Genomic DNA, 57,671 nt, shown 5'->3' with positions numbered 1-57,671 from the left:
TTTTTCTATAAAAACACTCTGCAAAGAAATGCTTAATGAAAAATTAGAAGAAGGATGGCAATTAGGTGATTTATATCGTGTTGGCGATCCCAGTATTGGAGGATGGCCGTGGTAGTATGGGTTTTCTCAGGTGGTGGAGAAGCAGAAGTTAGAGGCTTGATTCCTTTTTTAGAAAAATATTTTCCTGGGTGTAAATTTATCAGAAAAACTCCAGTTCGTCAGAGACCTGGGCCGAAACCAAATAGGGTAAATAGTTATGGCAGAACTGGACAAAGCTTAATTGAGCAAATTAGACGAGAGCTACCTATCGCATTAAAATACGAACCAAATCAATGTGATTTGATTTTAGTTTTTGACGATTTGGATTGTCGCAATCCTATTGAGCAAAGAGAAACGATTTTAGCAACGATATCCGCAATACCAGAATCTACTGAGATAAAAAAAATTGTTGGCTTTGCATCTCCCGAATTAGAAGCTTGGATTATTGCAGATTGGGACAATACAGTAGCTAAACATCCAGATTTCAGAAGTAGAAATGAGCGTATGCGTTGGTGGCTGAGTACGAAAAAGAATATTCCCTTTGCTAAACCAGAATCATTTAGTGAATATGATCGTGAAAAAGATTGTTGTCGAGAAAAACTGTCACAAGCACTAGTTGATTCCAGTGTTCTAGATGAGTTTGATAGTAGTTCAACACGTTTTTCTAAAGGATTGCATACACCAGCATTATTGCTGTATACCAATCCATCAGAAATCCAACAAAAATGCCCTTTATTTCGGGAACTTTATAACTATCTAAATGAATTTTGTCATCAGGATTGAGTGAAAAATTATATTTATATCGCAAAAAATTTCCCTCCTCGTTAGCGAAGAGGGTTTAGAAGAAGAGTTTTACAGGAAATCTGAGAATCTAACTTACCAAATCAGGAAATACTTCTTGCACAGCCGGATGTACTAGACGGTGATTCTGCACATTCAAACCCTTAGCTAAAGCGGGGTTGATTTCTAGTGCTTTGATGCCCAAATTTGCTAACTGCACAACATAAGGTAAGGTACTGTTATTCAGAGCTTGAGTAGCTGTCCAAGGTACTGCTCCTGGCATATTGGGAACGCCATAATGTACTACACCTTCCTCTATATATATCGGGTTGGTGTGGGATGTAGCGTGTAGGGTTTCTACACAACCACCTTGGTCAACGGCAACGTCAACTATGACCGCTCCAGGGCGCATTTGTTTCACCAATTCGCGGTTAACTAAGATTGGTGCTTTCCTTCCCAATACCAAAACTGCACCCACAAGTAAATCTGCTTCTTTCACAGCCGCTTCAATATGAGCAGAGCTACTGTACAGCAATTCAACTCTAGAACCAAATATTGTTTCTAAATAAGATAAACGCTCAACATTTACATCTAAAATTTGTACTGCCGCACCCATCCCAACAGCTATTCTTGCGGCTTCTGTACCGACTACGCCACCACCTAAGATTACTACTTTGCCTGGTTTAACTCCTGGAACGCCACCCAAAAGCACACCTCTACCACCTTGTTGACGTTCCAGGTAGCGTGCGCCAAACTGCACGGCTAGTCTACCGGCAATGATGCTCATGGGAGTAAGTAGAGGAAGTCTGTTTGCACCTGGTTGCTCTACGGTTTCGTAAGCGATCGCACAAATGCCACAATCAATTAAACTTTCTGTTAATTTGCGATCGGCTGCTAAGTGCAGATAAGTAAACAATATCTGCTCTTTTTGTAAAAATTTGTATTCGCTAGTCAGTGGTTCTTTAACTTTCACTACTAATTCTCGATTCCAAACAGCTTCTGCTGTGGAGACAATTTCCGCACCCGCGCTTTGATAGTCTTCATCTGTAAACCCAGCACCACTACCAGCTTGAGTCTCTACAAAAATACTGTGTCCATTTTCTTTCAGCACCCGCACACTAGCAGGACTTAAACCGACTCTAAATTCTTGATCTTTAGTCTCTTTAGGAACACCGATTTCCATGTAACGCCTCTGCTCAATTTTTTATTTAATTTAGCCTGCCAGTATCAGACTGACAGTTCCGTATTAGGGATAGCTATCTACAACATTAGGTTTCCCTATTTCAATTAACTAAACCTCAAAGCACTTATCCCTTGACGATTGCCCAATTATTTCTACAATATATAAAGAATAATTACAAATTATTAACGAGCGTTAGCATAGCTTTTTAAGTTATGTTGAAACTCAAGCCCTGCAATCATCTCACAACTCGCTATTCATTCCCGTTTGCCGAAAAGAGGTTTTTAGAATATGTCACAAACACAACCCACTGTTACACCCAAACTAGAAGAGCCTAAATTTGGCTTTAATGAGTATGCCGAACGTTTAAATGGTAGAGCTGCCATGATTGGATTTCTCTTAATGGTGGTAATTGAGTATGCCACCAATCAAGGTGTTCTCTCTTGGCTTGGCCTTAAGTAGTTCTTAGTGTTGAAGTTGTAAGCTAATAATTAGAAGAGTCTAAACCAGCTGGAACATCTAGCTGGTTTAAACTGTATTAGTTAATAGTGGAATACCTACACACAAGTTACCCTTTATCTTTATGAGGCGTAGTAGAGACTGCTAGTAATAGCTTCAACTTGCAAAAACTTTATGCAAAGGCGTTAATTACTACACGTACTTCTATACTTAAGGAAATTATAATCTTTTTAAGAAGCGTTTTCTTGAGAAGGGTAATTCCCAGGTGAGGTATTCTTGGTCAATCAACAAAAGGTAATCTGGATAAACCAAGCTGTGATGAATGCTGTATTACCTCGTTTTTTAAAGTCAGCCTACCGTAGAGAACCTATAGTCACCATCTTGATGACTATGGGTGTAGTAGATGCCCTAATTGGTGGGTTGGATGATAGTTGGTCATTATTTGCTGTTGGTTTAGGGACAGCAGGTGTTAGCCTTGCTTTTAAGCTGTGGCGCAATAGCCAGCAGCAACGTTCTGCACCAGAAGAGCCTGTAGTACAACATTACCTACCGCCTCGTTCATCGAGTCCGACTTTGCCTATGCTAACTGTGAATAAGAAAAAACCACCTTACTAGTACCGCAAAGCGGAAGTCAAAAGTCAAAAGTCAAAAGTCAAAAGTCAAAAGTCAAAAGTATTATGAAATAGGCTTTTTAGGGATTTTAAATGGTTGGTCTATTTCCGCCGTGGCGAACTACGGAGTGCTGTTAGCAGTAGCGCGGCGTTTAGCCAGTGCTGTTAGCAGCGCAGAGAGTAAAGACGGGATAAATCGCGTCTGTATAAAAGTGTTGAGTTTTGATTTGTGTATTTAATCAGGTGAGGAAAAACAGTGAGGAGTGAGGGAAAAGGTGGCCTGTATTTTATTTTGGCATTCATAGCAGCGATCGCTCTGCCGATAAACCTCTGGCAAGAGTTAAAAATCAATCCTGCTTATGCTAATCCAGTAGTTAATACCCCAGAAACGACAGGAGCATTTACCAATCCCCGCCTCCTTCACAGCCTCGCGGCACATCGGGGAACTGTAAAATCTTTAGCCTTTAGTCCAGATGGTAAAACTCTGGCTAGTGGTGGTGCTTACAATGAGGGGATAATCCGGATGTGGAATCCCATCACAGGCAAAAAGGCGGGTAGTATTACTAAAGCCCAAAAAACGAGTGTGGAATCTTTAGTAATTTCCCCAGATGGGCAAACTTTAGTCAGTTGTGGTAGTGACAACACTATTAACCTGTGGAATATTAAAAACAATAAATTTACACGTTCTTTTGTCGGACATAGTGCTAGTGTCTTGTCCCTAGCAGTATCTCCTGATAGTAAAGTTCTTGTTAGTGGAGCTTTAGATGGGATTCGGATGTGGGATTTGCTACAACAACGCCCACTAGCTACGTTAGTACGCTTCGATAATACAATTCACTCCCTAGCAATGAGTCCCGATGGTCAGACAGTGGCTAGCGGTGACAAAAGAGGTGTAATTAAGCTGTGGAATTTAAGCACTGGTCAGTTAATTAGGACATTTGTCGCCCATACTGACGCAGTGACAGATATTGCTTATACTCCTGATGGACAAAATTTAGTTACTTCCAGCCGCGATCGCACCATCAAACTTTGGAATCTCGCTTCTGAAAACCCAGTGTATACCATCACCGGACACAACAATTGGGTAAATGCCATCGCTATTAACCCCGATGGACGAACTCTTGCTAGTGCTGGTAGGGATGGGATTAAATTATGGAATTTAACTACAGGTGAGTTATTAAATACACTAGTCGGACACAGTGATTGGGTAAGCGCGATCGCTTTTAGTCGTGATGGGCAAATGCTTGCTAGCGGCGGATTTGATGGCAATGTAAATATTTGGGGTAATCCATCAATCACGACACGGAAGTAATATTAAGTAGGGCTACACCAAGCTGTGCGAACACAAATCACGGCAAGACTGCGGTATTAGTCTCACCTTTGTGATTCTTGAAGATACTTGAGGATTACCAGACAATTTCTCGCATCATCGCTACGTTCATAAACAACACGATCAGCCAAACGTCGCAGCAGAAACCAACCATAGCCGCCTACTTGTAGAGTACCTGGTGCTGGTTCTGCGATCGCATCTGGGTTAAAAGGCTTGCCATGATCCCAAATTTTAATTTCTAACCTGTCAACCCATAGATTTACTTCAATTTCTATGGTTGTCTCTGGCGGTAACGTATGGTGGGCGTGACGAACTGCATTTGTAAAACCTTCTGCTAACGCCAAGTTGAGGCGATACAGTTGGGTTTCTGACCAGCCAAGTTGAAATAAGTGTTTTAGGCAAAAGTCCTCAAACCATTGTTGTACTTGGTTTAAGAGCTTTAGTTCGCTTTTTACTTTGAGATGGTCTTGCTGCATAATGCCAAGCGTTGACCGTGGCATGAATTTAATATGTACAAGAATGTCTGTAATTTATTGTTCTTCAATCTATTTTAAATTTTGAAATAACTTTCGGATTCAAAATAAAAAATTTAACTAGACAGAATTGGGGACAAATTAATTCAAAATTCAGAATCAAAGAACTCTTAGGGAATGGTAACTAGGGAAGCCGGGGGGAGAAAAATTCCATGCCCAATTCCCAATTTCCAATTCCCCATGCCCAATTCCCAATTCACTAAAATTGACGCTTGTTGATTGTTTTCAAAAGTACATATACCGAAGAACTGAACGACAGTTTTGTCGTAGACACCCAAGGGTGGCTTGTCATCAGACATCATAACTTCAGATATGCACTCTTGAAAACTACAAGCGTCAAAGAAGTTTTTGACGACTAGCTTCAGCTTAGAACAAGCCCAAGGTCAAGGATTTGTCTAAAGGTAAAGCAGCACCAATACCTAGCCACAGAGTCACCAGAGTTCCAAACAAGAAAACTGTGGTTGCTACTGGACGGCGGAAGGGGTTTTGGAATTTATTGACGTTCTCAATAAAGGGAATGAGGATTAATCCCAAAGGTACAGAAGCCATTGCTAGCACTCCCAACAATTTGTTAGGAAGCGATCGCAAAATCTGGAATACTGGGTATAAATACCATTCTGGCAGAATTTCCAGTGGTGTGGCGAAAGGATTGGCTGGTTCACCTGTCATGGCAGGATCTAGAACAGCTAGAGCCACAATACAAGCAAATGAACCCATGATTACTATTGGGAATACATATAGTAGATCATTTGGCCAAGCTGGTTCACCGTAGTAGTTGTGACCCATACCTTGGGCGAGTTTAGCTCTTAACTTGGGATCGCTCAGATCGGGTTTTTTTTGGATTGACATATTGGAAATGCGCTCTCCTGCGGAGTTTTCAGTTAAAGCTTTGATGGCAGCCATCAATATCATTCAGGCAAACCTAAAGTCAAACTAGCCCTGCTGCTGTGTTTTTGGGTAGCCAACCTTAAGTCTCAAATACGAGCATTTACCGTGAGGGAAACTGTGAGCCATTAATTGCTGATTTCTCATCAGTTTAAACTAAATGACTCGCTCTTGTAACTGAGTGCTGTTGCCTGTTCGCATTAAGGCTGATGAAATTACAAGGGGCCGGAAATACCTTGTTTACGGATCATCAAGAAGTGGAACAGCATGAAGACCGCAATTAACCAAGGCAATACAAAGGTGTGCGCGCTGTAGTAACGTGTCAATGTTGCTTGACCGACACTAGAACCACCACGTAGTAGGTCGGAGATGAGTACGCCGACTACGGGAATTGCTTCTGGCACACCACTGACGATTTTCACCGCCCAGTAACCAACCTGATCCCAAGGCAGAGAATAACCTGTAACACCGAAGGAGACGGTAATCACAGCTAGGATAACACCACTTACCCAAGTTAATTCACGGGGCTTTTTAAAACCACCGGTCAGATACACGCGGAAGACGTGCAGAATCATCATTAACACCATCATGCTGGCAGACCAGCGATGGATGGAGCGAATTAGCCAACCGAAGTTCACCTCATTCATGATGTACTGTACTGAGGAGTAAGCTTCAGCCACAGTTGGCTTGTAGTAGAACGTCATGGCGAAGCCAGTGGCGAACTGAATTAGGAAGCACACCAGGGTGATGCCACCTAGACAGTAAAAGATGTTGACGTGGGGAGGGACGTACTTGCTTGTGACATCTTCAGCTAACGCCTGAATTTCCAAGCGTTCCTCAAACCAGTCGTAAACGTTGGCCATACAATCTCAAGTTCCTAAAAATCGGTTGCGGTTGATTCAATCTCCCAATTAGCAGTTTTGGGATTTTCTTGTAAGAGGATTTTGTTCGTTTGCTTTTGCACTTTGAGAGTGCTAAAAGTTTAGAAACTTAACACTCTGTAAATATGGAATATATTACGTTCCCTTTGCAAGCCAACACCCTTAGTGGTGGGTACAAAGTAGATTTTATCTTTTGTTGAGGTGGTTATTCACATGGTTTCTCTAACAACTTGATGAGAACAATGCACCACTTCTATAAAAAAAGTAACATAATCGAGAGATAGATTTCATCAACGACGTGGTGACTGGGGAATTCTTAGGCAATTTGGGTTGAGGTGACATTGATAATGGGGTTCATGCACAAACAGGTTTTTCGGCTCGGATTTTCACTATTAGTGGCTTTTGGTTTAGTTTTTGGCACACTCATCCAACCAGCAGACGCATTGACGGAGGAACAAAAACTAGTTTCAGAAGTTTGGCGAATTGTCAATCGTGCTTATCTGGACGATACTTTCAATCATCAAAACTGGGCAGCAGCCAGACAAAAGGCACTCGCAAAGCCCTTTAAAGACCAAAAAGCCGCATATGTGGCCATTCAAAATATGCTCAAGAGCCTTGATGACCCTTTTACTAGGTTTTTAGACCCTGAGCAGTACCGCAGTTTGCAGGTTAATACTTCTGGAGAACTAACTGGAGTAGGTTTACAAATTGCCCTCAATGCCCAAACTGGTCAATTGGAGGTAGTATCACCCATAGAAGGTTCACCAGCAGATAAAGCGGGAATTCAACCGCGCGATCGCATTATCAAAATTGAAGGCATTTCTACAGAAAATTTGACCCTAGATGAAGCCGCCGCGAGGATGCGCGGGCCGATTGGTAGTTTAGTCACGCTATTAATTGAACGAGATGGAGATGGCGAAAAGGAAATTAGAGTCATGCGCGATCGCATCGCTCTGAACCCTGTTGTAGCGGAATTACGCTCGTCCCCTGAAGGTAAATCTATTGGCTATCTGCGCCTCACACAATTTAATGCCAACGCCTCTACAGAGTTGGCACACGCCATTTCTAGTCTAGAAAAAAAAGGCGCAGATGCCTATATTTTAGATTTACGAAATAATCCCGGTGGCTTACTACAAGCCGGCATTGAAATAGCCCGTCTGTGGTTAGATTCAGGCACTATAGTCTACACCGTCAACCGCCAAGGTGTTCAAGGCAATTTTGAAGCCTTTGGCCCAGCTTTGACAGACGATCCTTTAGTAATTCTAGTCAATCAGGGAACTGCCAGTGCCAGTGAAATTTTAGCCGGCGCACTCCAAGACAACGATCGCGCTAAGTTGGTAGGTGAAACTACCTTTGGCAAAGGTTTAATTCAATCTTTATTTGCACTTTCTGATGGTTCTGGTTTGGCTGTGACAATCGCCAAGTATGAAACGCCTACCCATCGAGATATTAATAAATTAGGGATTAAACCAGATCAGGTGATTTCCCAACCACCCCTCCAGCGCAACCAGATTGGTACAGAGTCAGATTTGCAATATCAAGCTGCTCTGGAATTGTTGCAGAAAAATTCTGTGGTAGCAGGTGCAAAGGTTTAGGGGATTGGGGACTGGGGACTGGGGTGATTGATGAATATTAATCCCATCCCCTATCTCTAAAATTCTTAATTCTTAATTTTGAATTTATAATGCCCAATTGCCTACAACAATGTTTGTAAATCAATTGCTGCCAGCCGTTGATAAGCTTGGTCTATAACTCGCTTACCTCGCAAAAATCCGGTGTTCGCACCAGGACAAATATACTGAAGTGTTTCGGGTGTGAAGAGTTCTAGTAGTGCTTGTAGGCTTTTAATTTGTCGTGGCCAATGAAATGTCTTTGCGGTTCGTAATGGCACTGGTTCGCCTTGCAGATTGGGGACTAAATGACGGCCTGAAAACAGCACGCCTCCCATATTGTTATAGTGTAAGCAAGATGAACCAGGAGAATGTCCTGGTGTCCAAATTAATTTGGTTGTGGCATCTAAAGTCAGTTCTTGAGTAAAGGTAGTGACTGTCAAACCGGGTAATAAATAAGCTTCTTGTTCTTGAATTAGTACCTCACAAGCAAAATTTTGCTGAATTTCTGAGGTTTTACCCATAGCACCCCGATGGGTGAGGAATAAGTATTTTATGCCTCCATGCGATCGCAAAAAATCTTGATTTATTTGGTCTAGTGATGGGCAATCTATGAGGATATTCCCTTCATTTCTTACAATAAAATAAGAAGTCCCCCCTAATGTGTCCCGATTTGGTGGAAAGGCAAAAATATTTTCTAAGATAACCCGTGGTGACTTGGTTGTAGAACTTGGTGATTGAGATTGGGGGAACATGAGCAAATGTGGGGATTAGGGAGTAGGTAGAGACGCGACTAATTACGTCTCTACTAGGGAGTAGGGTGTATTCAACAGGTAAGAAGCTGAGAAAATAATATTTCTTGCTTTTTACTTTTGCCTTCTTCTATTAGGAGGCTGTTTTTTCCAAATTAATGAAGAGCAAATGACATTTTGGTTTCTCCTCCTATTGGGATTGGCTACTTATCTAATGGTGCAGCGCAGTGTTGCTAATATCACCCGCACACCAATTTGGTTGTTGTGGTTGGTATTAATGACACCAGCATTATTGTTGAGTGGTTGGACGTTGGCGTATGGAGTAAAACAACCTCCACCGCCATCACTGATTATCTGGCCTGCAATCATCTGCCTTTTGTTATACTGGCTGTTGTTTCAGTGGGGACGGCAACCGCCGAGGGATATACAGACTCAAGCCCAAACCCCAGAATCACAATCGGCTATCCATCCTACCGCAGAACAAGTACCTGTGCGCCCCATTGAACCGACGGAAGAAACCCAATTGCGAAATTGTTTTCCCTGGTCTATTTACTACATCCAAAACATTGAGTATAGACCCCAGGCAATTATTTGTCGCGGTCAGTTGAGAACAACACCTATTCAAGCCTATCAGCAGATTAGAGCAAATATTGAATCACGATTTGGCGATCGCTTCTTGATTATTTTTCAAGAAGGTTTTAATGGTAAACCCTTTTTTGTGTTAGTTCCTAACGCACAAGCAGCTAAAGAGGGAAGTGTCAAGAAGCCAGAAAAATTAACCCGCCCTGGACTAGCTTTATTACTGGTGTTAGCAACTTTAGTCACTACTTCCTTGGTGGGGGTAAAAATGGCTGGCATCGATCCCAAAACCCTAGCATCAAACCCAGCGATACTTTTGCAAGGTTTACCCTATGCTTTAGGTCTGATGACTATCTTGGGTATCCACGAACTTGGACATTATTTAACCGCTAAGTTTTACAAAATTCGCTCCACTCTGCCGTATTTTATACCCATACCATTTTTCTTGGGAACTTTTGGGGCATTCATTCAAATGCGGAGTCCCATTCCCAACCGTAAGGCTTTATTTGATGTGAGTATCGCCGGCCCAATAGCTGGGTTTCTCGCCACACTACCCTTAATTATGTGGGGGTTGATTCACTCAGAGATAGTTCCCATGAGTGATAAAACAGGTCTATTAAACCCCGATGCTCTCAATCCTAAATATTCCATTCTTTTAGCGATACTATCCAAAATAGCTTTAGGCAGCGAATTAACGACAAAATCAGCAATTGATTTACATCCCGTCGCTGTAGCTGGTTTTTTGGGTCTAATTGTGACAGCTTTGAATCTCATGCCTGTGGGACAGCTAGATGGTGGTCATATTGTCCATGCCATGTTCGGACAACGTACTGCTATGCTGATTGGGCAAATTTCCCGTCTGTTGCTGCTAATGTTGTCTTTAATCCAGCCAGAATTCTTTGTGTGGGCAATTATTTTACTGTTCATCCCCTTGATTGATGAACCCGCCTTAAATGATGTCACGGAATTAGATAATAGGCGGGACATCTTAGGCTTAATGGCAATTGCTTTGCTAGTGATTATTATATTGCCAATGCCACAGGCGATCGCTAATTTGTTGCAAATTTAGCAGGAATGAGTGAGTAGTGAGTGCTGAGTGCTGAGTGCTGAGTAGTGAGTGCTGAGTAGTGAGTAGAAAATGCCCAGTATCAGTATTAGCTGCCTTCAGTAAATATCCTGTCCTTTCTTAGCGGTTTTTTAACTCCGCAAGGGCTTATGCTCTAGCTACACTAACAGCACCCAGCACTCAGCACTCAGCACTCAGCACTCAGCACTCAGCACTCTCTTAACTTGCTGAATTAGCAGCTTCAGAAGCTTTCTTCGCAGGCGCAGCAACACCCATGCGAATCTCAGAAGTAAAGGAAGCTAGACTTGAACCATCAAAATGTTTCAAGACACTTACCCGCATCCGTAAATTAGGGCTGGCAAACCACAAGCGTTCTTCAGACGTCATAGTTTCGGATTCTGTAATTAGAGTCAATGCTTCATCACTGCCCATTTTATACCGACCAGCTACAAGTGTTTTCTCGGCATCACCCATTGCTCGCAGTAGTCTGCCTTCATTGGGTTTATCATCATCCGGGACAGTCACTAATATAGTAGAGCGAGTGTGTTTTTTGTCCTCTAATCCCATTGTGCCGTTCCAGGTAACTTTTATGCTAAAAAAGGCAGCACTAGGAGAAATTTCATATTGTTGACACAGTGTGATAACTTCTGGGTGATCTGCTGTCAGTGTCTCAATAATCACCTCCGATTTACCGTCTTGCGATTGTTTAAAAGCTAAATTGTGACTAGTACGATGGGAAAACCATTTACCAGCACTCAATTCCAAAAATTCTTCAATATTCATAATGGAAATTACCCTGCATCAAAATCCGAAAAATCCCACTTATTATTAAAAAGCAGTTAGAGGTTTTAATACTAGACTTGATTATCTCTTTGCTCAAGTCGTGTCAGTGAAATCTGAGCTGCTTCCGCAACGTGGGGATGACTATCTTTTGCTAAATACTTGAGAGCTGATACACTCTTATCCGTAGGCAGATGACCCAAAGATTCCGCCAGTCTTTGCCTGACCAACCAATCATCTGATTGAGCAAAGCGTAGCAGATTATCTACCGAATCGATATCTTGAATTTCTCCGAGAGCTGAGATGGCAGCTTGTTGTAAGACAACTTCTGGGCTATCTAAAGCTTGAATTAAGATTTTACTTGCCCGTGGATCTTTAAGATTACCCAAGGAAACAGCCGCACTAAAGCGTACTAACCAATCAGTATCTTCATAAAATGCTCGTGCTAGCACCTCAAAGGCTCTAGTATCACCCAAATAGCCCAAAGCACCGGCAGCATCTGCACGCATACCATAATCTGGGTCATTTTCGAGAATGTTAGCCAAAATTGGATAACATTCTGTTGTTGGCTTGATGCCTAGGGCAAATATTGCCATCGATCGCAGCTGCAAAGATTCATCATCTAAGACTTTTTTGATGAGAGGTACAGCATCTTCAGCTGGTATGTGTCGCAAATTAGCCAACGCTACCATGCGATCGCGCAAATTTGGACTTTCTAACTGAGAGGAAATTTCCTGCAATTGTGGAACAGTCATTTAATTATCAGCGCATTCTTAATCTATCTTTACTTTACTTTACTAACGCTCTCATGTGGGATGAGGGACAAGGTAGAGAGTAACTCATGTCCCAATGACTAATGATTATGTATTTTACTTAGCATTCATAATTAACAGTCAGTTGTTCCTCTGGTATGACGAGAAGAGAGAATTGATTGGCGAAGGTAGAACGTAGTTTAAAAGTACAAACACCAAATCACTTGGTGTCCAAACCCCAGGAGAAGAACTATGGTTCAACTAAGTGAACGCCCCGTTAGCAAAATCACTAACTTACAAGAGAAATTTATCTACGAAGTTGGTGCTATGTACGATGCGGAACAACGCTTTTGGGAAGCGCAGCAGATGATGTTGCAGTGTTGTCAAAACAGCCAGTTGAAGTCTTTGATTGAGACTCATATTCGAGAAACAGAACAACAGATTCAAAATTTAGAACAAGTGTTCAACGCTTTAGGACAGCAACCAAAGCGGATCACTTGTGATGCTGCGGCTGGTCTGGTCAGTGATGGTCAAAAATTCATGCTACTAGCTGCGGAAAGTCAGAAAGTTCTCACCTTGGGACTGGCTGGATGTCAAGCTAAGGTCGAACAATTAGAAATTGCTTGCTACCGTGGTTTGATTCAAGTTGCTGAACAGATGGGACAACAAAAAGTTGTCCAACTGCTACAGCAAAACTTGCAGCAGGAAGAACAGACAGCTAAAAAAATAGAGCAGCAGATGCCGCAATTACTTAAGGAGTGTAAGTCATAAAAGGAAACAGGTAACAGCTTACAGGTGACAGGGAAAACTAAGCCGCTCACTTAGGCTAATTATCCTCTTTGCTGAGTGCTGTTAGCGGTAGCGGGGCGTTTAGTCGGTGCTGAGTAAGAAGATTGCTCAGTACTTTCGCACTCGGTAAAAGCCCCGCCCCTCCCTACGAGACGCTGCGCGAATGTAGGCAGTCTTTTAACTCAGCACTCTTCATGAAAGTTTATTTATGCTTGATTACCGAACTTTTTGCAGTTTGCAAATACAACAATTTATACTTGATCCCTGGGTATATTATCAAAAAAGTATCCAAGCGAGTTCACATATTCAGTGATAATACATAGAATCTCTATTTAAAAGCTTCTTAAATTCTAACAATACAGATAATTCCACAGTTAATTAGATGAATATTTGACCATCTTCAATTTCTTAATTCAGTAATGACAAATATCTTTTAAGTAGTTAGACTTCATTTCATAAAGAGATTACCGAAAGGTGAAGAGCTGAAGTTGTAAGACAGCAACTTTAAAAATAGGTTTAGAGTTCAGTATTTCACTTAAATTAACCGTAGTTGTTCCGCTACGGTTTTTTTATTTTGCTATAAATACTCATTTTTGATATTTTCGCTTGTATCGCTAAGTAAAGATTTTCTAGTGATTTTACCACACCGAAAACAATACTTTATGAATAAAAATAAAGTATAGCTTTACAAAAATATTAATTATGTGGTTTAAAAAAATTGGTGGATTGGTTGCGCTACTCTCATTATCATTTAGTGGTATAGCAATAGCTGAAACCTCAAAAGATAACTTTTACCTGCAAGTAGGTTCTAATAGAAATGGTGATCCAATTGTTTTAGATTTGGCATCTGTCAAAGGAACTGAATATACTCTGTTAGAACAGCATGGTAATGGAATAGCAAGGAGAACTCTTCGTGCTGCTTGTATCCAAGGCAGATTGTTCTCTAGAAGATTGGCTGTCTATGGATCTAATGGTCATTTGCATCGTGTTGATAAAACAGAGCAAGAAATTTTTCCTAAACCCAGAAGTGCTGATGCTAACTCTATGGAAATTGTTTGTCGGGTAGAAGCTAACAAGACAAAGTAATTGCTTTTTTTGCATTGCCATTTGTTGGGAATTTACTTAGGTTATTTTTCCTTATTTAGAAGAAATATATAGTCATTTTTACAGAAACTTTTGTGAGATTTTAAGAGTCTTGACATTACAAATTCTGTAAAAATCACCAATGTCTCCTAATAACCAGGGAATTCCCGGATTACCAGATTTAACACATCCAACAGAGCTACTTCAAATTGGTTCTCAATTACTCCCGGCTTTTATATTATTAGTATTTTTAGTCATAGCTTTGGGAGTAGCGATCGCTATAATCAGTTTTACGTTACGAAGTCATCCAGCAGAACAAAAAGTTGTCATTGGTGACTGGACAATTCGTTACTCACAAATTTTATGGGGATTGCAGCATCTATCGTTGGTATTAGTGCTGTTGGTTGCAGGATTTTTTCTGTGTTCCACTTTAAGCAATCGTTATCACCATTGGGAACAAGCCAAAGTTACTCAAGTAGCTCAAAGTGTCGCTGGGGATAAGCTAGAACAAAGTGTCCCCCAAGTGCGCTATGTGATGCAGGAGGCCTTTAGCTATACAACTCAGGTGAATGGCAAAATAGTTAAAGTTAACGACAAGCGAGAAGTTAACCGTTTACTAGCGTTGGCAGGGTCACAAATTCTAGTAAAGTTAGATCAAAGTACAGATGTACAGAACCGTAGCGCAATTTACCGCGTAGACTATACTGCTGAATACAAAGTAGTTAACCGCCTCAATAATATCGATAGTTTCTTCTTTGAAGCACAGCCACCCATTGGCTATTCACTACTGTCTAACTATAAAATAGAGCGCGATCGCACCAGACTAGAGTCTGTCGAACCAGGGAATTATAGTTTTGCTTTCCAGTTAAAACCAAGGGAAGAAACTAGCTTTCGCGTCACATATCAAGCGCAAGGCGGATCACGTTGGGTTTATAACGCCGCACGACAGTTGCTTTCTAACTTCCGTCTGACAGCAATTGCTAACTTTCCTGGTGCTGACTTTGCGAGTGGTATTATCCCCAGGGAGACGAAACTTGATGGACGCAACACTCAATTTACTTGGATATTCGACGATAACGTGTCTGTGAAAAATCCCTTTGGAGTCTTCACCAACACTAACCCCATTCGTGAAACTGGTATTCTTCCGAGGTTGTTATTGCTTGCGCCAGCTTTATTTTTGTGGTGGATATTGTTACTTTATTTATCCATTCCCATGAATTTAAAAAATGTCGCGATCGCTGCTAGTATCTTCTTTGCTTGTCTGTTGACTTTAACCTATCTCAGCCGCTTTATGAATGCTGAGTTGGCTTGGACAATGATTTCCCTGATTTTACTCACATTATCATGGGGATTGGGTTACAGTCGTAGTGCTTCTCTAGCGGCAGTTATCTGTACTATTGCTGGGGGAATATTACCCGTTTTCGGCTTACTAGTTCCGTTTAGCGGTTTGACTTTAAGTTTCGCTGGTTTGTTGTCCGCTATTTGGTTAGCTGTACGTCACTGGTATGTTTGGTATGCTTTGCAACCTGAAGATAAATAATTTGGTGCAAATATTTATTATTGTGATGTGAGTGGCTGCGATCGCACCCCTAATTTGCCACTTTTCAAAGTAGCGTATACTTGCTAACAACTGACATTGATATTTTGAGTATCTGTTGTGTCATTTCTGCATCTACCCATCAGGAGTATATACCACAGCATAAATTATGCTTAGTAGCGTTGATCGTTTATTGTTTGTCCGCCGAGTCCCAATTTTTAAGGAACTGCGGGATGATTTTATTGTGCGCTTGACTTCAGTGATGCACGAGTTGCATTTTCCCGCCAATCACACCATCTTCAGACAGGGAGAAGAAGGGCGATCGCTATATATAGTTGTCTCAGGTAGAGTGAAAGTTCATATTGGCGATAAACAACTCGCAGTTGTAGATCAAGGTAAATACTTTGGGGAGATGGCAGTATTTGATACTCAACCCCGTTCGGCTAACGTCACAACTTTAGAATCTTGCGAATTTTTGGAACTGACCCAAGAGCAACTTTATGATGCCATTGAAGAGACTCCTGAAATTGCAGTGAATATTATTCGTGAGTTATCGCGTCTGGTTCGCCGACTCAATGAAAATATCAACGTCACGGTTTCAGGTCGGCATTAATGCAGCAGAGAATAGGTGACGGGATAGGGTTTAATATGAAAATTTATATCTCTTGAGAATTGATGTTGTGTGTGTTCGCAGCAGTAAAATCAACTTTCTTTTGATTTATATCTGAGTCAAATCTAGCATTCTCTAAATTTGCACCTCTGAAAGACGTATTAGTTTTTCAAGGAAAACCAAAAATAAATATTTATGCAAATTCCTCAAACGACAAACCATATTCGAGAGTAGTTGCAGCTACCGACAAAGCAGGTAAGAAATTGTGGTTAGTTTTAGTAGATGGTAAACAACCACTATATAGCGAAGGATTTACTAAAAGAGAATTAACCCAATTTATGGCAAAATTGGGTGTTTATAATGCCATAAATCTCGATGGAGGCGGTTCTACTACATTGGTAGTAGCAAACCCAGACAAAGAGGGAAAGCCAAAAATTTTAAACGCTCCCACCCATACTAAAATACCAATGCGCGATCGCCCAGTTGCTAATCATCTGGGATTTTATACGGATTAACGATTAATAAAGAATGCGTAAGAGTTTAATTCTGAACCCAATATTGACGACATTGACGCATAAACTGTTGGGGAATTTCTACACTTTCCCCCCAGTGCAGATGAATATAAGAAGCATGAATATTTATTGGTAAACCCCATCCCTCACATCCGAGATTCTCTGCCACATCGTAGCGATAAGTTGTAAATAAAGGCTGATCAGGATTTGATATGAGATGAGAACGATGGAACTCATGTCCATAAATATTTGTTCCTGCATTGACTAACAGGCTATCTTGTAAAGCCACAGCGCGACGATAGCCCAAAGTCAGCTTTTTATCCATCATCGCAGATGTAGGCAATATTCCCACCATCGGCCAAGATTCACCCTCAAAATCCACTATTTGCTCACACAAATACATCAATCCCCCACACTCTGCAATGGTGGGCATTCCTGACACAATAGCTTGTTTGACGCTATCACGGGCATTCGTATTAGCTGCTAATTGTTGAGCAAATACTTCTGGAAAACCACCCCCAAAATACATTCCCTGCACACCTTGGGGTAATTCATCTGCTAAGGGACTCCAAAAGACCAATTCTGCACCTAAATGTTGCAGGATATCTAAATTATCTTGATAGTAGAAATTAAAAGCGTGATCGCGTGCTACGGCAATTTTAACTGTCCCTATCTTTCGTGTTACCGAATTTCCCGATTCCCAGTCCCCAGTCCCCAGTCCCCAGTCCCCAGTCTTTAACAAGGGTAATAAAGTTTGCCAGTCAAAGCAAGTATCACCTAAATCAGCGAGGCGAGTGATTACAGCATCTAATTCGGGGAGTTCTGCGGTAGGGATTAAACCTAAATGGCGATCGGGAATTGTAATATTATCTTGACGACGTAAAACGCCAAGAATAGGTAAATGTAAAGGTTTGAGGGAATCTTTCAAGAGAGAGAGATGGCGATCGCTACCTACACGATTCAGCACTAAACCAGCTATTTTAATTCTAGGGTCAAAGGAGCAATAACCGTGAGCGATCGCTGCCACCGAACCAGACAAGCGACTACAATCAAGCACCAACACCACAGGTAAATCTAAAAGTCGCGCAATGTGTGCCGTACTAGCAAAATCAGTGCTAAGTAAATTGTCTTCCCCAGTCCCCTTCACCCCATCAAACAACCCCATCACCCCTTCAACTAAAGCATATTCACTTTCTTGATGATGAGTAAAACACTGACGAACGTAGGCTGCTGAAGTCAACACTGGGTCTAAATTCCGACACGCACGACCTGTAACGTAAGTATGAAACATCGGGTCAATATAATCTGGCCCGACCTTAAAAGATTGCACTACAGCACCACGCCGACATAAAGATGCTAAAAGGGTAAGCGTGACTGTTGTCTTACCCACTCCACTACGTTCCCCAGCAATAACTAAAGCCATAAAAGCAGGATAGGAGGTGTTTACTTAGAGGAGTAGTATACCGCCTCATCCGAGATTCTGACTTGGCACTACTTACCTACTAGTTGCGTCACTTTCGTAGTAAGGACTTTAGTCCTAATTTTTCTAAGAACTAAAGTCCTTACTACAAACTTAAATAGAAGGTTGTAAATTAAGCTCATTTATTAAGTATAAATATTTAGACAGTAATGCCGAATCAATTCCAGCACAAAAATAGAAGTTTTTCCCCCTACTCCCTCTTTCCATTCCTTAAGCGTCTTCTCCCAGTGTTGTTTGCCATATCATTGTCTACAACCGTTCTACTAGGCAACTTCACTCCCGCAACTGCTCAATTACCACAGTCACCTCGTCAAGAAATTCGTGGGGTTTGGCTGACGAATAATGACTTTAACATTCTTAGAGATCGCGCTAAAGTACAGGATACATTTGCTCAGTTACGGCGGTTGAACTTTAATACAGTCTACCCAGTGGTTTGGAATGATGGTTATGCAAAATATCCCAGTGCGGTAACGCAACGCATGGGCATTCCTTTTTTCTTCAAAGGGACAGAAGGGCAAGATGTAATTGCAGATATTGTTAGTCAAGCCCGCCGTCAAGGTTTACTAGCGATACCTTGGTTTGAGTTTGGTTTCATGACTCCCCTAACTTCAGAACTAGCATCCCAGCATCCAGAGTGGTTGACACAAAAGGGGGATGGTACTAAAACTTCAATCTCAGCTGCGGGTGAGGTAGCATGGCTGAATCCTTTTCGCCCAGAAGTGCAACAGTTTATTACTGACCTGGTAGTAGAAATCATTAGTAAATATGACGCTGATGGTATTCAATTTGACGACCACATGAGTTTACCTGTTGATTTTGGGTACGACAAATACACAATTAACTTGTACACTCAGGAAACTGGGAGTCCCCCGCCGCCTAATCCTCAAGCCCAAGTGTGGATGAAATGGCGGGCAGATAAAATCACAGCCTTCATGGTGCAACTTAACCAAGCTGTGAAAGCCAGAAAACCCAGGGCAATTTTCTCGGTTTCTCCCAATTACTATAACTTTGCTTACAAATTTCAACTCCAAGACTGGCTTAATTGGGTGCGGTTGGGTGTTGTTGATGAGTTGGCAGTACAGGTTTACCGGGATGATTTGCAAAGTTTTGTTAGTACAATTATTACCCCAGAAATTATAGAGTCACAAAAAATAATACCTACTGCTATAGGTATTATGACGGGGTTGAGAAATCGTCCAGTTTCCATACAACAAATTCAGTCTCAAGTACGGGCGGCTCAAGAACGTGGTTTAGGTGCAGTCTTTTTCTACTACGAAAGCCTTTGGGACTATGGTACAGAACCAGTGGCGCAGCGTCAGGCTGGGTTTCAAGCACTGTTTCCTAATCCGGTGGTACGTGATACTTCCCAAGTCATAGCCCGTAAACCCAGTTTTGATACTGTATCAGTTCCTTTATATCCCAGGGGTGCAAGCGGTTATTTCCTAGAGGTGGCAGTAGCTAACGGTCAGCCTAGGCGTATTCTAATGGATACAGGCTCTGCGGGGCTAAGAGTTCCTAGGGAGTTTTTAGGCAATGCCCCCATTAACAGAACGGGTCAAATAGTTAGGGAGGTGTTAAGTGATGGTACTATCTTAGAAGGAGAGATAGTTTACACTAATTTACGGATTGGTTTGATTGCCACTGAAGAACCTGTTCCTGTGCAAGTCGTTACTAGCCGCCAATGTACCCCGCAAAAACCTAATTGTTCTGCCAAAAGTGGCACACCGTTTGCTGGTATTATCGGAGTCAATTATGGGGAACGCACACTTCCCTATAATCCCTTAAGAAAACTACCAGGAAATCTGAGTAATGGATTTATAGTTACAGGTAATCGTGGTAGTAGTAACGGTAGTCTGATTCTCGGCTTGACAGCACAGAATCGAGCAGGGTTTAAAATAGCCTCTCTGAGTCAACAACCCGTGATTAATGGTATTCCTGGCAACAGATGGGATTCTAGACTCAATGGAGTTTGTTTAGCGATCGCAGCCAGTTCTATGAAAAATACCTGTAATGCCAGAATGGTAGTTGATTCTGGGATAAACAGCAGTTTGATTGACTTTAAAACTGCTTCCCTAATGGGTAAACTCAAACCAGGAAGATTACGCCCACAAAATACGGTGAAACTATCAATTCCTCAAATTTTTAACTACAGCATTACCCCAGGAAACACCAATGGGTTGAATGTGTGGAATGTCAATGTTGTTCCACAGCTAGACCAACCTGTGGTGGTGAATAGTGGGATAGGATTTTTCAACAGATATGATGTACTGTTTGATCCAGTCAATGGAAGACAAGGTTTTCGCGATCGCGCTTAAAACCTAATACCCCCATGCTGAAAATTTAGCTCACCACTCACCACTCCCTACTTATCGGGGATGAAATTCTACAGTTGTTTCTAAAATTTTGATGTCGTAATGACCAAAAAAATCATTACCGAGTAATCCGATTGGTGCGTTGTGTGCGATCGCTACTTCTACATTTTGCACTCCAGCACCACCTGCTGCCATCGATTGTACTGTACTAATAGGAAATTCGATTTGGCTACCATCAGCAATTTGCGCTGTCATTACTCCTGTCGTTTTGAGTTGCAGCGCATTTGCTGTTCCTATCGTAATTAACGTATTGTTAGCACCTGTATCAAAAATCATCTCAAAGGTTTTGTTGTTATTAAAGGTGACATCAATTACAGGAGTTCTGCCCAGACGGCGTTTGATGGGAACACGAAATACTCTTTTTTCTGCCTGGGGAGATATTTTTTTCTCAATGTTAACGCCACAAAGCTTTTCTAGTTTAATTGTTCTACCAGAGGCGTTAATCATAAAACATTCGCCTGGGTCTTCAGCATTTACACGATGGGGTAAGGCTAAAAACATCAGTGTTGGCAGGAGTGTAATTAAAGCTAAATTGATATTTGTAATAATCAGCTTGCTAGCATTTATCATTTGATTTTCTTTATTAATATCTAAATAAAATATTATTTATTAGAGATAGACTAATTCGGACTATAGTTGTTACTATGAAATTTATTTTTCGCCGCCTAGTCAAATATTAGAATAAGGTTAGTTTTATATATATTACCTATATTTACTGAACAATAAATTAAAGTTTAGGTGAAGAATAGATAAAAATACTGGTGGTAAATAAAATTTTGCTAAACTTGGCTATTTCGCAACTTTAATCACAGTTTTTTGCTGCATACATAGCAGTAGAGATCGCATTGTTCACAGCCATATCCTTTTTAGAGAAAATTATCTCTTGTGTGATGGTACGTGGTGCTACTACTCCACACACAGCCGCAGCCGCAAACCCATACAAGACTTACGCAAAAACTCTTTCAAACCCTTATTTCTCCGTGTTCTCTGCGTCTCTGTGGTATGCGCTACGCGAACGTTATTCAGTAATTTGAATTTTGAATTTTGCATTTTGAATTCAAAAAAGGTCATAGTAGGAGGTGTAGAACCTAAATCAATTTGTCCAAAGCCAATGTGATAGAAACTTTCCCCGGACATATTGTTGACGACATTTTGATGCTTGCATGATATTACATCAGATTGCAGATTTTCTTGACTATGAGTGGACTGACGTTAACCAATTGCCTAGTTATTGGTACGAGGGGCGTTGTCTGCAAACTGGTGATTTAATTAGGCTACCACGCACACCTTTAGTAGAAGCGATCGCCTGTGGTTTAATGCAACAACTAGCCGAAGATGAGCGTTATTTCCATGAAGGTAAAATGTATGGTGTCTTATTAGTAGAACTACTCACAGGTGAACAACGAGTTTTAAAAGCTTTTTCTGGCTTACTCAATGGTGAAAATGTTGTAGATGGCTGGGTTGCGCCGATTCCTGGGAGAGAACAAGTAGCTTTACAAGAAGCGAAAACTTTGGCTGAGTTAGAAGCAATTAAGCAAGAACTCATCACCCTGAAACAATTACCAGCGAGACAAGAGGATGAAAATTTATCGCGGGAATTTGCACAACAATTGCAAGTAATGAGCGATCGCCATTTTAAGTTGAAACGGCAACGACAGGAAAAACGCCAGCAACTTAGCGACACACTCACAGGTGAAGCCTTAACTTTGGCTTTAGAACAACTAGATGCAGAAAGCCGTCAGCAGGGCATAGAACGCCGCAAACTCAAACGCCAACGAGATGTAACTTTGGCAACTTTAAAAGCAGCGATCGCTACAGCAGATACTCGTATTCAATCACTCAAACAACAGCGTAAAGCCCTATCTCGACAACTCCAAGCCCAGATGCACGCCGCTTACTCCCTGATGAATTTTTTAGGGCAATCTTCATCATTGCAGCAATTAATGCCCGATGGTTTACCGACAGGTACAGGCGACTGTTGCGCCCCGAAGCTACTCCACTACGCCGCCACCCACGGACTTAAGCCCCTAGCAATGGCAGAATTTTGGTATGGGACATCTAATCAAGATAAATCCCAAGGGGAATTTTATGGTGCTTGTGCAGAACGCTGTCAGCCATTGATGGGGTTTTTGTTGGCGGGTTTAAGACCTAACCCCCCTACCCCCTTCCCTTTTAGGGTTTGGGGAGAGGTAAAAACTATTTACGAAGACGAACATTTGATTGGTGTCAACAAACCTGCTGGACTGTTATCTGTTCCAGGGCGTTATCTAGAAACTCAAGACAGCGTGATCAGTCGCTTACGTAATTTATTACCAGATGGCGATAATTTAGCGGCGGTGCATCGCTTAGATCAAGAAACCTCTGGGATTCTCTTGGTGGCGCGTGATTCTCAAACTTATCGTCAACTTAGCCAGCAATTCCAACAGCGACAAGTCCACAAGGTTTATGAAGCCATACTTGCAGGCGTTGTCACCATAGACACAGGTTTAATTGAATTACCATTATGGGGAGATCCACAAAATCGACCTTATCAACAAGTTGACTGGGAACATGGTAAACCCAGCTTCACGCACTTTCGGGTGATGGCGAGGGAAGGAGAATATACCCGCGTTGAGTTTGCACCATTGACAGGACGCACCCATCAGTTGCGGGTTCATGCTTTGGTAGGATTAGGAAAGGTGATATTAGGCGATCGCCTATATGGTTGCAATGCTGGGGCTACTCGTTTACACTTACACGCCAGAGAACTCCGCTTTCAGCATCCACACACCCAAGCAATTATTCATTTGCAGACTGAAACACCATTTTAATGTTTTTGCAGTTGTTGCCTACGTCAGAGAGGCAGTTTTGCAATCCGATCAACCCACTCTTCTGCACTCGATACTGCCCAAATTAGCAATAGTTCCTCAATAACGATTTCAATTGGTAGTTTCCTGGAAACGATGATCACTCCTGAACTCTGATTGTTGCTGATAAATTCAGCAAATTCTGATGGCATAGTTTTGCGGTCGTGGCTGGCGAGAACGCGCCCCTGTTTTGCGGCGATCGCCAATACTTCTACATCTTTAACGCCTTCCAACCTAGCAGCAAAGGCAGTTTGAAAATTAATCGTAGGTTCTCGCCGTAACACGCCAGTGACAATCGCCTGATTCAAGTCAGCATCGGCTTGGTAACTAATAATCACGATCCCACTTGCTGACTCCCTGACCTAGCTACCATCAGCTTATTATACAAAGCAGGATCAGTAGTTTGCAAGGGTTGGGGCATAGCATCAAAAGCGGCTTCCTCTGCTGTTAGGTAAGAATCTATCTCAACACGATTAGCTAGATAGAATGCGATCGCGCCATAAACTTGTTCTAATGTTAGTAACGGAAGAGACTGAACAATGCTTTCAGGTGATAATCCACTTCGGAAGGCGTAAACAACAGAGTCGAGGGAAATCCGAGTTCCTTCGATCCAATAAGCATCCTTTCGATACTCTACATAAGATTTAGCTGCAACAACTGGCATATATTTATTTTGCTTCTACCTACTTTTAATCATAAACTCAATATATCAATCGGGTTCATGTCATGACTTTAGCAGCAGCTATAGCCTGTTCAATTTCTTGACGCAACTCAGATCCAGTTTCTCAGGGGTTTTTAAGCTAACCTTGATAATTTTCCAGAGTTTCGGGGCTGGCGATCGCCAAATGATATTAACTACTCAACCTTATATTTATCTTGATTCAATATCTTGCTGAAAAACTAAGATAAAATCATTGACGGTTTTTTTATAGTTAAAACCATAATCTAACAAAGCTTCCTTTAAAGTTTCTACCTCAGATTCGGTAAGTATATTTTTCTTAGGTGTTATCTCAATAGCTTCATCATTTACTGTAAAACTGAAAGATTCTTTAAATTGGTTATAATCCCAGTTTAATTTTCTAGCTGCATTTAACTCAATGGCAGCTATTGTATGATCAAATTTGCTTGTAACCATTACTTTGGCTCTCGTATTAGCTAACCTAAATTTTAACAATCATAAGAGAGAATAAACTAAAACTAAGTTCTTAATTAAGAGCCGAGAAGTAATACCATATATTTTCTGATTTTCAAAAAATCAGCCTATTGGTGAATGTATAAAAGAGAATAATAAGCTAGAGATTTCCAGTTAATCAATAGATAATGATCTGATATTTGCCAGATTTAACCCCAATCATCATAAGTTAGGGCAATACTCGCGATACTACTAGAAAAATTGAACTATAAAACCAAAAAAGGCTATGCTATTTTATTAAAGCTAGGATACATTAACTTAATTGTTGTATTCATAATTTGTGCAGCCAGTAGCGTAACTGCAAGTTGCTCACTTAATCAGTCAATGGGAATAATTTGATTTCACCATAATCATGTAATGTGCGACTTATTATTTTGTTACACAGGGCTGGTCAAATAAACAAGAGAGCTTATGCAACACTGTTGAACGATAACCTCTCTAGTTCAATTAACTTGTTACCGAATATTAATTTGCACATGGCGTAATGAATAATCAAACTGCAAGCTTTTTTGACGACCTGCCAATGATTTTGGTTGGGCCAATACTAAAACATACTGAACCGGAATCGGTGACAGTGTTGATGGCATTAAAACAGTCTTGCCAGGTAGAAATCAAAGTTTATCACACAACAGATTATGGTGAAAGTTTAGAAAATTATTTATTAGTGGGGCGACGTTCTACAGTTGCTTTAGGCAAACATTTACACGTCATAGCGATTACAGCTGTGTCTGCAAATGGGGAGAGTTTAACGAATGATAGCATCTATGCTTATGACTTCCAGTTTACCCTTGCAGACCAAACTGTACTCACACTAGAGCAAGCTTTATCTTCTAACCGCTTTCCTCACGTCAGCATTAGCTACTTTGCACATCAAAAACCAACTTTTGTTCTTCCACCCAACCACCTGGAAGATTTGCACATTGTCCATGCTTCCTGTCGTAAACCTCATGGTCATGGATTTGATGCCTTACCAATTTTAGATGGGTTAATAGCAACTGCCAAGCAAACTCGCGATGACCTCCGGTCGCTCGGAGAGCATCGCCCCCATCAGTTATTTCTGACAGGGGATCAAATTTACGGTGATGATGTAGCCGCACCATTTTTATGGTGTGCTAGTCGTTTAGGGGATGCTTTACTAGGTTGGGAAGAACAACTACCCATCGGCCAAGTTTATCGTACACCCAAAGAACTACCTCCCGGCGATCGCGCTCAAGTGGCTACAGAAGACGCTGGCTTTACGGCTGGATTACACAATAAACCAGAGAAAGTGTCTAGTCATCTTTTCAGCTTGGGGGAATATTACGCTGCTTATATACTTTCTTGGTCGCCAGTGTGCTGGCCAGATGCGTTTCCTAAAGCACACAGAGTCACCAACAAGCGTCATGCTATCAAGTATTGGAACAAGTCAGTTAAGTATTTACGCCAATATATTCAAACTCTGCCGCAAGTGCGCCGTGCTTTGGCTAATATTCCCACCTACACCATTTTTGATGACCATGATGTGAGTGATGATTGGAATTTAAATCAAGCTTGGTGTTTGCGGGTGTTGGGAAATCCTCTGGGAAGGCGAGTTGTGCAGAATGCTTTGTTAGCCTATGCAGTGTTTCAGGCTTGGGGTAATACACCTAGGCAATTTGTCGCTAATAGTTCCGGTGAAAAGTTGCTAGTTGCGGCTAATGCGTGGTCAAATTCCCAAGGGACAGATCAAGATGCACAGGAGGCGATCGCGCGATATGTTGGCATACCAACTACTGATCCTCACACTGACTTACCTAATTTGATGTTAGAAGATGGGGTGTTTATTTTAGAACGAGATCCCCAAGTATTGACTTGGCACTACACCATCAAAAGCCACTGCCATGAAGTCATCGTCCTAGATACACGCACTTGGCGGGGCTATCCAGCCGATAAAAAACCCATAGCCCCACCTATGTTATTGTGTCCACGGGCAATGAATCAACAACTACTGCAACCTTTACAACAAACAGCAGACAATCATCATCTCACCACCTTTGTTATTGCCCCGACAAATGTATTTGGTTTGCAAGTAATTGATTGGATTCACCATTGGCAATTAAAACGCGAGCAAGTTTTTTCTACAGATGTGGGAGATGCTTGGAATATTAATTTTCCCGCCTTAGCAAAACTGTTAAATATTTTTTGTGAGCAACGTGAAAAACTAGTGATTCTGTCTGGAGATATTCACTACAGTTGCACCGCTCGCTTATCTTATGCAAAAACGCTCAATTCACAAAAACAATCTGTATTAGTACAGTTGACTTCTAGTGCTTTAAAGAATGAAGAAACAGTCACCAGATTAATTCATACACGTTTAAAAGAGTGGCTATTACCAGAAAAAATTAGACGGTGGCTAGGCTGGAATCAACCACCAAATATGGTGCAAGTTTCTGCGAAAAAATCAGCCCGTGATCAAGGAAAGCATAACCCTGATTGGTATTGTGTACTGGAGTGGATACCGCGACAAAGCACGCAAGATTTCCACTCTCAAAGAGAAATGTCTTTTTTAATCAATGCCCACAAAAAAGCCCAAAATTCTTACTTGCAATGGTTACAACCTTTCATGTTTTGGCAATATCGATGGTTTCAGGATGGTAAAGAAGTTGTGGGATTGAATAATATCTCTTTGGTTCATTTTGACTTAGCAGAGATGGAGAATGATTACAAAGTTATTCAGGATGTTTTTTGGTGTGATTCTAAATCTTCAACTCAAATTGTCTATAGTCGTTTTGCAATCAATTTACAACCAAATCAGAAATTCTTATAAGTGCTGAATAATGAATCAATACCGCTCAGTTAAGCCTAAAACATCACTTCGATGTAGATTGGGTTGAGCGATCGCAAAACCCAACAAATCTTACATTTTGCTGAGTTTCCTTCCTCAACCCAACCTACAAATTTTCTTAATCCCAACTACAAATATTTAGGCAGACTAACTTATCACAACTTCTGCAATAACTCTTGAGTTAACTGCAAAAATGCTTTAGAACCGGCTGATTGGGGTGCATTTAAAACAGCCGGAACAAAACTATCAACAGCTTTAGCCACATTAATATCTACGGGAATTTGTGCTTTACAAATTTGTTCTACACCAAAATCTTCTACAACTCGGTGCATAACCTGTTTGTAATATCTACCCGTTAATAGGTTAGTATTACACATACTAAAAACAATTCCCAGCATTTTAATATTTATCTTAGTCTCATGTTCATGACTATCTTTTAACTGGGCAATACGTCTTTCTAACAGTTGAATACCTACTACAGATAAAGGTTCTGGTTTTGCTGGGAGAAGATAAAAATCACTAGCTGCTAAAGCACTCCGCGTCAATAAATTGTAGCCGGGAGCGCAATCTAAAAGAATAAAATCATACTCATCGCGTACTGATTTTAAAATATTATTAATCAAGACTCTCTCAAACCGATTCCAAACACCTTCAAAGTTTTGTTCACCTAAAGCCACTGTTTGTCTATGCAACATTTCTGACACGACAAACTCATCATATAAGTCTATATCTCCTGGTAATAAATGTAGTTCTGGCAAATTACAGACTTGAGTTTGAATGATATCTTTGATAGTTAACTTAGTATTCGGATCTGGATTGATAACTTCATCAATGAGATATCTAAATGTCAATCTTTGTTTGCGACGCTTGGCAAAATCTAAAGGCGACATCAAACTAAGTGTGGCACTGATTTGCGTATCTAAATCCAGAACCAGCACCTTTTTACCATAATTTTTTGCCAAACAAGTAGCCAAATTGACAGTGAGGGTAGTTTTACCTACACCACCTTTCATATTTGCAGTAGCAATTACATATCCCATTTGTTAATTCCTCTGATGACGCGTTCCCAGTTAATGAAAATTTCCGGTAAATTTAATCTTTACAGGAAAATTAAAAGAGTTGTGCCAGCAATATTGCCTCGATAGAGTATATAGTAATACGCCCTTATGATAATTTGTAATTCGTAATTCGTAATTAAGCAAGTTTGGTTATACAAACCATTTGTGATAGCCGAAACCCCGGTTTCTTTAAGAAACCGGGGTTCTGAAGTCCCACAATTTTTACAAATTAAATAGATTGCTGTAGTTGTTACACCTAAAACTTATTTTTCTGATAACTGAATCTCTATGATTGATGGTTAAATTCTACTTAGGAGCGAATCAATATCATCTCTATATGTAATAGTTTAATATTGAATTAATACACAACATTCCTGTTAGTTCGGCTGAATGCTGATTATAAAATATCTCAGTATTTTGCAGTACGCCTTTACCATGAATTATCTCATAGTGGTAATATCCATATTGGTCAAGATAGACAACTAATGTAAGTTGATTAACAGCTAGCATTGAAAGTAGTTTTGTACTCATTTTTGTACATCCTGGGTGTAGGGTAGGAGGTGTATATATATTTATTGTTCAGTTTTTTATTAGCCCTACAGGATGAACTTAGATAAGTTTTGGAGAAATTTTTTAGTAATCTGATTGGATGGCTGAATTTATTGGCATAGATGGGGTGTAAGAGATATGAAATCAGTATTTGTAAGTAGGGAGTTTAACAATATCATCAATTATTAATAATGATATCGGTGAAATTGCGCCTACTGAGTTTTTCCTGATGGGATCTGAATTTGTTTAGCAAACCGGCTTTGTAACCGATGCAATTGGGGGCCAATTTGGTAGAGTAAATCACCTTTACCTAATAGATAAGAGGCGGATGTTTCTGTACCTCCTAAGACAATTTTTGAGTCGGCTTCGCTAGCAGTTCTTAAAGCAACTATTCCCGGCAAATTTGAACGGATAATTGGGGTGACAATACCGGCTTCTGGACGTTGGGTAGCAATTATGAGATGCTGCGGGGTATGACGATATAGTAGGCTGAAGTAAATCAATACATTTATCTTTATTTTCAGCAAAATTACTAAACATAATTTTATTTCTATACTTAGTATGCAGTAATTGTTATGGATTAACTAGTTTGCTGTGTGTCATAATGAACACCAATACATATTCATTGGGGTAAAAAATTTGCTTTTTAATCCTGAGTTGTGCCGTAATGAAAGCGAAGTAGAAAGCAAGCTCATCGTGCAATATTTACTACCACAGCTAGGTTATACTCCAGACACCTGGCATCAGGAAGTTGCTGTTGGTAGCATCCGGTTAGATTTCTTAGCATTTGCGGCACAAGTCCTGCCCTTTGTCTTAGATGCCAACTCACCATTAAGTGTAGTCATGGAGGCAAAGCATCCCAAACAAAACTTAAAGAATCACGTCCCCAGACTCAGGCACTATTTAACAAGTTTGAACGTAAGATATGGTTTATTAACCAATGGCAAGGAAATCAGGATTTATGAAAAAGTTGAAAATGATGTTAAGTTAGTTTTTCAGTGTTCTGGTAAAGAAGTTGAGACGAAGTTAGAAGAAATCAAAAATTCTATTGGAAGAGAAAGCTTAAAGCAAAAACAGGTAATAGATCAGTCAGAAGTTACGATATTCCCAAAAGAACAATCAAATTTAAAAATTCAGCTGCAGGGTAAACCTTCTATGAAAACAATTGCAATCTACCACAATAAAGGCGGAGTAGGAAAGACAACTATTGCTGTTAACCTTGCAGCAGCATTGAGTAAAAAAAATGAAAGGGTGCTGTTAATTGATATAGATTCTCAAGCAAATACTACTTTTGCTACAGGATTAATAAAATTTCAATTTGAGGAAGATGACAATTTAAGAGAAAGCAATATCTATCATTTATTAGAATCAGGAGAATTCAATTTTATTTCGGATGTATTACGTAAATCTGATTATTTTAACAATCCAGAGATAGATGTTATTCCTTCTCATATTACGTTAATTCAAGAACAGGATAAATTGAATAAAATTATGGCTAGCAGAAGCAGGTTAGTTTCAAAATTAAAACGGGTGGAAAACGATTATGATATAGTCATCATTGATACACCACCCTCTAGAGATTTATATGCCCAGGTTGCACTGATCGCTGCCGATTATTTGATTGTTCCTTCAGATTTAAAACCTTTTGCTAATCAAGGTTTACCAACAGTAAAAAATTTTGTGAACGAAATCAATGAATCTAGAGAAGTGATGGGTAAAGTGCCTCTCACCATTATGGGTGTTCTTCCTTCTAAAATTTCCACAAATTCCAAATTCTTACAATATACATTTCCTAAACAGAGAGAAGTCATCTCAGAACGTTATCAATTACCACTGATGGAATCGGTGATTTATGATAGAACCGCACTATCAGAATGTATGAATCAGACTTTACAAGTTGGAGAGTTAGAATATCCTGATCCTAAGTCTATTGTTAAATTTGCTGAACTAAGAACTTCTGCACAAGTCTCTGCTGAGGAATTTAATGTTTTAGCAGACGAAGTATTAAAAAATATTAGGAATTAATTAATGATTAACTTTTCTCTAGTTGATGTAAAAAGTATTACTTCTAACACACCACGTTCTAATTTTTTAGAAACTGATTTAGAGCAACTTGCAGACTTAATTCTAGAAAGCGGAGGTATTATTAGACCTTTAATAGTCAAAGTCAATGGACTAGAAAGTTATATTGTAGTTGATGGGCATTTTGAATATTACGCATCTGTGAGAGCAAAAGAAAAAAATCCGCGAAAAGCTGAAATGGTAAATGCCTTTGTAATTTCACCAAAAATAGAGAATTTAATAATCAAGCAATCCTCAACTATCAAGGGTTTAGAGTCATCCGATAAAGTGATAAAACTATTACCTGAAACAACTGAAATAACAAAATTAGAATCGCGGTTAGCAAATTTGGAGATACGCCTTGAAAAACAAATTAATGAGTTCAAATCAGAACTAGCTCAAGAAAGACAAAAAACAGAAGATAAGATAAAGAGTATTGAAGTTAAAACACATAAACAAATTTCGCCTTTAGAGATATTTAATACTCTAGAGCAAACTCAACTTATTCTGAAATTGATCAATGCAGGTATTAACGAATCAACAGCTAATAAAATTTTTGCAAGTTTAGAAATAGAACGTAAAAAGAAAAAGTTTGCCTCTTTGAATGATGTAATTACTCGTGTAAAAATTTCTCATGGAAAAAGTCAAAAAAGAGGTATAACTCCTGAGAAAATGGTAGAGATTCTTGATATTTGGTCACGTATATAGCTTTTAACTACAGGCATTACTGTTTATGGAGAATCACAATTAAGCTTTTGGAAGGCTAATCGGTTAGAGTTTGTTTGAAAAGGTTTGTTCTATGTCATGTTGAATGCAGCGTAGCAGAATGAAACATCTCGGTATATGCCACAAAGTCTAGATTCTTTCCTACGGAACGCTTCGCGAACCTTACGCTCTGCTCTAGTCAGAATGACATTTTTATTTTTATACCCCTTGCAACTTTTCAAACATCCTCTTAGCGATCGCAGTTGTATCTATTGCTCTAGCTATTGGTACAATCTTTGTTATTGCTCAACTGCGCTCAAACTCCATTTACCAACCTACTCCAATTCTTCCACAAAGTAGATAGGTTTAATCAAAAACTTGCAAAAAATTTTAGGTTTGTATAACTGATTTTCTCCAGCACCTTAAACCGGATTTCTCATCAATTATTGCAACCTCAGTCCAGAGTCCGTAGAGGCTCTTTGAGCGAAATATTCATGAATGATTCGAGCATATCTGTGAACCCGCCCCTACTGTTTCTGAGAAATGCGGGTTTACGCTTCACTAACACGCCCTACGTGTATTTCAAAATCAAATACGAGTCATATATATTGATAGATGGTTCTAGTTTGCTTGCTATAAAATAAAGTAAATCTGGAACAATTTTAGATTCCACAAATATCTGTAATTCTGACAACATTTATTACACAGATGCTTCTCTCACTTGCTCAGTGTAATCTTTAGGACGAACTTGGCGAAAAACCTGTAAAACTAATTTGCGTAAACTGATTGGTAAGTAAGATAATATCAAACCAAGCATGATTGTGCGATCGCTACCCAATAACTGAGTTGATTGCTGCAAAAGTCTGCGTCCCTCCACAGAATCGCCCTTTTCAATCAATCTTAAACCCAAAGCACGCTGGGTAGCTGCTAGTTTTTGCAATCGTAGTTTTTCTAATTCCTCATCAGGGAATTTATAACTACTAATACAGAAAACTTTGGCAGAAAGAAAGTGCAGATTTTGTTTCAAACTTGTTTGTCCGCCATGAAAACGATATTCCATCAGAAATTCTGGCAGAAAATACCCTTGCTTACCAGCGATCGCTAAACGTACTAATAAATCAAAATCCTCACATCCGTCAGCTTGTGGACGCATATAATCAACTTCTGTCAAACACTCTCGACGAAATAGTGTTGAACCTACTTGCAAGCTTTGATGTAAAAAGGTTTGCTCTATCAAGTCAGGAATCACTCCCTGTTTGAGTTTATCCTTTCCCCATTTAGTAGAGTTTTCAATTGTTGCCGATTCAATTTTTTCGCTATTTTGATTAATAATCCAGTGATTTGTACAAACAAAATCTACATTTTCTTCTGCTTCTAAGACTACCACCGTTTTTGCTAAAAATTCGGGAGTCAAAGCATCATCATCATCGAATTTTATAAAATAATCTCCACAAGCAGCTTCAAAACCAGAGCGCATATTGCGACTACGCCCACCATTTACAGGCTGTCTAATGTAGCGAATTCGTGAATCATTCCACTGGCTGACTATTTGAGGCGTGTTATCAGTAGAACCATCATCACAGATAATTAGCTCAAAATCTGTATAAGTTTGAGCTAGTACGCTATTAACTGCGTAAGGAAGTAAATTTGCTCGGTTGTAAGTGGGAATGCAGACAGTAATTTTAACCACAGGACTTAATCTCAAATTTTAAAGATTACAAATTTACTCATTAAAAATATCGTACAATTTGAACTCACCACGAATCGATTTTGTGATCCATCTATAGTCCAATAGGGCTTTTATTCTCATAAGTCTTGATTTTATATTTATTTTTTTATTTCTATCTTCAACTTGCAAGTAATTATTTTGCCCATTTTTGGTATATATAGCACCTGCAAAAGGTAAAGGCTCTAGTGGTGTTCCTTTTTTTGCTAGAGTCTTAGTTATTTCACGATGCCTATAACAGTTAAATATAGATTCTACATATTTAGCTTCAGTGATTTCATCTAAAATTTCGGGTACATCATACAAATCATATCTAACTATATTACTTGTCCCACAGTATTGATCGAAGCCTTTCCTCATAAAACGGATAATTTTATTCCCTTCTGTATAGGAATAGCCTTTCTGAATCACCCATCCATTTGCTTCAGGATAACTATTTACAAATTCGGCTAGATGCTTACTAATGCAGTCATCAGCATCAACACACATAATATGTGATGCCTTGAGATCCCTAGCATAAGTTAACCCAGTGATTAATTTGCGTGTTCTATCTATATTTTTGCCCTGCCAATCTAAGCTGGGTAATACAAAATCACGCTCAATATATATGATATTTTTATGCGTAAATTCAATATTGGGTTTTTCATTACAAACAACAATTACTCTAAATTCATCTGTTGTCTGATTACAAGTTGATTTGATAGTTCTTTCAAATAATTTACATACCCTTGCCCAAGATTGCGAAATATATTGACTTTTGAGTGGGATTACAAAAACTAGCATCTTAAGGTTTATCCTTACGAAAATACCTATTAAGTAAATACCAATAAAGCTGCCATAAAATGGCAGCAGTTGCATCTACATTTAGTCCGATCTAAGAAATACTGGCTTGGATTTTATTGGCTACTTTCTGTAAAACCCGATTGCTTTTTGTGAAAATGCCAGGGGATTTTAAACGTTTTGGCATTTTTTCTGGTTCTTTGAGAAAGCGATAGTGCAGAAACTCATTTTTATAACGGATATTAACATCTTCTCCTTGGCATAATCGCGCAAAATCCTTAGAGGAATAGTTCATGTAGTGAAGACGATAAATAGGTTTTAGTCCCTCTTGGTTATAAAGAACATTATTAATATTCACCAAAGGATCAGCATTAGCACAATTACCTGTTCTATCTTGACCGTTGGGGCTAAGTGTGTAGTTAAAGAAGGGGCGATCGCACCGTAATGTCATGTAGTTGAACAAAAAGGCATCATCCCACCACTTGCGTACCCATTCTATTTCGTTCTCCTCAATTAACAATTTCTTGAAAGCCGCAAGTTCTGACGAAGCAAAAATTCCTTTTTTAGAGCTAAAAAAGCTAGAACAATGTAACTTAGGGCGGATATCTTCCTCTTTATATAAGCCACTATTTTCTATGACTGTGATATTTAACGCTGCATTTTGTCTAGATTTTTTATGCTCCCAATCATCAAATATAAAATCGTAATTATTTAGTTTATCTAATAAATTATCTAGTGGTTTCATGGCTAAACTATCAGCATCATAAAACACAAATTTTTCAAACTCACCATCAAAAGCACACAGCTTTCTTAATAAGGGGCTGAGATACCAACCATTGCGAGATAAATTCCCTTGTTTTGCTTCTGGATGTACAGCCCAAACTTCATCAGCAAAATTATCCCACCGTTGAATTGATTCCCTATTTTCAAATAGGGTGACATTTTTTCTAGATTGAATTTCCCGCTTCACCTTATCTATTTTGTCATTATAAGGAATGACACATATAGGAATATCTGGACTAACATTGACCTCAATGCTATTTAGCAAGGCAACTAATTGGTCAAATACAGCATCATTGGCAAGGGTGTAAATACCGACAGCTTTCATCTTGCTAAATCCTACTTGACTGACAAAATTACTTATAATGTTAGCATTATGCTGTATACTTATAGCTAAAACAATCTAGCTTACTGTAAATTTACGGTGAAGTTATGAAAGTTAACGAAATTTATAACGTTTCCTGACCTGGTGAGGTAAGTTTTTAAAACTACTAACCTTGGTAAACAATATTTTGGTCTACCTCAGTTGCTTAGGAAACGCCATAACTCAGATAAAGTTATGTTTATTACTGGTAGAGCAATGGCTTTACACGGTATCTCATATTTACCACCTAATTTAGAATGTGTAGAGATTGTCGTAATGGATGGACAACTTCAACAGTAATGATACCTGCCGTGTATACACAAGTTGACCCTGAGCGAGTTTCCAGTCTGAAAAGATGGATTCAAGTTGCCTCAAACCACGAACAAGAGTAGGCATTCTTGGAGGTCTTGGAGAGAGATATCTAGACAATCCAGCTAGCTGAGCAATGACCTTCGACCATTGTGATTCCAACCTCAATACAGCAAATAGCCCGTTGAATTTTAATAATTCAATAATATCCGCTTCCAAATAGGGAACTATATGCACAATTGCAGCAGCCGATGTTGAGGTAAATTCCTGGGATTTTTTAGAAAAATGCCGTAATTTTACGGAAGTATTTTAAAAAATCAGCCCAAATTAAGTTAATTAGAAAATTTTTAAGTGTAAATACTGACCAACGCTAAGTTAAATTCTGTTAATTTTGCATTATTATTTCAGTGTTTATCAATTAAAAGTTACTCATAAGGTATGTGATTCGTTAGAGTTTTTGCCTTTTGTTGACTTAATCCTACTCAGTGCCTATTAATTTAAGTACAAGTAACTACAGCAACAATAGCTTACGCATGATTTTCATGGGGTTTAACCACAAGTCTTGGGTTCAAAAATTTGTATGTAAGATTACAAAAAACTATTAACTGATCCTTGATAGGAATTGTGGTAAAACTGCTAAACAAATTTAGCTGAAGTAAAGAAAAAATGAACACAACTCCTATAAGTAGCTACAGGTTAATCCAGAAACTACATCCCATATCTTTATTAGCACAGCTAACTAGTCGCCATGCTACGGGATGTTTACGTATATTTACAGAGATAGCTTTTTGGACAATTAATTTAGAGCAAGGTAAACTTACTTATGCCTCATATTCAGATAAGCTATTTGATCGTCTTGATATTCACCTGCGGCACTTGAGTCAGAAAATTCCTACTCTCAACAGTGGAACTCGTGTGCAAATGCGCTTGATGTTTGAACCCCAAGATGAAAGTCAATCTTTAACCTACGCTGATTATCAAGCTATTTGCTGGTTAGTTAATCAAGGCCATATTACTGTTAGACAAGCAGCCATTCTCATAGAAGAATTAGCTAAAGAAGTGCTGGAATCATTTCTAGTTTTAAAAGAAGGAAGCTATGAGTTTTATCCTGAAACTACGTGGGAAGAACTACCAAAGTTTTGTTATTTAGACTTACGTTTATTAGTTGAATCTTGCCAAAGACAGTTAAGAAATCGACAACGTATTCCATCTTCATCTAATAGTGGTGGGAGTTCCCCGGTTTTACCTACAAATAAAACACCACAACCTCAGCCACAACAACAAAATAGGCAAATAATACCTCAACCAAATAATTTAGCCCCAGTTGATAGCCCTCGCTTAGTGAGAAGAACTTTATATACTATTGCCTGTATAGATGATAGTCAAACAGTATTAAATTCTATAAAAAGCTTTTTAGATGAAAATGTATTTGCCGTGGTGACTATAAATGATCCAGTAAAGGCTTTGATGCAAATTCTCCGCAGTAAACCAGACTTAATTTTATTAGATGTAGAAATGCCAAATTTAGATGGTTATGAGCTATGTTCTTTGTTACGTAGACATTCCGCTTTTAAAAATACCCCAATTATTATGGTGACTGGAAGAACAGGCTTTATTGACAGAGCAAAAGCCAAAATGGTCAGGTCTTCTGGTTATTTAACAAAGCCGTTTAACCAATCAGAATTGTTGAAAATTGTGTTTAAACATCTTGGATAGAGGAGGAAGGTGATAGGTGACAGGTGACAGGTGATAGGTAATTATTTAAGGAGATTTAAAAGTGAGTTTGACTTTAGTCGGAACAATTTTAATTGTAGAAGATTCGCCCAGCGAATTAGAATTAATGAGCCACTATCTTCAAGAGAGTGGTTACAACGTGATTAAAGCTTCTGGGGCAAAAGAAGCAATAGAAAAAGCTTTAGTACAAAAGCCAGATGTGATTGTGACTGATGTAGTTATGCCGGGTATGAGTGGCTTTGAATTGTGTCGTTCTCTAAAGAGAAACCCCATTACGGCAAAAGTACCGATAGTTATTTGCAGTTCTAAAAATCAAGCAATTGATCGTTTGTGGGCAATGAAACAAGGTGCTAGTGAGTATATAACTAAGCCATACACCCGTGAACTTTTGTTGCGTGCTATTAAATCAGTGGTGATTTAAATCGATGAAAAATAATTCTAAAGCTATCTTGGCAACAAATCATCATCAAAATAAATTAGGAGATGCTTATCTTAAGTTTCAACTAAATCAACAGACATCTGCTATTTTAGCAATGACTTATACACAAGAAGCCGTGATTTTACCTGTTGATACTATAACACCAATGCCAACTATGCCTGCCTGTATTTTAGGCTTAATGAATTGGCGTAGCCGCATTATTTGGACGGTTGATTTACCAAGAATGCTCAATTTAGAATCCTTAGATCATCGGCTGCGTCAGTATAACGTTGTTGTGATTAAGGTGGAATCACTAATTTTAGGATTGGTGGTGCAAGAAATTAAAGGCATAACTAAATTTATGCCAGATGAAATTCATTCTCCTATAGGACAGGTGGCATCTAGTTTAGTGCCTTATTTGCAGGGTTGTGTGGCACAACAAGAAGAAGTTTTTTTGGTATTAGATGCCCAGGCGATTGTTAATTCGGCAGTTTTGTATAAGTAGCGGTTAGTTGCTATAAATCAAAAATTGGTTTGTGTTCTCTTTAAATAGTTAGGAAAAATTAAGTGATGTTTCATAAAACTGATATGGCGAAGAGTGGCGACTCTCAAAATAATCAACCATTTATTGTCAATCAAAAAAATACAAATAGTATAGTCAAACTTTCAAGTGCTATTCAACTTCAAACTAGTCGGAATACTTTAGATAATTTAGTTAATTATGTACAGCGATTGAGTTTGAGAACAAAAACGGTAATTTTAGCGATCGCACTTGGTACACTACCTGTATTCACTATCGGCGCGATCGCCTATAATTTGCTCAGTAAATCCATTACGCAGCAAGTCACCGACGCGCAACAAACCCAAGCAACTGATTTAGCCAATACAGTTAACCGATATATTTTAGAACGTTATCAAGATATTCAAACTCTCGCCAATTTACCATTTTTAACTAATTCTAGGGTGAGGAACATCACCACTGATGCAGAAAAGCAAGCACTGCTTAATCAAATTCTCCAGATTAACCAAAATTATGACAGCATAGCTGTATTTGATATTGAAGGTAAGGTAATTCTCCAGTCTACAGGTGAAGCCTTAGAGACAGAAAGATATCAAAATTATTTTCAAACAACTCTACAAAGAAATACTCCGGTTATTAGTCAACCAGAAGCAACAAGTATTTACATAGCTGCACCAGTTAAAGATACAGTTACAGATGAAACTATTGCTGTAGTTCGCGTGCGGATGCCGATCAAATCACTAGCAGCAGCGATGAAAAATTACGTCGCTAATGGACGTACATATAGTTTACTTGACCCATCAGGCAAAGTATTTTTCAGTCCAGACAAAGAATTATTAGGTAAACAAGTAAAAACAGCTTATCCCTATTTATCGGCACTTCTAGCGCATCAAAAAACCGATAGTTTAATCACAGATGGGAAACTTTATAGTTACGTACCATCACAACGTCTAGAAGGTTTACCTAATCTCAACTGGCAAGTTTTATTAACCACAGATGCAGAAATTTTGTGGCAGCCCCAAAGACAATTATTGTGGACAATAGCCATTGGCACAGTTATGACAGCTAGTCTTGTAGGTGCGATCGCAGCTTGGTTAGCCAACCGTACCATACAGCAGCTATCCAAAGCCAATACTGCCTTAACCAAGCTGAGTCAAGGGGAATTTAACACCCGCGTAGAAGTTACCACCGCCGATGAATTAGGAGTTTTGGCTGCCAATGTTAACCAAGTAGGAGAACATTTGCAAATTTTAGCCAAACAAAAGGCAGTTATAGCCCACAACTTTAGTAGCGAAGGGCAAGAAGCACTACAAATGCAACTTTTAGAACTGCTGAGTAATGTAGAAGATGCAGCTAGAGGTGACTTAACAGTCCGCGCCGACGTGACAGCTGGTGAAATAGGCACTGTTGCCGACTTTTTTAACTCCATTATCGAAAATCTCCGGGATATCGTCACCCAAGTTAAACAAGCCGCGAATCAATTGAATACAGCCATTGGTTCTAATGAAGGCGCAATTCGCCAGCTAGCAGAAGCCGCCCTCACTCAATCTGTAGAAATCAACCGTACTCTTGATGCTGTTGACAACATGACTTATTCCATGCAGGCTGTAGCCGCCAGCGCAGAACAAGCCGCAACTGTCGCTAACCACGCAGCCCAAACCGCCACCAAAAGCGGACAAGCAATGGATTTAACAGTACAGAACATTCTATCTTTGCGGGAAACAGTCGGTGAAACATCCCGGAAAGTTAGACGCTTAGGAGAATCTTCGCAACAAATTTCTCGTGTCGTCTCCATCATTAACCAAATTGCCACCCAAACCAACTTACTAGCAATTAATGCTGGTATTGAAGCCGCCCGTGCTGGGGAAGAAGGCCAAGGTTTTGCCGTCGTCGCTGAAGAAATCGGCGAATTAGCCGCCAGAAGTGCCTCAGCCACCCAAGAAATTGAATATATTGTAGAGAACATCCAACAGGAAACCAGCGAAGTAGTCAAAGTAATGGAAATTGGCACTACCCAAGTAGTAGAAGGTACGCAAATTGTTGAAGAAGCCAAGCAAAGCCTCAGCCAAATTTTAGATGTATCGCAGCAAATTGACTTTTTAATTAAGTCAATTTCTACAGCCACAGCATCCCAAGTACAAACATCACAAAGAGTCAGCCAACTAATGCAAGATGTTGCGGCTGTGTCACAACGCACCAGCGATTCTTCTCATTTAGTTGCCCAATCTCTGCAACAAACCGTAGAAATTTCCCACCAGTTACAGGAAACCGTTGGGACTTTTAAAGTGAGTTAGAGGGCAGGGGGCAGGGGGCAAAAAATCCAATGCCCATCTTAATTACGAATTACAAATTAATATAATTATGTCAAAAGATAAAGAATTAGAAATCCAGATGCAATTTCTGGAAGAAGCAACAGATTACATTAATACCCTCGAAGTGGTGTTATTAGAAATTGATATTTATCACAGGATTGATTTAGATAAAATCAATGGTGCTTTAAGGGCTGCTCACTCGATAAAAGGGGGCGCAGCCATGATGGGTTTTCGGGCTTTGAGTGATTTATCCCATCGGTTAGAAGATTCTTTTAAAGTTTTAAAAACTAGTAAAAATTCCTTAGCAATTGACACCCAATTACAAAGTTCCCTACTTACTGCTGTAGATTGGTTGCGGCAAATTGTGGCATTACTAGCAGAAGGAAATACCATAGAAGAACAGTGGTTAAAAACTTTTTGTTATCCTGTTTTTGATGAATTACACGATCGCCTGGGTGATCCTACTCCAGAAGATGCCGCTACCATCTTATCTACAGATGAGGGGCAAGATATTATTCCCCTGCTGTTCGGCACGGAAGTAGATGAATATTTGCAGCGTCTAGAATCAGTGTTAGCCGATCCATCCCAGCCAGGCTTACAGGCAGAAGTGGCAACGATGGCGGCGGAATTAGGCGGCTTGGGGGAAATGTTGCAACTCACAGCCTTTACCCAGCTTTGTGAATCTATTAAATATCATATAGAAAACGCATCAGGCGATGGGCTATACCCGACGGGAGGCGATCGCATCTGGTCAATTGCCCAACTAGCCTTAAAATCTTGGCGGCGATCGCAAGCTTTGGTGTTAACTCATCAACGGGAGAATTTACCTACAACCCTAGATTTAGATGACTTAGCATCTGTATCTCAGCCAGCCGAAATTACTCCCTTGATTTCTACAAATATTGATGAAGTTCCAGAATATGACACCCCAGCCGCAGAATTTATTAATGCTGGGTTAGCCTACAACAATGAAAATATTAATCATGAACTAGCAGCAGTTGATTTTGCAGGAATAAACACAATATTTGCGGAAAAAGCAGAAACTGGAGATGTAAAATCCGACCAAATTTTTCCAGAAACTCCTTCCCAGTTCCCAGTCCCCAGTCCCCAGCCGCCAAGCGACAAAGAGCGGGAACATCAACAAGAAAACTCAGTACGAGTTCCTAGCAAACAATTAGAAAAAATCAATGATTTATTTGGGGAATTAATTGTCCAGCGTAATGGATTAAATTCCCAACTAGAAAAACTACGTAAACTAGTGCGTAATTTAAATCAGCGCGTGCGGACTCTAGAGCGAGAAAATCAGGAGTTGCGGACAGCATATAATCAAACATCCGCCAGGAATTTTATCTCTGTAAGTCAGTCCTTAGCCCAGAATGAAGAAAATCCCCATGCTGAATTAAACTTGCGATCGCAAGTCGTCATGGAAACCATTGTTCAAGTGCAAGAAGTTGCCACAGATATTCAACTCAGCGTTGACGACACAGACCAAATTACCCGCAAACTCAATAAAACATCAAAACAATTACAAACCAAACTCAACCATATCCGAATGCGTCCCATTTCGGATTTAGTCGAGCGATTCCCCAGAGCTATCCGTGACTTAAATGTGGAATACGGCAAAAATGTCCAGCTACAAGTGAGAGGCGGCGATACTTTAATTGAACGCAGCATTTTGGAAGCATTAAATGAGCCTTTAATGCACCTTTTGAGAAACGCCTTCGATCATGGTATCGAAGAACCAACCACCCGCCGGACTGTTGGTAAACCAGAACAAGGATTAATTGAAATTACCGCCACTCACCAAAGTAATCGCACCATCATTACCATGCGTGATGATGGTCGAGGTATTCCTGTAGAGAAAATTCGCACCCGCGCTATGGGAATGGGTATAGATGAAGCTTTACTTGTTCACGCTACCGACGAAGAACTGTTATCACTCATCTTTGAACCAGGGTTCAGCACCTCCGACCAAGTGACAGCCTTATCTGGTCGCGGTGTGGGGATGGACGTAGTTCGTAACAACCTCAAATTAGTACGTGGCGATATCAAAGTTGATACGGAAGCAGGCGTTGGCACAACTTTTACCTTATCCGTGCCATTTACCCTATCTATGGCGCGAGTCCTGTTAGTAGAAAGTAATAAAATGCTGCTGGCATTTCCTACCGATGTCGTAGCGGAACTCTTTTTACTGCAAACCGAGCAAGTTATCTCTACTTCCGGTAGTGAATTAATCAACTGGCAAGGGTCTACACTGCCATTGATTCACTTGAGTAACTATCTAGAGTTTAACTGCCCACGCTACGATAGCCCAGAACTAGAAACACCCCCCGCCATTAATGCCACTAGTGTGTTAATCATCCCAGGAAATCAACCCGTCGCCATCCAAGTAGATAGATGTTGGGGTGAGCAAGAAGTTGCTATTCGCCAAGTTGAGGGCAATATACCCTTACCCACAGGTTTTAGTAACTGCACAATTTTGGGTGATGGGCGGGTAGTGTCCTTAGTTAATACCAATGAGTTGCTGTATTGGATTGCCAATCATCAGCGTACTCCCAGAAGCCATCAATTACCATCAGCTAGGTTAAAAACACCATTTCTATTTTTTAACAGTGGTAAAACACCAGCACCAACTATTGAGTCTAAAGGTACAATTTTAATTATTGATGACTCAATTAATGTCCGCCGTTTCTTAGCACTCACCCTAGAAAAAGGAGGGTATCAAGTAGAGCAAGCCAAAGACGGTCAAGATGCTTGGGAAAAGTTAACCGATGGTTTACAAGTCCAAGGTGTGATTTGTGATATTGAAATGCCACGCCTTGATGGTTATGGCTTCTTAGATAAGATTAACTCTAGCACTACAACTAAACATATCCCCGTAATGATGTTGACATCTCGTAGTAGTGATAAGCACCGACAATTAGCTATGCAATTGGGGGCGCGAGCTTATTTTTCTAAACCTTACAACGAGCAAGAATTACTCCGCACGTTAGAGGAAATTATTGGTCAGGTTGCAGAACAATTAACTTCTAGTTGAAATTTAAATAGCAACCATAATATGGTGCGAGATTTTGAAGGCTAAAAATTCTGACAAATCAAATAGGAGTGCTATATATTTCAAAAAAACGTCACCCAAAATACATTTTTTTTTTATTAATTTGATATAAAATTATCGCCAACACAGTTGGTAATTCTTGAGTCTGGCTTGAAACTAATAAAAGGTATGAGTAAAAATGTCAGAACAATCAGATTTTCTCTCTAACCTCTCTGACTTTCTATATCCGCGTAGTTGTTATTATGGTCAATTCAAGCCAGAGTATTTAGTATTTAACGCCAATCTCCAAGAATTTGCCCAACGCGTGAGTTATATCAGTAATTTGCAAACTAATGGGAAGCTGTCTCCCCAAGAGGCTTACCATGAAATTAAAACTCTTTGGAAACAGTTAAAAGCAGCGAAAAAACAACTCGAAAGTAGCTTAATGGATGATGTTTCTAGTTTGTGATTCGTAATAAGAGCGTTTCCTAGTCTAGTGAGTCACTCCCCTCGTCGCTGGTGCTACGGCTGGTTGACTGACAAAAGTCTGAGTACAAGAAATTGAAGCAGAGAAAAAAGGAGGCGCAGACTTCCATAACGAGTAATTTCGCCGTACTCTAGCTGGTGACAAAACACAGATAGAGAAACAGATGGAAGCGACCGAGCGTTTATATGATGACTTGTTCAAACTACTGAGTCCATCGAAAACATGGGCAGACATAAGACACTTAAAGACACTAGTTTGGATGGTGATTGCATTAATTTGCGCTGAGTGTATAAATTTAACCTTGCGGGGGGATTTATGTGCAAAGTCGAGCATTGTTTGCCCAGAGTCGCCAAAGACGGTTTAGCAGATGGCTACACAATAGTCGTATCAACGTACATTCCGTTTATGGAGCTATCATCCGCTCTGCGGTGAAAGACTGGAAACAGGAAGTGATGGTACTAATAGTGATACTGGCTATAGCTGGCTCAATTGTTGGTGTGATGAATATGGCTTTGGCTGTAGCTGTCGCCAGAGCTATGGTTTTACCGGGAATCGTGAGCTTGACAGGATTAATCGCTGTAATTGGTGCTGTTGTTGGTGCGTTATTGGGAGTGCGATCGCAAGTTTCAGCATACATCATGGCTGGCATAGTTGGTTTAGTAGCGATCGCCTTTGGGTTTTATGTAGGAAAACAAGCTATAGCTGGAAATCCAAAATACTTACTGATTCGCTCCTTGGCAATTAGTATTGTTTCCCAAGGTGGAACTAGCTTTCGCGGTGCTAATTTAACAGATGCTAATTTTACCCGATCTAACCTCAAAAGTGTAGACTTGCGCCAAGCTATACTTACCCGCACCTGCTGGTTTCAAACACAAAATTTAGCTCAAGCTCGTTTAGAAGGTACATACTTAGAAAATTCCCAATTACAGCAGTTAGTCATTACCAAAGAAGGTAAAGAACAAAACTTTGATCGTTTAAATCTCCGAGAATTAAATCTGGAAAATGCTAATTTACAAGATGCTAGTTTTATTGGTACAGATTTGAGTGAAGCCAATTTACAAAATGCTAATTTAGCAGGGGCAAAACTTGCCCAAGCACAGCTATATCAAACTATTTTAAATCAAGCTTGTTTAACAGGAGCTTATATTCAAAACTGGGGAATTTCCACTGATACTAAACTTGAAGATATCAAATGTGATTACATATATATGCAGCTACCAACCAAGGATGATCCCGATCCTTATCGCAAACCAGATAATCGGCGGGAAACTTTTCAAGCAGGAGACTTTGCAGAATTTATTGCCCCGATTATCAAAACTCTTGATCTCTACCAGACTCAAAATATTGATCCGCGTCAAGTAGCTAACAAGTTCAAAACTCTTGATTTATTTCATTATGAAGGAATTGATCCAACTGCTGCGGTGATCGCTGTTACACAACTAGCAGAGAATCACCCAGAAGCTGAATTAGAAATTGTTGCTTTAGAAGGTAGAGGAAAAGACAAAATTCGCCTGCAAGCTATAGTAAATAATGATGCGAATCGCTCAGAACTTTATCAAGAATATTTTCAAAAATATGCTGAAATTCAGTCTTTACCTTATAGTGATCTACAAACCCTACTTTTAGGAATTAAGGAAAAAGAAGAACGGATTCAAAGCTTAGAAAGACTTCTAGAAAATGCCATACATCAGCCTAAGTTTTATGTAGAAACATATCAAAATCAAGGAGAATTTTTTATGTCACAAAGTAAAGGAAATATCAATATCAGTGGCTCTCAAGGGAACATCAGTGGAATTTCTGCCGTGGGTGAAAATTCTGCAATGACAGGTGTTGCTATTGGCGTAATTAGTGGCAGTGTTACAAATACTATTAATCAGTTACCTGCATCTTCTGAACCAGATAAACCAGGGATAAAGGAACTCCTAACTGAATTACAAATTGCTATTGAAGCTGATAAAAACCTAGGTGATGAAGACAAAGAAGAAGCTTTAGAACAGTTAAAAGTAATTGCAGAAGCAGGTCAAAAACCGGAAGATGGAGCAATGCAGAAAATAGCAAAAACGGCTCTTAAATTCTTGAAAGGTACAATTGCTGACTTACCTACAACCGAGAAGTTAGTTGAAGCCTGCGGTAAATTGTTGCCTTTGATTACTAAATTCTTTGGCTTACCATGATTGAGCAGAGGAAATGAAGTGAAATTCAAATCATGGTTTTGCTTAGAATTGTGAGTTTAACTGGATTGATTGCTGTATTTAGTGGTGTTCTGGGTGCATTATTTAGGAGTGCGATCGCAAATTTCAGCATACCTCATGGCTGGGATGCTTGGTTTAGTCGCGATCGCTTCGGTAAAATTTATAGTGAGTTACTATTTTTTAACTTTCAACATGATTAAACTCGACCAGTTTCTTAAATTTGTGGGTATAGCCTCAACAGGAGGTCAAGCCAAACTCATGATCAATGATGGTGATGTCAAAGTCAATGGCATGATTGAAACCCGGCGAGGTCGGAAATTAGTATCAGCAGACCAAGTAACAGTAGCCGGAAAAACTTTTAAGGTTGAGGAGATAATTCAAGAATAGCGTTGGCGTTAGGTAGCGTCTTTTATTTTTACAGAAAATTAGGCGATCGCTACCATTCAATTTAGAGATTTCTGCTTGATGGTCACAGACTGCGATAAATCATTACACTGAGAGTTAGTTGCCTTGCTGGGATAGATATCCCGTAGAAACCATGACTGAACAGACTATGAGAATTGTGATCCTTGGGGGAGGCTTTGGTGGTCTCTACACAGCTTTGCGTTTAAGTCAATTACCTTGGGAATCTGAGCAAAAACCCGAAATTGTCCTAGTTGATCAAAGCGATCGCTTCCTATTTTCCCCTTTATTGTACGAATTACTCACCGGGGAACTGCAAACTTGGGAAATTGCTCCTCCTTTTGCAGAACTTTTACAAGGCACAGGTGTACGTTTTTATCAAGCAGTCGCCTCTGGAATTGATCTTGACCAGCAACAGGTCAACTTACAAGATGGCCCAGCTATTCCCTACGACCGCTTAGTATTAGCCCTAGGTGGAGAAACCCCCCTAGATTTAGTCCCTGGTGCGACATCCTATGCTTACCCTTTCCGCACCATCAATGATGCTTATCGCCTCGAAGAACGGCTGCGAATTTTGGAAGAATCCAATGCAGAGAAAATTAGAGTAGCTATTGTTGGCGGTGGCTACAGTGGGGTGGAATTAGCTTGTAAATTGGCAGATAGGCTAGGCGACAGAGGACGTTTTCGCTTAATTGAAATTAGCGACAAAATTTTAAGGACTTCCCCAGAATTTAACCGCGAAGCCGCTAAAAAAGCTTTAGAGGCGCGGGGTGTATTTCTCGATTTAGAAACCAAAATTGAATCAATTACCCAAGATACCATCTCCCTAGAGTATAAAAGTCAAGTAGATACAATCCCTGTAGATGTGGTCATTTGGACTGTGGGGACACGGGTTGCACCTGTAGTCAAAGCCCTGCCTTTAAAACAAAACCAGCGCGGTCAAATCACGACTAACACCACATTACAAGTCCTTGACCATCCAGAAATTTTTGCTTTGGGAGACTTAGCCGACTGTCTTGATGTGAATGGTCAACAAATTCCCGCTACAGCCCAAGCCGCTTTTCAACAAGCCGATTATACAGCCTGGAACATCTGGGCTTCTTTAACAAATCGCCCCTTGCTACCTTTTTGCTATCAACAGTTAGGGGAAATGATGGCACTAGGTAAAGATAACGCCACTTTAACAGGATTAGGAATTAAGTTAGACGGTTCTTTAGCCTATATTGCCCGTCGTCTAGCTTACTTGTATAGAATGCCAACTTTTGATCATCAATTAAAAGTTGGTTTTAATTGGTTAGTCCGTCCTATTATAGAAACACTTTCTTCAGTGGCAGATGATAAATCTTAACCACTATAATTTCCACTAGCCAAATTAAAATTCATCATTGTCAGCAAGTTTAATGGAAAGACCCAAAGTTATTTTTTTAGATGCAGTGGGTACACTCTTTGGTGTCAAAGGCAGCGTCGGTAAAGTTTATAGTCAGTTAGCCCTAGAGTTTGGTGTGGAAGCTTCCACAGAGATTTTAGATCAAGCATTTAAGGACAGCTTTAAAGCTGCACCACCACCAATATTTCCTGATGCTGAATTAGAAGATATTCCCCAACGAGAATTTGAGTGGTGGCGAACTATTGCTTTAAACACTTTTGAAAGTGCAGGTATCATCAATCAATTTGCTGACTTCTCTAACTTTTTTGGAGAACTTTACATTCACTTTGGTACTGCCGAACCGTGGTTTATTTATCCTGATGTTTTGCAATCTCTGAGCAACTGGAAACATTTAGGGATTGAATTAGGTGTGTTGTCTAACTTCGATTCCCGGATTTACTCAGTCTTGCAAGCTTTAGAATTGAGTCATTTTTTCAAGTCTGTGACCATTTCGACTCAAGTAGGTGCAGCCAAACCCAACCCCAAAATTTTTGCGGCTGCTTTAGAAAAGCATGATTGTTCCCCTAGGTCAGCATGGCATATTGGTGACAGTATTGTAGAGGACTATCAAGGATCAAAAGCGGCTGGACTCAGAGGGATTTGGATTAATCGGGGAAAGGGTGATTAGTCATGAGTGATTAGTTAATATTTGTCCCCAGTCCCCAGTTCTCATACTTTTGGCAGAAAGACTGTAAATACTGCCCCCTTGGGTTGGTTATTTTTAACGGTGATTTTGCCACCGTGGGCTTCCACTGCCATTTTACAAAATGCTAATCCTAAACCCAGTTGTGTAACTTCTGGCATTAGTGTTCCCACTTCGTATTTTTCAAAAATGACCTGTTTGAGATTTTCAGTAACTCCTGAACCGGAATCAGCAATCTCAACTATCACGCCCCCTCTATCTAAATCATCAGTTCGCAGGATCACTTGACTGTTTTTTGGTGAGAACTTGATGGCATTGGATAAAAGGTTATCTATAACTCTACGAAATATCAAAGCATCTAAATTGACAATCAGATGAGATTGGGTTAATTCACTGAGGATTCGGAGATTTTTTTGATCTGCGATCGCTTCAAAATTAGTTAATGCTGATAAACATAGTTGATTTAAGTCTATTTCTAGAAAATTTAGCATCATTTTGCCAGATTCTAACTTGGCCATCAGCAATAGGTCATCAATCAAAGATTGCAGATGTTGCACAGAAGAAATAATCTGATTAATTTTGTTTGGCTGCTTGTGAATCGGAAAATCAGGTAACAGTAAGATTTCGGTGGCTAGTAAAATAGAGGTCAGGGGATTACGCATATCATGCAAGACCATCTTTACCATGTCTTCCCTGAGCTGTAGTAATGTTTGCAACTTGTCATGCTGGTGCTTAATCCGCAGCATCGAGTTAACCCTAGCACGTAACTCCGAACCATTCACGGGTTTACTGATAAAGTCATCCGCACCTGCTGCCATACATCTTACTAAGTCTTCTTTTGCCGTCAAGGCTGTAACCATAATGATCGGAATATGCTGCCATTGAGAATTGGCTTTGATGCGTTTGCATACTTCAATCCCATCCAAATCAGGCATCATCACATCTAATAAAATTACATCGGGCTGTATAGTTTTTAGCCGTGCTATTGCTCTGTGACCATTCGATGCGTAGTTTAGATCATAACCCTCACGAAACAGTAGGGTTTCAATTACATCAAAGTTATCTGGTTCATCATCAACGACTAGGATAAAAGGCTGATTGTCCATTTAGTATGTATATTACTTTTCTAACAAGTTTTGAATTCTACTTGTAAGCTCTCTCAGCTTGACTGGCTTGTTCACATAATCATTTGCTCCGGCTTGGAGACATTTTTCGCGATCGCCTGGCATGGCTAATGCTGTTAATGCAATTATGGGAACATTGGCTAATTCCTCATTTTCCCGAATGGAGCGGATAGCTTCTAAGCCGTTGATTTGGGGCATTTGAATATCCATCAAAATCAAGCTAGGATTTTGTGATTTGGCCAAATTAATGGCAGTTTGTCCATTGGTTGCTAGTATTAGTCTATACCCTCTACTTTCAAGATAGCTAGAAATCGTCTCAATATTGGCCTGATTATCTTCTGCTAAAAGAATTAAGGGTGATTCTGAAACTAGTGACGGAATAGTTGATAAACTTGTTAAAGGTAATTGTACATCTGCTGGAGGTGTAGGAAACGTTAATTTTTTGTCTATGTAAGGTAAACGTACGGTAAAGCAACTACCTTTGCCTACCTCACTACTGACAGTTACCTGTCCACCGTGTAACTCTGCAATTTGACGTACCAAAGCTAGTCCGAGTCCACTGCCAGTATACTGTCGGTTTAAGCGACTATCGATCTGTACGAAGGATTGGAATAATTTTTCCATATCTTTTGGAGCAATACCAATACCTGTATCAATTACTGAAAAGCTCACCCACTCTAAGGATTGTGATTGAGGACTGTGAGTATTTCCTGGAGTAGGATAGTTTTCCATTCTTTCTCTTCTGACTGCTAAGATAATCACCCCCCCTTCTGGGGTAAATTTCACGGCATTATTGAGCAGGTTAATTAAAACTTGCCGCATTCGACGTTCATCAACAGTAATTCGTTTAATAGTGCTTTGAATATTCAGTCTGATTTGAATTTGTTTTTGATGAGCTAGTTGCTTGACAAAAGCTAAACTAGACTCACACAGATAACAAATGGTAATGGGAGCAATTTGCAGTTCTAGTTTACCTGCGGCGATTTTGGCTAAATCCAGGATGTCGTTGATCAGTTCTAGCAGGTGTTTCCCACTACGTTCGATAGTAGACAAGGCGTGTTGCTGACGTTCTGTAATTTGACCAAATACCCCTTCTAGCAAGCCTTCAGACATTCCCAAAATGGCGTTTAAGGGTGTGCGGAGTTCATGACTCATGCTGGCGAGAAATTCATCTTTGAGGCGAGTAGCGCGGGATAGTTCTGTGTTGACAGAAAGTAGTTCCTCATTCAACATAGACAATGCTACCTCTGCACGTTTGCGATCGCTTAGTTCGGTTTGCACTTGTTGATAGAGGTCTGCTTGCTGAATAGCTACGGATAACTGGCTAGCAATTTGCTGGAGTAGATTAGCTTCATCTGGTTGCCATTGACGCTGAGTAGCGCAGGCATGAATGCTAATTAATCCCCATACCCTAGCAGGTTGATTTTCCACTTTTTGAATAATAGGGGCGATAATCTGGGATTTTACTTGTGTTTGTTGCATGAATTTAGCCAGAAAGTCTGCCCAATCGTCATTTTGAGTATCTGTGACGATGCGGACATTACCTGCGAGGTAAAATTCATAACATTCTGGCGGGAAACATTCATTTTCCCACAATATACTTTCGATGATGGGGTACTCAGGCGCAACGGATTGCTGTAGCACTACTCCCATACCGTTGCTCATCAGGTGAAAAATTAAGACGCGATCCGCCTGAAAAGTTTGTCTAATTTCGTTGACGGCTGATGAGAGAATTGACTTTAAATCAAGGGATTGACGGATATGTTGAGTGATGTTTCTCAGTAGCTTTTCGCGCTGTGCTTGTTTTTGCAGTAATTCCTCGGCGCGTTTGCGATCGCTGATATCTTGAATTGCACCAATCATATATTGTGGTTCACCAGCGAGCGATCGCACAAAGGCAACAGTGAGATATACCCAAACAAGTCTTCCTTGTTTATGGATATAACGTTTCTCCATTGCAAATGTCTGAAGTTCGCTAGCTAGGAGATAATCCATCTGAAGACAATCAGCCGTTATGTCTTCTGGATAGGTAATCTCCATAAAGGACTTACCCAACAGTTCTGTCTCAGAATAACCGACAATATCGCCGAATTTTTGATTCATACCCATGAATCTACCCTGCAAATCAACTTCAAATATACCGACATTTGCTTGCTCAAAGGTGACACGAAATCGAGCTTCACTTTCTTGCAATGCTGCCGTTCGTTGTGTGATGTTTACTTCTAGTTCTTCGTTGAGTTGTTCTAAGGCTTCTGTGGCTCGCTTGCGTTCTAGTTCTGCACTTGCACGAGATGCAAACACCCGCAGAGTGGCTTTCATGCGTTCTGGTTCTTCTAGAGGATGGGTATCGAGAACACAAAGATTACCTATAGCTACACCGTTATTATCCCGCAGAGCCACACCTAAGTAGTATTCTGCTTCCATGATAGTCAGATCCACATCTGCTGGAAATTCCTGGGCAACTTTCGATTCACAGTAAAAAATGCCTTCTACCAATGCCTTTTCGCAAGGAGTTTGAGCAATGTTATAGGTAATTTGGGATTGCAATTTATTATTTGCAAAGAATCCCAGGGTTTTTAAGCAGTTGCCAATACGTTCTGTAACTAATACATAGGGTACATCCAGGGCTTTTGCTGTATAACGAGCTAAAGCCGAGAAAAACTCTGTCCCCGTTACTGCTGCCGTACCTTCAACCAATGTTTTTAAAGATTCTTCTGCACCTTTGCGTCCAGTGATGTCAGCCGCCGTACCGATGAGGCAATAGATGCGTCCGGTTTCGTTCTGCAATGGCTTTAGGGTTATCAATAACCAATAACTGCGATTTGTATGCGAGTTAGTGAAATGCTCTTCAAAGGAAACAATATTTCCTGACTCGAAACAAGCATCGTATTGTTGACAGAGTAATGTCCCCAAAGATTCACCAAACAATTCTTTGGGGTTTTTACCTTGTGTTTCTATGCCACTGATGCCAAAAAAACGCTCGGCAACAGGATTCCAAGCCCCATAACAATATTCGCCTTGGGGATCAATCTCTACCGTAAAAATTGCTTGCTCAACATCTTCGTAAATGGCGCGTAAAAAACTCTCACTTTTTTCCAGAGCTATCACTGCACGCTGACGTTCCATAGCAATTCCCGCCAAATAGGCGGCAAGGGTGAGAGTTTCCAACTCATAGGTTTGCGGTGTTTTTACCTCACGGTAATATATGCCAAATGTTCCCAGAATACAGCCATCACTAGCGATAATAGGAGCAGACCAACAAGCCCGCAATCCAAAATTCAGGGTGAAATCCTTGTAGTCTTGCCACAGGGGATCATTGGCGATGTCTGAAACAATTATCACTTGTTGGCGATAAGCCGCAGTCCCACAAGAGCCGACTCCCTCGCCAATCATTACGCCATCGCAACTCACGAAGTATTCTTTTGGTAGGTTCACTGATGCACACTGATGCATGCGATTTTCTTGATCGACTGACAGAATACAACATAATGCACTATCCAATTGCTGTTCCAGAGATGTAATCAAAGCATGAAGGATATCTGCTAAGGGTTCACCTTTTGCAATCTGGGATAAAATCCGGTTTTGCATTTCTAACCGGCCTTCCATGCGTTTGCGTAAGCAAAGCTCGTCGTAGACATCGCTAATATCTGTAACCGTGCCTATATAGCCTGTACAATTTCCCGTGCTATCGATTTCCGGAATTGCTTGTGCCATCACCCAAATAACTTTATTCTTTGAATTTTGGAAACGATGTTCTGTAAAGAAGGGTAGTTGCTTGGCGACAGCATCAGACCACTGACTGACGACAAGATCGCGATCTTCGGGATGTAAGGCCTGTGACCAGTTTAATCCTAGTGCCTCTGCCATCGGCAAGCCGGCCATTTCTTCCCATTTAGGATTAAGATATTGGCAATTTCCTTGTAAATCGGTGCAAAAGATACCCACTGGGGCATTTGCGGTCAATGTTGCATAGCGGTGTTCACTATCTCGTAGAGCTTGTTCTACCTGTTTAGCGGCGGTAATATCTGTGACAATACCCTGATAGGCTTCCACCTTACCCTCAGCATCATAAATAATATGAGCGCGATCGCAAACGTAGCGAATTGATCCATCCGGCTTGATAATTCGATAGTTAATCTCGTTATTTTTCTGTTCCCCCCTCTCAGGAAAAAACGCAGAAATGAACAATTCTCGATCATCAGGATGAATACAATTGAATACGCTATCAGGATAGTTAGTGAAGAAATATGCACAAGGTCTGCCAAAAATTTGCGCGATCGCTGGATTTAAGTACAATAATTCTCTATCCGGGCTAACAAGGTAGATACCATCAGGCATATTTTCTGCCAGCGAGCGATATTTTTTTTCTGATGCTTCCATCTGAACCCCAATACACCCTTGACAATCTTGCTTTTGTTGGGTTTGTAATTGTTGTAATTTACTCAGCCCATTTAATAGAGTTTCGTAGGTAAGTAAACCAATTACTTGGTGACAATGATCAACTACAGGTAGATGTCGCAGGCGATGCTGACTAAATAGTTGTAGCGGGACTGAAAAATTATTTAACTCAGATTCTTGTAAGGTAATTACAGGATGGCTCATGACTTCAGCCATGCTCTTTTCAGCCATGTTAAGCCCCTCAGCACTCAAGCGGACTAAATCTTGTTCTGTCCAGATACCTACAAGTTGCTTGTCTTGCATGACTAACACACAAGTAGCTTTAGCTGTTGTCTTCAGCCAAGACTGATCCAAATCATGGGATAGTGAGCCGCTCGTCCTGGTGTTATTCATTAATATCAATGCTTCAATGGCAGGCGTATTGGGAGTAACAACTAAAGGCTGACGGATAATAGCATCTGTTAGCAGAACATCTGAGTTATTCGCTTGATCGTGATTAGCTAAACCAAATAGTTGAGTATCCATTAATACAACCGCATTTTTGTAAATATTTTTGATTAATAGCCGCCAGCGACTGGAGAGAAAATTAATCTTTTAAGAGTAAGATATCTCATATTATATGTCTAGCTTTATACAAAAAGGTTACTTATAGAACCAGATATAAATCAGCTCCTATTTTTGGTTCAGTCAGAGTGAAGCGATCGCCAATAATTAATATAAAATGCTCAGGCTTTAGCCATGTTAACGCCGTGGGTGATGCAATGAATATAGGCAATAATTCTCAAAATTCAGAGGCTGCTGTGCCGTAAATGAGGAATACGCTAACATAACTTTGTATAAATAACCGTAATTAACCCCGTAAATTAATGGATATCGCCTTAATCGTTAAATTTCTTGCGCCCTGTCTGCCATTTTTACTGACTATGGGTGGTAAAGTTGCAGAAGGAGCATCTCAGAAAGTCGGTGAAGATGTTTGGAATAAAGCCAAGGCTATTTGGGGTAAGTTACTACCCAAAGTAGAGGCGAAGGAAGAAGCCAAAAAAGCAGCCGCAGCAGCAATGCAAAATCCAGGAGATGAAGATTACCAAGCAGCTTTACGGGCGCAATTAAAAGATATTTTAAAGTCTGAGACAGCACTGGCACAAGAGATAGCCAAAATTTTGCAAACATCGACTGAAAACCCCGGTGACAATATTCAGATGAGTGCGAATGCTTACGACCAAAGTACAGTGAAGCAAGTCGGGAAGATTGATGCTAATGAGGTGAGCTTTTAACTTCCCGACTTGTAGCAAGTGGCGTTAGAGGTTTTGATTCTTGCTCCCCTTCCCTACAAGGGAAGGGGTTGGGGGTTAGGTTTAAAAAAAAGTTACACACGGCGTAACGTTCTCATTTTGAACAGAAACATTCTCATTCTGAGCAAAAAATTTCTCGCTCTAAACATCAACATCCGAGTTCTAAACACCAACATCCAAGTTCCAAACACCAACATCCGAGTTCCAAACACCAACATCCGAGTTCCAAACACCAACATCCGAGTTCCAAACATCAACATCCGAGTTCCAAACACCAACATCCGAGTTCCGAACACCAACATCCAGCAAAATTTGTCTATCTGCTGACTAACTATGGCGGAAGAACCAAACCCTAACCACCAAGAAATCATTAAATTAGAGGGAACTGCTCAAGATGAGAGTAAGTTAACTCAAATTGGTCGTGTTGATGCGGAAAATTTCCATCTGAACGCTCAACAAGTTCAATTTCTTGTTCAACTAGAAAGCAGTACCAAAGAAGAATCGCCGGGGGTTCTCAAAGCTGGGAATCCCGGTAAAAGTTTAGCTTACTGGCAAGGACGAAAAACAGAATACACTCAAATACAACAATGGTTAAGTGATGACAATACCTTTTTAATTGGTATAGAAGGCATCGGTGGCACAGGTAAATCAACGCTGGCAACGAAGATTTATGATGAAATTGCGGGTTTCCCCAAGCGGTTTTGGGCTGATGTCGGTAATGGTGCAAGTTTTAGCGATTTAGCCAGACAAGTATTAACAGAATTTGACTTTTACGTACCAGAACAAGAAGCGCAGTTAGTAGAGGCGTTAGTTAAGTGTTTGCGTTCTGGGCAATTTTTACTGATTATTGACAACCTAGAAAGTTTATTACAACCTGATCGACAGTGGGGAAGTTTATTTTACGGTGAGTTTTTCCAAACATGGGTGGAATCTGGCGGTAATAGTAAGGTGCTAGTCACCACGAGAGAAAGACCAGAATTAAAAGGTTTTCAATGGCTACCCCTGAAGGGTTTACAAGTAGATGAAGGGGTGGCACTGTTAACCGCATTGGGCATTAAAGGGAATTTAGGGGAGTTTGTGGAATTAGTAGATGGGCATCCCCTATTGTTGAGATTAGTAGCAGACTTATTAAAGGAAGAATATTCACAAGACCCGGATTTAGGCAGATTAGCAGATTTAGGCTTAGGGAATTTGCAGCAGTTGTTGACAGATCCCCAAGTGGTAGGTATCCATCGCCGGGAAAATGTGGGGATGGTTTTAGTATTGGATGCCAGTTTTGCAAGATTGAGTGAGTTACAAAAGGCTTTATTGCTGAATATTAGTGTTTATCGTGGTGCGGTTGATAGTACAGCAGCAGTGGCAGTGTTGCCAGGAAATGCAGAACTTGAGATTGAAACAGAATTACGGAATCTGGTTAAGCGTTCTTTGTTGGTAGAAAAGCTTAATGGTAAACGGCGATTTGGTTTTCAGCCTGTGGTTTTAGAGTATGTGCGATACAAAGCTGGCGAACAGACGGAAGCACATCAACGAGCCATTAATTATTATCGTTCAATTGCTAAACAACCACCTTGGCAAACAAAAGATGATGTTCAAGAATACTTAGAAATCTTTCATCACTGTTATCAGTTGCAAGATTATAACTCTGCCTTTGATAGCATTGAGGTTTGCAATGAATTTTTAACCTTGCGGGGTTATTACATCGACCAAGTAGAATTATATGGGCAGTTGGTCAGTAAATGGCAAGAAATTGGCGATAGAGAAAATAGGAAATATATAGCTTCTCTCACTTCATTAGGCAATGCTTACGACTCCCTGGGAGAGTACCAACGGGCAATTGAGTTTTTTCAGCAGTCTTTGGAAATATCAAGGGAGATTGGCGATCGCAATGGCGTTGGT

General features: G+C 40.1%; 50 protein-coding genes and 1 pseudogene (1 of these 51 running past the window's edge). 30 read left to right on the top strand and 21 right to left on the bottom strand.

All coding sequences use genetic code 11. The features are described from left to right. Both VB693_RS10715 and VB693_RS10710 read left to right on the top strand, forming a co-directional pair. On the top strand, positions 1-115 hold the 3' portion of the coding sequence (locus tag VB693_RS10715) for an AAA family ATPase (protein WP_323266247.1). Its footprint begins 1,208 nt before the window's first position; 115 of the gene's 1,323 nt are visible here — the last part of the coding sequence; its start codon lies off the left edge, out of view; the stop codon is at positions 113-115. Further along, positions 109-822 (top strand): hypothetical protein, encoded by a 714-nt coding sequence (locus tag VB693_RS10710; protein WP_323266246.1) that lies wholly within the window; start codon positions 109-111, stop codon positions 820-822. Before VB693_RS10715 ends, VB693_RS10710 begins: the two co-directional genes overlap by 7 nt. Positions 823-910: 88 nt before the next feature. Here VB693_RS10710 and ald read toward each other — a convergent pair whose 3' ends face one another. After that, positions 911-2,002: an alanine dehydrogenase gene (ald, locus tag VB693_RS10705; protein ID WP_323266245.1), complete on the bottom strand. Its 1,092-nt coding sequence runs from the start codon at positions 2,000-2,002 to the stop codon at positions 911-913. Between the two features lie 288 nt (positions 2,003-2,290). Between ald and VB693_RS10700 the strand changes: the two genes are divergently transcribed. The 3 genes from VB693_RS10700 (at position 2,291) to VB693_RS10690 (ending at position 4,381) form a co-directional block, all read left to right on the top strand. Next, entirely contained in the window at positions 2,291-2,461 is a 171-nt protein-coding gene (locus VB693_RS10700; protein WP_010996510.1) for a chlorophyll a/b-binding protein, read from the top strand. 315 nt (positions 2,462-2,776) lie between these two features. Beyond that, on the top strand, positions 2,777-3,073 hold the full coding sequence (locus VB693_RS10695; protein ID WP_323266292.1) for a hypothetical protein: 297 nt from the start codon (positions 2,777-2,779) through the stop codon (positions 3,071-3,073). Positions 3,074-3,325: 252 nt separating this feature from the next. Next, entirely contained in the window at positions 3,326-4,381 is a 1,056-nt protein-coding gene (locus VB693_RS10690; RefSeq protein WP_416233381.1) for a WD40 repeat domain-containing protein, read from the top strand. Positions 4,382-4,443: 62 nt separating this feature from the next. Here the strand turns inward: VB693_RS10690 and VB693_RS10685 are convergent, their stop codons facing one another. The 4 genes from VB693_RS10685 to petB all read right to left on the bottom strand — a co-directional run bounded on the left by VB693_RS10685 (position 4,444) and on the right by petB (position 6,680). Next, complete coding sequence (locus VB693_RS10685) at positions 4,444-4,899, bottom strand: anti-sigma regulatory factor (protein ID WP_323266244.1); 456 nt, start codon at positions 4,897-4,899, stop codon at positions 4,444-4,446. A gap of 143 nt (positions 4,900-5,042) precedes the next feature. Continuing rightward, complete coding sequence (locus tag VB693_RS10680) at positions 5,043-5,234, bottom strand: hypothetical protein (protein WP_323266243.1); 192 nt, start codon at positions 5,232-5,234, stop codon at positions 5,043-5,045. Positions 5,235-5,298: 64 nt separating this feature from the next. Beyond that, on the bottom strand, positions 5,299-5,781 hold the full coding sequence (gene petD, locus VB693_RS10675) for a cytochrome b6-f complex subunit IV (protein ID WP_323266242.1): 483 nt from the start codon (positions 5,779-5,781) through the stop codon (positions 5,299-5,301). Positions 5,782-6,032: 251 nt separating this feature from the next. Beyond that, positions 6,033-6,680, bottom strand: a complete 648-nt coding sequence (gene petB, locus VB693_RS10670) for a cytochrome b6 (RefSeq protein ID WP_190561121.1) — start codon at positions 6,678-6,680, stop codon at positions 6,033-6,035. Positions 6,681-7,045: 365 nt separating this feature from the next. On the opposite strand from petB, the gene ctpA reads away from it, so the two are divergent. Beyond that, entirely contained in the window at positions 7,046-8,293 is a 1,248-nt protein-coding gene (ctpA, locus tag VB693_RS10665) for a carboxyl-terminal processing protease CtpA (protein WP_190695995.1), read from the top strand. Between the two features lie 101 nt (positions 8,294-8,394). Here the strand turns inward: ctpA and VB693_RS10660 are convergent, their stop codons facing one another. Continuing rightward, positions 8,395-9,063, bottom strand: coding sequence for an MBL fold metallo-hydrolase (locus VB693_RS10660; protein ID WP_190695992.1), 669 nt, complete (start codon positions 9,061-9,063; stop codon positions 8,395-8,397). Between the two features lie 166 nt (positions 9,064-9,229). Between VB693_RS10660 and VB693_RS10655 the strand changes: the two genes are divergently transcribed. Next, positions 9,230-10,708, top strand: coding sequence for a site-2 protease family protein (locus VB693_RS10655; RefSeq protein ID WP_323266241.1), 1,479 nt, complete (start codon positions 9,230-9,232; stop codon positions 10,706-10,708). A 216-nt stretch (positions 10,709-10,924) separates the two neighbouring features. Here VB693_RS10655 and VB693_RS10650 read toward each other — a convergent pair whose 3' ends face one another. Beyond that, complete coding sequence (locus VB693_RS10650; RefSeq protein WP_323266240.1) at positions 10,925-11,488, bottom strand: phycobiliprotein lyase; 564 nt, start codon at positions 11,486-11,488, stop codon at positions 10,925-10,927. A 71-nt stretch (positions 11,489-11,559) separates the two neighbouring features. Further along, positions 11,560-12,240: a HEAT repeat domain-containing protein gene (locus VB693_RS10645; RefSeq protein WP_323266239.1), complete on the bottom strand. Its 681-nt coding sequence runs from the start codon at positions 12,238-12,240 to the stop codon at positions 11,560-11,562. A 249-nt stretch (positions 12,241-12,489) separates the two neighbouring features. On the opposite strand from VB693_RS10645, the gene VB693_RS10640 reads away from it, so the two are divergent. From VB693_RS10640 to VB693_RS10620, 5 genes are all read left to right on the top strand, one after another. Then, positions 12,490-13,008, top strand: coding sequence for a ferritin-like domain-containing protein (locus VB693_RS10640; protein WP_190695980.1), 519 nt, complete (start codon positions 12,490-12,492; stop codon positions 13,006-13,008). Positions 13,009-13,728: 720 nt separating this feature from the next. Further along, positions 13,729-14,112 (top strand): hypothetical protein, encoded by a 384-nt coding sequence (locus tag VB693_RS10635; RefSeq protein WP_323266238.1) that lies wholly within the window; start codon positions 13,729-13,731, stop codon positions 14,110-14,112. Between the two features lie 139 nt (positions 14,113-14,251). Next, on the top strand, positions 14,252-15,649 hold the full coding sequence (locus VB693_RS10630) for a hypothetical protein (RefSeq protein WP_323266237.1): 1,398 nt from the start codon (positions 14,252-14,254) through the stop codon (positions 15,647-15,649). A gap of 166 nt (positions 15,650-15,815) precedes the next feature. Then, entirely contained in the window at positions 15,816-16,259 is a 444-nt protein-coding gene (locus VB693_RS10625) for a cyclic nucleotide-binding domain-containing protein (protein ID WP_323266236.1), read from the top strand. 107 nt (positions 16,260-16,366) lie between these two features. Continuing rightward, positions 16,367-16,771 (top strand): phosphodiester glycosidase family protein, encoded by a 405-nt coding sequence (locus VB693_RS10620; protein ID WP_323266290.1) that lies wholly within the window; start codon positions 16,367-16,369, stop codon positions 16,769-16,771. Positions 16,772-16,796: 25 nt separating this feature from the next. Here the strand turns inward: VB693_RS10620 and VB693_RS10615 are convergent, their stop codons facing one another. Further along, the gene (locus VB693_RS10615) at positions 16,797-18,191 is read right to left on the bottom strand and encodes a cobyrinate a,c-diamide synthase (RefSeq protein WP_323266235.1); all 1,395 of its coding nucleotides are present in this window, start codon (positions 18,189-18,191) and stop codon (positions 16,797-16,799) included. A 206-nt stretch (positions 18,192-18,397) separates the two neighbouring features. On the opposite strand from VB693_RS10615, the gene VB693_RS10610 reads away from it, so the two are divergent. After that, the gene (locus tag VB693_RS10610; protein WP_323266234.1) at positions 18,398-20,563 is read left to right on the top strand and encodes a glycoside hydrolase family 10 protein; all 2,166 of its coding nucleotides are present in this window, start codon (positions 18,398-18,400) and stop codon (positions 20,561-20,563) included. A 51-nt stretch (positions 20,564-20,614) separates the two neighbouring features. Here VB693_RS10610 and VB693_RS10605 read toward each other — a convergent pair whose 3' ends face one another. Further along, entirely contained in the window at positions 20,615-21,190 is a 576-nt protein-coding gene (locus VB693_RS10605) for a retropepsin-like aspartic protease (RefSeq protein ID WP_323266233.1), read from the bottom strand. A gap of 593 nt (positions 21,191-21,783) precedes the next feature. Here VB693_RS10605 and VB693_RS10600 point away from each other — a divergent pair. After that, entirely contained in the window at positions 21,784-23,430 is a 1,647-nt protein-coding gene (locus VB693_RS10600) for an RluA family pseudouridine synthase (RefSeq protein WP_323266232.1), read from the top strand. 23 nt (positions 23,431-23,453) lie between these two features. On the opposite strand, the gene VB693_RS10595 is transcribed toward VB693_RS10600, so the two are convergent. From VB693_RS10595 to VB693_RS10585, 3 genes are all read right to left on the bottom strand, one after another. Then, positions 23,454-23,804 (bottom strand): hypothetical protein, encoded by a 351-nt coding sequence (locus VB693_RS10595; protein WP_323266231.1) that lies wholly within the window; start codon positions 23,802-23,804, stop codon positions 23,454-23,456. Next, entirely contained in the window at positions 23,801-24,130 is a 330-nt protein-coding gene (locus VB693_RS10590) for a DUF433 domain-containing protein (protein WP_323266230.1), read from the bottom strand. The genes VB693_RS10595 and VB693_RS10590 overlap by 4 nt, the downstream gene beginning before the upstream one ends. Before the next feature lie 207 nt (positions 24,131-24,337). Beyond that, complete coding sequence (locus VB693_RS10585; protein ID WP_323266229.1) at positions 24,338-24,601, bottom strand: hypothetical protein; 264 nt, start codon at positions 24,599-24,601, stop codon at positions 24,338-24,340. Between the two features lie 541 nt (positions 24,602-25,142). Between VB693_RS10585 and VB693_RS10580 the strand changes: the two genes are divergently transcribed. Next, the gene (locus tag VB693_RS10580) at positions 25,143-27,443 is read left to right on the top strand and encodes a PhoD-like phosphatase (RefSeq protein WP_323266228.1); all 2,301 of its coding nucleotides are present in this window, start codon (positions 25,143-25,145) and stop codon (positions 27,441-27,443) included. A 173-nt stretch (positions 27,444-27,616) separates the two neighbouring features. Here VB693_RS10580 and VB693_RS10575 read toward each other — a convergent pair whose 3' ends face one another. Further along, a complete protein-coding gene (locus VB693_RS10575) occupies positions 27,617-28,501 on the bottom strand; it encodes a ParA family protein (RefSeq protein WP_190695945.1) in 885 nt (294 codons plus the stop codon). Positions 28,502-29,280: 779 nt separating this feature from the next. Beyond that, positions 29,281-29,532, bottom strand: a pseudogene (locus VB693_RS10570) (hypothetical protein); the annotation flags it as partial. 175 nt (positions 29,533-29,707) lie between these two features. Here VB693_RS10570 and VB693_RS10565 point away from each other — a divergent pair. Next, positions 29,708-31,093: an AAA family ATPase gene (locus tag VB693_RS10565; RefSeq protein ID WP_323266227.1), complete on the top strand. Its 1,386-nt coding sequence runs from the start codon at positions 29,708-29,710 to the stop codon at positions 31,091-31,093. A gap of 3 nt (positions 31,094-31,096) precedes the next feature. After that, positions 31,097-31,837, top strand: a complete 741-nt coding sequence (locus tag VB693_RS10560; RefSeq protein ID WP_323266226.1) for a chromosome partitioning protein ParB — start codon at positions 31,097-31,099, stop codon at positions 31,835-31,837. Between the two features lie 697 nt (positions 31,838-32,534). Here VB693_RS10560 and VB693_RS10555 read toward each other — a convergent pair. Genes VB693_RS10555 through VB693_RS10545 form a run of 3 tightly spaced genes read right to left on the bottom strand, consistent with a single transcriptional unit; the run spans position 32,535 to position 35,448 of the window. Then, a complete protein-coding gene (locus tag VB693_RS10555; protein WP_323266225.1) occupies positions 32,535-33,524 on the bottom strand; it encodes a glycosyltransferase family 2 protein in 990 nt (329 codons plus the stop codon). A gap of 33 nt (positions 33,525-33,557) precedes the next feature. Continuing rightward, positions 33,558-34,418, bottom strand: coding sequence for a glycosyltransferase family 2 protein (locus VB693_RS10550; protein WP_323266224.1), 861 nt, complete (start codon positions 34,416-34,418; stop codon positions 33,558-33,560). A 16-nt stretch (positions 34,419-34,434) separates the two neighbouring features. Continuing rightward, on the bottom strand, positions 34,435-35,448 hold the full coding sequence (locus VB693_RS10545) for an Npun_R2821/Npun_R2822 family protein (RefSeq protein WP_323266223.1): 1,014 nt from the start codon (positions 35,446-35,448) through the stop codon (positions 34,435-34,437). 1,011 nt (positions 35,449-36,459) lie between these two features. Here VB693_RS10545 and VB693_RS10540 point away from each other — a divergent pair. From VB693_RS10540 to VB693_RS10490, 11 genes are all read left to right on the top strand, one after another. After that, the gene (locus VB693_RS10540) at positions 36,460-37,509 is read left to right on the top strand and encodes a response regulator (protein WP_323266222.1); all 1,050 of its coding nucleotides are present in this window, start codon (positions 36,460-36,462) and stop codon (positions 37,507-37,509) included. A 61-nt stretch (positions 37,510-37,570) separates the two neighbouring features. Next, positions 37,571-37,948, top strand: coding sequence for a response regulator (locus VB693_RS10535; RefSeq protein ID WP_190695924.1), 378 nt, complete (start codon positions 37,571-37,573; stop codon positions 37,946-37,948). Between the two features lie 4 nt (positions 37,949-37,952). Continuing rightward, the gene (locus tag VB693_RS10530; RefSeq protein ID WP_323266221.1) at positions 37,953-38,450 is read left to right on the top strand and encodes a chemotaxis protein CheW; all 498 of its coding nucleotides are present in this window, start codon (positions 37,953-37,955) and stop codon (positions 38,448-38,450) included. Positions 38,451-38,515: 65 nt separating this feature from the next. Continuing rightward, a complete protein-coding gene (locus VB693_RS10525) occupies positions 38,516-40,759 on the top strand; it encodes a methyl-accepting chemotaxis protein (RefSeq protein WP_323266220.1) in 2,244 nt (747 codons plus the stop codon). Positions 40,760-40,826: 67 nt separating this feature from the next. Then, positions 40,827-43,814: a hybrid sensor histidine kinase/response regulator gene (locus tag VB693_RS10520; protein WP_323266219.1), complete on the top strand. Its 2,988-nt coding sequence runs from the start codon at positions 40,827-40,829 to the stop codon at positions 43,812-43,814. Between the two features lie 196 nt (positions 43,815-44,010). Further along, the gene (locus VB693_RS10515) at positions 44,011-44,280 is read left to right on the top strand and encodes a hypothetical protein (protein WP_190695914.1); all 270 of its coding nucleotides are present in this window, start codon (positions 44,011-44,013) and stop codon (positions 44,278-44,280) included. A 335-nt stretch (positions 44,281-44,615) separates the two neighbouring features. Further along, on the top strand, positions 44,616-46,472 hold the full coding sequence (locus tag VB693_RS10510; RefSeq protein WP_323266218.1) for a pentapeptide repeat-containing protein: 1,857 nt from the start codon (positions 44,616-44,618) through the stop codon (positions 46,470-46,472). 32 nt (positions 46,473-46,504) lie between these two features. After that, complete coding sequence (locus VB693_RS10505) at positions 46,505-46,690, top strand: hypothetical protein (protein WP_323266217.1); 186 nt, start codon at positions 46,505-46,507, stop codon at positions 46,688-46,690. Then, positions 46,683-46,877 carry an RNA-binding S4 domain-containing protein gene (locus VB693_RS10500; protein WP_190696588.1) on the top strand — a complete coding sequence of 65 codons (195 nt, stop codon included), beginning with the start codon at positions 46,683-46,685 and terminating at the stop codon, positions 46,875-46,877. The genes VB693_RS10505 and VB693_RS10500 overlap by 8 nt, the downstream gene beginning before the upstream one ends. 151 nt (positions 46,878-47,028) lie before the next feature. Then, complete coding sequence (locus tag VB693_RS10495; RefSeq protein WP_323266216.1) at positions 47,029-48,240, top strand: NAD(P)/FAD-dependent oxidoreductase; 1,212 nt, start codon at positions 47,029-47,031, stop codon at positions 48,238-48,240. A gap of 52 nt (positions 48,241-48,292) precedes the next feature. Then, positions 48,293-48,946 carry an HAD family hydrolase gene (locus tag VB693_RS10490; RefSeq protein WP_323266215.1) on the top strand — a complete coding sequence of 218 codons (654 nt, stop codon included), beginning with the start codon at positions 48,293-48,295 and terminating at the stop codon, positions 48,944-48,946. 41 nt (positions 48,947-48,987) lie between these two features. On the opposite strand, the gene VB693_RS10485 is transcribed toward VB693_RS10490, so the two are convergent. Continuing rightward, a complete protein-coding gene (locus VB693_RS10485; RefSeq protein ID WP_323266214.1) occupies positions 48,988-50,067 on the bottom strand; it encodes a hybrid sensor histidine kinase/response regulator in 1,080 nt (359 codons plus the stop codon). 12 nt (positions 50,068-50,079) lie between these two features. Then, positions 50,080-55,008 carry a PAS domain S-box protein gene (locus VB693_RS10480; RefSeq protein WP_323266213.1) on the bottom strand — a complete coding sequence of 1,643 codons (4,929 nt, stop codon included), beginning with the start codon at positions 55,006-55,008 and terminating at the stop codon, positions 50,080-50,082. 341 nt (positions 55,009-55,349) lie between these two features. On the opposite strand from VB693_RS10480, the gene VB693_RS10475 reads away from it, so the two are divergent. Then, positions 55,350-55,757, top strand: a complete 408-nt coding sequence (locus tag VB693_RS10475; RefSeq protein ID WP_323266212.1) for a hypothetical protein — start codon at positions 55,350-55,352, stop codon at positions 55,755-55,757. Between the two features lie 92 nt (positions 55,758-55,849). On the opposite strand, the gene VB693_RS10470 is transcribed toward VB693_RS10475, so the two are convergent. Continuing rightward, a complete protein-coding gene (locus tag VB693_RS10470) occupies positions 55,850-56,146 on the bottom strand; it encodes a hypothetical protein (protein ID WP_323266211.1) in 297 nt (98 codons plus the stop codon). On the opposite strand from VB693_RS10470, the gene VB693_RS10465 reads away from it, so the two are divergent. Next, a partial coding sequence (locus tag VB693_RS10465; RefSeq protein ID WP_323266210.1) for an NB-ARC domain-containing protein occupies positions 56,109-57,671 on the top strand: 1,563 nt, incomplete at its 3' end. The two genes, VB693_RS10470 and VB693_RS10465, sit on opposite strands and share 38 nt — an antisense overlap.

It is taken from the genome of Anabaena sp. UHCC 0399 (assembly GCF_034931465.1).
GTDB classification, from domain to species: Bacteria; Cyanobacteriota; Cyanobacteriia; order Cyanobacteriales; family Nostocaceae; genus Trichormus; species Trichormus minutissimus.
Note: the sequence above shows the minus strand (reverse complement) of the source record. Positions and strands in the feature narration are given on the sequence as shown.

Excerpts from the sequence above, each read along its gene's own strand:
- ald (WP_323266245.1), bottom strand. The coding sequence starts at position 2,002 with ATGGAAATCGGTGTTCCTAAAGAGACTAAAGATCAAGAATTTAGAGTC.
- VB693_RS10700 (WP_010996510.1), top strand. The coding sequence starts at position 2,291 with ATGTCACAAACACAACCCACTGTTACACCCAAACTAGAAGAGCCTAAA.
- VB693_RS10695 (WP_323266292.1), top strand. The coding sequence starts at position 2,777 with ATGAATGCTGTATTACCTCGTTTTTTAAAGTCAGCCTACCGTAGAGAA.
- VB693_RS10685 (WP_323266244.1), bottom strand. The coding sequence starts at position 4,899 with ATGCCACGGTCAACGCTTGGCATTATGCAGCAAGACCATCTCAAAGTA.
- VB693_RS10680 (WP_323266243.1), bottom strand. The coding sequence starts at position 5,234 with ATGATGTCTGATGACAAGCCACCCTTGGGTGTCTACGACAAAACTGTC.
- petD (WP_323266242.1), bottom strand. The coding sequence starts at position 5,781 with ATGTCAATCCAAAAAAAACCCGATCTGAGCGATCCCAAGTTAAGAGCT.
- petB (WP_190561121.1), bottom strand. The coding sequence starts at position 6,680 with ATGGCCAACGTTTACGACTGGTTTGAGGAACGCTTGGAAATTCAGGCG.
- ctpA (WP_190695995.1), top strand. The coding sequence starts at position 7,046 with ATGGGGTTCATGCACAAACAGGTTTTTCGGCTCGGATTTTCACTATTA.
- VB693_RS10660 (WP_190695992.1), bottom strand. The coding sequence starts at position 9,063 with ATGTTCCCCCAATCTCAATCACCAAGTTCTACAACCAAGTCACCACGG.
- VB693_RS10655 (WP_323266241.1), top strand. The coding sequence starts at position 9,230 with ATGACATTTTGGTTTCTCCTCCTATTGGGATTGGCTACTTATCTAATG.
- VB693_RS10650 (WP_323266240.1), bottom strand. The coding sequence starts at position 11,488 with ATGAATATTGAAGAATTTTTGGAATTGAGTGCTGGTAAATGGTTTTCC.
- VB693_RS10645 (WP_323266239.1), bottom strand. The coding sequence starts at position 12,240 with ATGACTGTTCCACAATTGCAGGAAATTTCCTCTCAGTTAGAAAGTCCA.
- VB693_RS10640 (WP_190695980.1), top strand. The coding sequence starts at position 12,490 with ATGGTTCAACTAAGTGAACGCCCCGTTAGCAAAATCACTAACTTACAA.
- VB693_RS10635 (WP_323266238.1), top strand. The coding sequence starts at position 13,729 with ATGTGGTTTAAAAAAATTGGTGGATTGGTTGCGCTACTCTCATTATCA.
- VB693_RS10630 (WP_323266237.1), top strand. The coding sequence starts at position 14,252 with ATGTCTCCTAATAACCAGGGAATTCCCGGATTACCAGATTTAACACAT.
- VB693_RS10625 (WP_323266236.1), top strand. The coding sequence starts at position 15,816 with ATGCTTAGTAGCGTTGATCGTTTATTGTTTGTCCGCCGAGTCCCAATT.
- VB693_RS10615 (WP_323266235.1), bottom strand. The coding sequence starts at position 18,191 with ATGGCTTTAGTTATTGCTGGGGAACGTAGTGGAGTGGGTAAGACAACA.
- VB693_RS10610 (WP_323266234.1), top strand. The coding sequence starts at position 18,398 with ATGCCGAATCAATTCCAGCACAAAAATAGAAGTTTTTCCCCCTACTCC.
- VB693_RS10605 (WP_323266233.1), bottom strand. The coding sequence starts at position 21,190 with ATGATAAATGCTAGCAAGCTGATTATTACAAATATCAATTTAGCTTTA.
- VB693_RS10600 (WP_323266232.1), top strand. The coding sequence starts at position 21,784 with ATGATATTACATCAGATTGCAGATTTTCTTGACTATGAGTGGACTGAC.
- VB693_RS10590 (WP_323266230.1), bottom strand. The coding sequence starts at position 24,130 with ATGCCAGTTGTTGCAGCTAAATCTTATGTAGAGTATCGAAAGGATGCT.
- VB693_RS10585 (WP_323266229.1), bottom strand. The coding sequence starts at position 24,601 with ATGGTTACAAGCAAATTTGATCATACAATAGCTGCCATTGAGTTAAAT.
- VB693_RS10580 (WP_323266228.1), top strand. The coding sequence starts at position 25,143 with ATGAATAATCAAACTGCAAGCTTTTTTGACGACCTGCCAATGATTTTG.
- VB693_RS10575 (WP_190695945.1), bottom strand. The coding sequence starts at position 28,501 with ATGGGATATGTAATTGCTACTGCAAATATGAAAGGTGGTGTAGGTAAA.
- VB693_RS10560 (WP_323266226.1), top strand. The coding sequence starts at position 31,097 with ATGATTAACTTTTCTCTAGTTGATGTAAAAAGTATTACTTCTAACACA.
- VB693_RS10550 (WP_323266224.1), bottom strand. The coding sequence starts at position 34,418 with ATGCAACTGCTGCCATTTTATGGCAGCTTTATTGGTATTTACTTAATA.
- VB693_RS10545 (WP_323266223.1), bottom strand. The coding sequence starts at position 35,448 with ATGAAAGCTGTCGGTATTTACACCCTTGCCAATGATGCTGTATTTGAC.
- VB693_RS10540 (WP_323266222.1), top strand. The coding sequence starts at position 36,460 with ATGAACACAACTCCTATAAGTAGCTACAGGTTAATCCAGAAACTACAT.
- VB693_RS10530 (WP_323266221.1), top strand. The coding sequence starts at position 37,953 with ATGAAAAATAATTCTAAAGCTATCTTGGCAACAAATCATCATCAAAAT.
- VB693_RS10525 (WP_323266220.1), top strand. The coding sequence starts at position 38,516 with ATGTTTCATAAAACTGATATGGCGAAGAGTGGCGACTCTCAAAATAAT.
- VB693_RS10520 (WP_323266219.1), top strand. The coding sequence starts at position 40,827 with ATGTCAAAAGATAAAGAATTAGAAATCCAGATGCAATTTCTGGAAGAA.
- VB693_RS10515 (WP_190695914.1), top strand. The coding sequence starts at position 44,011 with ATGTCAGAACAATCAGATTTTCTCTCTAACCTCTCTGACTTTCTATAT.
- VB693_RS10505 (WP_323266217.1), top strand. The coding sequence starts at position 46,505 with ATGGTTTTGCTTAGAATTGTGAGTTTAACTGGATTGATTGCTGTATTT.
- VB693_RS10500 (WP_190696588.1), top strand. The coding sequence starts at position 46,683 with ATGATTAAACTCGACCAGTTTCTTAAATTTGTGGGTATAGCCTCAACA.
- VB693_RS10495 (WP_323266216.1), top strand. The coding sequence starts at position 47,029 with ATGACTGAACAGACTATGAGAATTGTGATCCTTGGGGGAGGCTTTGGT.
- VB693_RS10490 (WP_323266215.1), top strand. The coding sequence starts at position 48,293 with ATGGAAAGACCCAAAGTTATTTTTTTAGATGCAGTGGGTACACTCTTT.
- VB693_RS10485 (WP_323266214.1), bottom strand. The coding sequence starts at position 50,067 with ATGGACAATCAGCCTTTTATCCTAGTCGTTGATGATGAACCAGATAAC.
- VB693_RS10480 (WP_323266213.1), bottom strand. The coding sequence starts at position 55,008 with ATGGATACTCAACTATTTGGTTTAGCTAATCACGATCAAGCGAATAAC.
- VB693_RS10475 (WP_323266212.1), top strand. The coding sequence starts at position 55,350 with ATGGATATCGCCTTAATCGTTAAATTTCTTGCGCCCTGTCTGCCATTT.
- VB693_RS10470 (WP_323266211.1), bottom strand. The coding sequence starts at position 56,146 with ATGATTTCTTGGTGGTTAGGGTTTGGTTCTTCCGCCATAGTTAGTCAG.